Raw genomic sequence first — 57,671 nt, 5'->3', positions numbered from 1 at the left:
TGCGGCCGGATCTCGTCGGCCAGGAAACAACACGAAAACAACAGCTGCTCCATGGCTGAGCCGCTGCACCCGGCTGTTAGCTGGTCTCTTCCGCCGGTCCCGGCGAGCTGTGCGAGACCGAGGACCCCGGCGCCGACGGATGGTGACCTTGATCGCCCGGGAGCGCCCTCATGGACAAGGCCCAGCGAATTGCCGGGACCGCACAGCAACGCCAGATCCGAGACAGACAGCGCCAACGACAGGAGACGAGTGCTATGCCGACACCTCGCCGAGCCAAGAGCGACCACCTGATCTACGCGGACGTCGTCGACTCGAAGACCAAGGCAGGGGTCTGGATGGGCGAGCGTGACGCCTTCCAGGCCAAGCAGGCCGAGATCCTCGAAGGGGTCAAGGACAAGACCGACTGGGTCCCGGTCGAAAACGCCATCATGATCGTCACCACCGAGCCCGCCGGAATCACGTTCATCGCCGCCAACCCGACTCTGCCCGGCGTCATCGTCCTCGCCGACGGTGGCTCCCCGGAGGCCTCGGCACGGCTGCAGGCCACGGGTGAGGACCTGGTCCGCAAGGTGATGACCGAGCGCGGGATCGTCGCCGAGGAAGCCGCGTAGTTCCGGTGGCCTCCTCCCAGCTCCTGTGGGGGAAGTACATCCAGTACGACCGGGACGGGCAGGCTGCTCTGCTCGACCCGGTCACGCTGGAGAGCGTGTACCTCGACCGCGGGGAGGTCACTGACCTCTCCGCGGTCCCCCCGACCGCGACGCACACAGCTCTCTCCGAGCTCGGTTTCACGCCCGACACCCCGCAGTCGGACCCGCGTGAGGCACTCCGTTCCCGCCTCAGCAACCTCGGCCTTGATGCCACACCGGTCAGGATCAGTGGCCTTCGTGTGGTGCTCACCGACCGCTGCAACATGGCATGCAGCTACTGCTTCGTCGACACGAACACCGGCAAGCCGGACATGAGCGAGGACGACCTCGTCGCAGGCCTGACGTACCTGTTCGAGAGCAACGCCGGCCGAGACGAGGTGGCCGTCCAGTGGTTCGGCGGCGAACCGACAACCCGCTTCGACCTGATGCAGTACGGCGACGACCTCGCCGACAAGCTCGCAACGGAACACGGCATAAAGCAGGTTCGGCGCACCGTCGTCACCAACGGCGCCCGCCTCACCGACGATATGGCCGAGCATTTCGCCCGCTACCGGTACGGGGTCGGCGTCTCCATCGACGGGCCGCCGTCCGTCAACTCCGCGCACCGACGGCTCCTCGGCGGGCAAGCGGCTGATGACCGCATCCGCCGCAACGTGCGCCGGCTCCTGGAAATCGACGGCATCCACGTGGGATGCAATCTCACCCCCACCCCGGCGAACATCGGCCGCCTGTCCGAGACGGTCACCTGGATCATCGAAGAACTCGGGTTGAAGTTCATCTACGCCAACACCCCCATCCCCACCGTTGGCCGCTGGATCGTCGACGGGGCCGACCTGTCGAAGGAGCTGTACCAGGCGCGACTTGTCGCCCTGGGCCGCGGCGGGATGATGTTCTCCGTCCTTGACCGCGCCTTCCAGGCACTCGACCGGCGTCGACCCATGCTGCTGGATCACATGCAGAGCGACCGCACCCTGAACGCGGCGCTGCTGCCAGGGCAGCGGGTCAGTCTGTGCGACATCAACTTCACCGAGCCTGCGTTTCTCCACACCCTTGATGAAATCCGGGCCGACGCGGGTCTCCTGGGCGGCATCGCCAAGGAGGTGGCGCCTCTGCCGGAGTGCGGCACTTGTCCGGCATTGGCGATCTGTGGTGGCCCCTCCCGCAACGAGCAGCTGCTGATCGGCGGGGAGCGGCCGGACCCGCAGATGTGCGCGTTCTACACCAGCACGGTCGAGATCGCCGTGTGGGACAGCACGGGGCTGCAGTGAACACCCACACCGTGACCACGCCGCCCGCACCACGGACCGGCCGGGGGAGGTTTCGGTCGGCGCTGATCAGCACCGCCGGCCGTTGCAAGATCGCCTGTGGTTTCTGCTTCCGCGCCGACCGAGCCCACGGCTACCTCGCTCTACCCCTCTACACCCGCAGCCTGTCCCGACTAAAGGAAGCAGGCGCCGAAGAGATCTGCCTCACTGGTGGTGAGCCGGCCCACCACCCGGAGCTGCAGCAACTCGTGCGTCTGGCCCATCAGTTCGGTATGCCGGTCTCCGTGGTCACCTCCGCCCGAGCCCCCGAGGACGTCGAACGATTGAAGGAAGTCGCGCATCTGCTGGCCAACGTCACCGTGTCCGCGGACTCGGCTGCCGCGATGAAGCTCGGTCGCACCCACCGCAGCGCCTCCACGGGGATCGCCACCCTCGACAAGCTCAGCGCCACACGGGGCAGGATCTTGCACGTCACCTACTGGCAGCTCACCGATGCCGAGTGCCGCGCCCTGCATGATCTGGTTGCCGAAGCGAAGACAGAGGTCCAATTCAGTCCGGTCATGCTCGATGAAGCCGAGCGGGCTCGCGCTGGGTGGAGCCTGACCGACTATCTCGATCAGCAGAGCCGGGACACCGCCCTGTTGGGCACCCAGTTCCGCCTCACGCCACGCTTCAACCGGCACATCCAGGACCTCCAGGCGCTGCACCGCGAACCACCTGGGAAGCGACGCTGCCAGGGGCCGTCCCTCTATGTGTCCGCGGGAGGTGAGATCCGCCGCTGCCCCTACGGCAAAGCTTCGGTGAGCGTGACCGCCTCCAGGGCGACCATCCGCGACTTCCTCAGCGCCGAGCCCCAGGAGTGGACCACCCCGTCCTGCGCGGCCATCTGCTGTGCCGAATCCCGACCTGCGAGCAGCCCATGACGAACCCCGTCACTACCCGGGACGAGTTCCTCGAACGCTGGTGCGTTCCGCCGAACTTCCCGGTCCACAGCGAACTGATCAGCTTCGACTACAGCTCCCCGCCCGCCATCGACGTTCTCGACGGGGTCCGGCAGGACGAAGACGTACGGTTCACGATCCTCGGCGACGACTGGGCTCTTCGCATGGATCGCACTGCAGCCTTCCGCACCGCCCCGATCGACGAGATCGTCACGTGGCCGTTCCGGCTGGTGCACTTCAACCTCACGCGCTTCTACACCGGCATTCTCGCCGGCTTCCAAGAACAGGTCATGATTCCCTGGCGCACCCGGATGTCCGCCTGGGGATACACGTGGCAGCGGTGTGCGCCCCTGCTCTTCCTGTCCACAGCCGGTGCCGCGTCGACCTATCACAACGACAACTCCCACGGCCTGGTGTGGCAGATCGAGGGCACCAAGACGTTCCACAGCTACTACGACCCCGACAGCGTCCTGTCCGCCGAGGCCGCCGTCGTCGGCGAGACCACGGCCGAGGATCCGCCCGAGCACGATCCGGCCGACCGGCTCTCTGTCCGTATGGAGCCGGGCGACAGGCTGTGGAGTCATGCCTTGACCTCGCACTGGGTGACCACCGAGTCCTCACTCGCGATGAGTATCACCCTGGCCCACGGCGGCCTTTGTTATCAGGGCCGCTTCTCAGACCGGGAGTTGGCGCTGCGCGCCTACTGGGACAAGCATCCCGACGAAGCGTGGATGCACGATCTGCGCAACGTCCGCTACTGACCGGCTGGCCCGGAGGGGCAAGACGCAGCAGGGCACTCGCCCAACAGGACCGAGGCCGTCGAACCGCCGTACGCGCGAAACACGTTGAGCAGACGACGTCCGGGGTGGTCAGCAAGAGTGCTGACCACCCCGGACGCATGATGCGGCAGGGACTCTACGGGGTGAGCCGGTTCGGTCCGCGGAACAGGAAGGCGGCCTCGCGGATGGAGTCGAGTCCGAGCAGGACCATCAGTACCCGACCCAGGCCCATGCCGAGGCCTCCGTGCGGCGGGCAGCCGAAGCGGAAAGCGTTCAGGTAGTCCTGCAACGGCTCGGTGCTCATGCCCTTCTCGGCGGCCTGCTTGAGCAGCACGTCGTACCGGTGCTCACGCTGGGCGCCGGTGGTGACCTCCAGGCCTCTCCAAAGCAGGTCGAAGCTCAGTGTCGAGCCCGGGTCGTTCTCGGGGCGCATGTGGTAAAAGGGGCGAATGCTTGTCGGGTAGTGAGTGATGAACACCCACTCGTGCCCTGTCTTCTCCTTGAAGTGCGCGGAGATACCGCGCTCGCCCTCCGGGTCGAGGTCCTCCTTCTCGCCGGCAGGGTCCCAGCCGCCCGCCCGCAGGATCTTCTGGGCTTCGGCCATGGTCACCCGAGGAAACGGGGTCGTGGGGACCGTGACCTCGACGCCAAAGGTCTCGCGGATCGCCTCACCGTGAATGTCGGCGACCTTGGCGATGGCGTGACTGAGCATCTGCTCCTCGAAGGCCATGACGTCCTCGACGTCATTGATCCAGGCGAGCTCCACGTCGACGCCGGTGAACTCCGTCGCATGCCTCGATGTGAACGACGGCTCGGCGCGGAAGACGGGGCCGATCTCGAAGACCTTGTCGATGCCGGCGGCAATCGCCATCTGCTTGTAGAACTGCGGACTCTGCGCCAGGAACGCGGAGCGATCGAAGTAGCCGAGCTTGAACACCTCGGCCCCGGACTCGCTCGCGGTTCCCATCAGCTTCGGGGTGTGCATCTCGGTGCAGCCCTGGCTGTAGGCGTACTCGCGCATGCCCTGCTCGAGGGTGGTCTGCACGGCGAACAGCAGCTGCGCCTGCGGACGCATCCGCACGTCGAGGAACCGCCAGTCGAGGCGGTGCTCCAGGCCGGTGTTCTCGTCGATCGGCAGGGGCGTCTCGGCGCGGTTCAGTACCTCGACCTGCTCGGGCACGAGTTCCACGCCGCCGAGGTTCACGATCGGGTTGTCGACTACGCGGCCGGTCACCCTGACTGCCGACTCGGTGGTCAAGCTCTCCAGAGCGGCTTCGATGCTGTCGCCCTCGCCGCCACGTTTGTGGGTGACCTGCACCATTCCGGTGTGGTCGCGGACGATGACGAACTGCATCTTGCGCTGCAGCCGGAGGGTGTTCACCCAGCCGCAGACGGAAACGGTCTCGCCGACGTGTTCTCGCAGGTCGGAGACCAATACGCGGGTGGTCGTGTGGATCATCTCGGCCCTCCAGGGGCGTCGTCATGATCCCTTGGGGGCGTGGGCGAGAAGGGGACTCGCGGTGCCACCACGCCTTTGCCGCCACCAGATGGCGACGGCCTCATTCATGCCCGGTCACGGGGGCCAGCCGGCGGGGCATTGGGCCGCGTTGACCGGCCGTTCCTCCCCGCGCTCGGGAGGGTCTTCACGTGGGGCGCGAGACTGCCTTCACAGCTACCAGCAGCTCTCTCTACTCGCGGATCCCGCCGCTACTTGTCTCCTTCAACGCGTTGGTACTGAGCATAGCGGGCCACGGAGGGCAGAGCGGCGAGTTTCGCAGTGAGCCACCAGACCACCATCGGCTCAGCTCGCCCGTCGGTGTCGCTGCCCCGACCGCTCCAATCACGTAATATTTCTGCTGTAATTCGAGCTCGGCCTTTTTGGCTGCACCCAACCCCGAGAGTCAGAGCTTATTGATGCGGGAGAAAATCTCGGTCCTTTTTCACGACGATTGCACCAATGAGATCAACTCGAATCCGACAGGAAGATTAGGCCTTAGAGCTCGTAACACGATCATCGGGTTGGGTTCTTCAGGCGGCGCCAGCAGATGAGTCCGCAAGCGAGTGAGACGAGGGCGTCGTGGAGGTCGAGGCGTCGTTCCCAGCGGATCGCGAGGCGCTTGAACTGGTGGAGGAGGGCGAAGGTCTGCTCGACGACGTATCGGAGTTGGCCCAGGCCGGCGATGTTGGGGCTGCCCTTGCGGGAGATCACGGGCAGGATGCGGCGGTTTTGTAGTTCGCGGCGGTTGGGGTTGCTGTCGTAGCCCTTGTCGCCGAGGAGGGCGTCGGGGCGTCTGCGGGGTCGTCCCCTGCGGCCGGCGACTGGTGGGATGCCGTCGACCAGGGCGAGGGTCTGGGTGACGTCGTTGACGTTGGCCGCGGTGGTGATGACGGTGAACGGGGTGCCGTTGCCGTCGCAGATCAGGTGGTGTTTGCTGCCGGTCTTGCCCCGGTCGACCGGCGACGGGCCCGTCGCCTCGCCCCTTTTTTCGCCTTGCCGTGGGAGGCGTCCACGCGGGCGCGCGTCCAGTCGATCTGCCCGGCCGCGTTCAACTCGGCCAGCAGTATGCGGTGCAGGGCCTCGAAGACCCCGGCTTCGTGCCACCGGCCGAGCCGCCGCCAGCAGGTCTGCCCCGAGCCAAAGCCCCTCCAACGGCAGTTGCTGCCAGGTGATCCCGGTATACAGCACGAACAGGATCCCCTCCAGACACCGCCGGTCGTCCACCGGACGCGGCCCCGGCGACCGCTGCGGCCACTTCGGCAGCAACGGCTCGACCACCGCCCACAAGCCGTCGCCCACGATGCACGGCCGAGTTCTCACACCCACGAACGGCCGAATCGCCCTACCAGTCACGCCCGACCAGGGCACCTCAACAAGATCGTGTTGAGCTCATAGCGCGACATCACCCAGCGGCGCCGAGTGAAGGACCCTGTCGATGCCACCGCGTACATTTTCGCGCGTCCGGCGTCCGGTGAGTTGTGGCTTTCGGCGCGTAAGTGTCGGTGGACTGGGACGACCCTACGGCGGGCAGCCGAGGCAGCGTTCCGTGCGCGGCATACAAAACACGCGGTCGGCCGCGAGGGAGGCGACCTCGCTGCTGTCCTGTGCATCGTTCGTGTCATTGTGGGGCGTATGAACGCTGTAGGAGACGAGGGTCAGGAAATTGATGCCTTTCCCGGCTACCTGGGCTACGTGACCGGTGGCCGGATAATCCTGGCCATGCATGCCAACTGGCCGACGTACCCGTGCCCGCCAGGAGGCGGACATGCGCTTTTTGACCTGGCACAGTTCCCCGAGGGAGTTGAGTTCGTTCCGATCAGCGACATCGATCAGTGCCTGCTTCTCGAAGCACGAGGCTACGGCGAACGCAACCCGCATGAGCAGGATCGCTACTACGTCGCGGCCTGGCATGAGGACTTGCTTGCCCTCGCCAAAGCGGGGCTCATCTCTGGCGTTCGCGCCGTGACCGAACGCGAGAAGGAAGCCGCAGAGCGTGAAGAACTCCGAAGAGAGATGTTCGAGGCCGGATGGAGAGGGGAAGGTGACCCTCTCGACAGTTTGCGTTACAGGTGGGAAGGACAGATGCTGCCAGCCAAGTTCGATCCCCTGGAGGATTACGACGGCGATGACGAAGAGTACGACTACGTTGCAGCCCGCAACTACGCCCTGGTTGCCCACGGTGACACCGTGATCGTGACAGCCGCTGGCTGGCAGCAGGCCACCGACTCCCTAGCCTCTGCTGAGATTCCGTTTCCCGAAGACTTGTCTCATGTCCCCGACCTGATACGAATGGGTCTCTATGACACCGCGATCAGGGACATTGCCGTGACGCTCGAATCGCGCCTGCGTGATGCACTCGGAGGCATGGCCTTTGGGCAACGACTCGCCGAAGAATTCATCCGCGACGTGATGAGCCGCGCTGAGCAGCCGACCTCGCTGGCGAAAATTTACCGGATGCGTCTGCGGACCTTCTTCAAATTCATCCGTAACGAATACGCACACCACCGAGTGCAGCTGTCTCGAACGCAGGCTCTAGCCATCGTCGCCCACGTCACCATGATCCTCAACGACATCCAGCTCCTGATCGAGGATCGCTGACGACCCTCACACCGAACGCGAAACGGGGTAACGGGCCGATGCCATGATGCCTGTCGCTCGACTGCGATCTTGAAGGCACGGCGCCTGGAGACCGAGGTGTCCATAGAGCTCGTGACTCGATCACGAGTTGGCCTTCTTCAGGCGCCTTCAGCAGATGAGGCTGCAGGCGAGGGAGATGAAAGCTTCGTGGAGTTCGGTACGGCGTTCCCTGCGGACGCCGAGGCGCTTGAACTGGTGGAGGCGGGCGAAGGTCCGCTCGACGACGTAGCGGAGCTTGCCCAGGCCTTTGATGTCCGGAGAATCCTTGCGGGAGATGATCGGCAGGATCCGGCGCTTGTGCAGTTCACGGCGATTGGGGTTGGAGTCGTAGCCCTTGTCACCGAGAGGGGCATCAGGGCGCCGGCGGGGCCGGCCCGGGCGGCCGGCGACGGGTGGGACGCCGTCGACCAAGGCGAGGGTCTGGGTGACGTCGTTGACGTTGGCTGCGGTGGTGATGACCTTGAGCGGGATGCCACGTCCGTCGCAGATCAGGTGAAGTTTGCTGCCCATTTTCCGCCGGTCGACCGGCGAAGGGCCGGTGTCGGCTCCCCTTTTTGGCGCGGACGTGGGAACCGTCGACGCATGCCCTGGCCCAGTCCAGCTCGCCGGCCGCGTGCAGCTTGGCGAGCATGATGCGGCGCAGTTGATCGAAGGGTCCGGCCTGCTGCCATCGCTCGAGGCGCCGCCAGCAGGTCTGTCCCGAGCCGAACCCCACTTCAAGGGGCGATGTCGTTGTGCAGCACATAGAGGATGCCCTGCAGGCACAGCCGATCCGACACGGGCCGCGGGCCCGGAGCCTTCTCGGGCCAGGGCGGCAGGAGCGGCTCGACCAGCGCCCACAGGTCATCGTCCATGATCCACGGCCGGATAGTCACACCACTTCGAACGGCCGAACCGTCACACCGGTCACGGCCTACCGGCACCGTTCACCAAGATCGTGTTATGAGCTCGTAGGACGAGTCCCGGCAGCTCGGCCAGCGAGTCGAGGCGCATTTGTCGTCAGGGCATCCGCAGCCGGGTCATCCTGCTAGTGGATCACGGCCCGCGGCGAATGAGCGCGGTCAGCAGCCCCGCCTGCACGGCCGGCCGGATGTCGTTGTCCAGCCGGTCGCTGACGTAGAGGATCTCACCGGGCTCGGCCGACGTCGCCTTGATCACGTGCTCGAGGAAGGCGACGTCCCGCTTCGATGCGCCCCAGTCGTCACTAGGGCTTGTGTGGAGTTGTGATCAGTGCTGGGATTCGAGGTGTCGGATCCAGAGGCTTTTTGTCGTAGCGGACGGCGAGGCCGCGCCAGTCTTTCATCTTGTTGATGGTGCGTTCGACGCTGTTGCGGAGCTTGTACAACTGCTTGTCCCAGGTGACGGGCCGTCCGCCACATGAGCCGCGGCTCTTGCGGTGGGCGGCCTGGTCCTTCATCTCGGGGATGACTGCTTTGATCCCACGTTCGCGCAGGTGGGAACGGTTCTGGCGGGACGAGTAGGCCTTGTCGCCGGCAACTGCGTCGGGCCGGGTGCGGGGCCGGCCGAGCGGGCCGGGGACGCGGATCTTGTTCAGGACGGGGATGAACTGCGGACTGTCCCCGGCCTGCCCCGCCGTGATCTTGAGCGAGAGGGGCAGGCATTGCGGCACACAGGACAGGTGCGTCTTGGTGGTCAGTCCACCGCGGGAACGCCCCAGGTCGGCGGCGGCGAGTCGGGCCTTGCGGCGACGCCTCACGCGTCGTCGTTCTTCCCGCTCCGGGTCCCGATGCCCGTCTTGTTCCTCGCCGGTGCCCCTTTTTCGCGGCGGCTTTCTCCAACACGTCCAGGGTCTCGGGCTCCACGATCATCCCGGCAGCATCATGACGGGCCCGGACCGTGGTCGAGTCCACGCTGACCAGCGACAAGTCCACCAGGCCCCGCTTCGCCGCCTCGGTAATCGCACCCTGGAACACCGCGGTGAACACCCCAGCATCCCGCCACTGCCGAAATCGGCCGTAAACGGTGGACCAGTGCCCGAATCGTTCGGGCAACTCCCGCCATTTCGCCCCGTTCCTGAACCGCCACACGACACCCTCGAAGTGCGCCCGCAGATTCTCCGGGTACGGCCCGTACTCATCCACCGGCAGGAACGGGGAGATGAACTCCCACTCGGCATCCGAAAGTTGAGGTCGAGACACCCCACCGTTCTACCCCAAAGGACCCCGACCCTCCCAGGCCGGGAACCCCACGAGATCACAACTCCACACAGGCCCTAGTCGCAATGAGGTTGGCGGGCAGGTCGAGCGCCCGCAGGATCCTGCTTGCACATGTAGTCCCCGGGGAGTAACGGCAGCCTCGTGCGACTCACCGATGCGGAGCCGGACGAACCGCAGCCGCCCCCCTTCCTTGAGAAGTCCACAGCCGAGCAGGTCGGCAATGGTCACCCGCCGATCGTCGAGCAGGTAGCCTGCCCGAGACCGGGGCTCTTCGGAACCAATGGGGGAATCAGTCATGTCACCCGCGTCTGGTCGCTGGAGTGGGAAGGGATGAGAAGGAGGAAGGCTGCTGGTGGCTCAGCCGGTTGACAAGAACGGGCTAGGCCTGCCGTGCCAGCTGATTTGCAGGGCGTCTCGGGCCCGGGTGGCCGCGACGAACAGCAACGAGCGGGCCTTGCGCTGTTCGCGTTGGTAGCGGGGAGGGTCCTCGGTGCGGTAGCGGTCGATGGCGCTGGTGCGGGGGATGATGCCGTCGCTGGCGCCGACGATGGCCAGGCGCTGGTATTCGAGGCCCTTGAAGCGGTGCATCGTGCCGACGTGGACTTCGCCGTCGCCTTTGGGGCCGTCCTTGGTGAGTTCGGCGCACGTGATGCCGGCCTTCGTGGCCAGGAAGTACATGGTCTGGCTGACCATCTCGCGGTCGGCGACGCACACGGCGATCCGGCCGCCGGGGTCGCGGGCGGCTCCGCTGTCGTCAGTGGACAACTCTTCGCGCCAAGCGCTCAAGACGGCGGCGAGGCCTGCGAGTTCTTCGTCCCAGGTTTCGTACTGGCTAAGGCTGGGCTTGGGTCCGTGCAGAACGGATCGGTATCCGGCGAGGGTGTCCGCGCCGTCGTCGAGGTCGTCATAGACGACCTCGACGTTCCTTCCCTTGGGCTCGACGACTCGGAGGGCCTCGGTGAGGATCTCCTTCGTGGTGCGGTAGCTGAGGGTCAGGCGGGAGGCCCGGCCGCGGATGTTGATGCCGAGGGCCCCGAGCGCAACCTGGTGGTCGTAGATGCGCTGGTGGGTGTCACCCGCGACGAACATGTCGTTGGGCTGATCGGGGTCGGCCATGGCCCGCAGCATCTTCCAGTGGGCGGGCCGGAGGTCCTGGGCCTCGTCGACGACGATGTGCTGGTAGCGGTAACCCAGGTAGCGCATGCCGGAGCTGTCGTCGCGGTGGATGAGGTCCTTGCCGCCGAGCTCGTCCTTGTACTCCTGGCGGGCCCTGATCTTCGAGGCGCGTTCGATCTCGAAGCGGGCAGCACGCTCGGCGGCCTGGCCCCAGGTCTCGACGCCCAGCTTGTCCAGGCGGGCGGTGAACTGCTCGACGAGCTTCCAGACGTGGTTGCGCTCGGGGCGGGTGAGTGCGCGGCCACGACCAGCGCGGCGGGCCTTGAAGTAGTCGGAGCGGGTGGGGACCGCCTGCCCGAGGATGACCTGTTCCCATTCTTCGAAGAGGAACTCGGATTCGAAGTGCCGGTCGTCGAGCTCCGCGAGTAGCTGGCGCATCTCGTTCAGGGCCACGTGGTCGTAGACACGCTGCTTGTTCCGCCCAGGGGCGGTGTTCTCTCCGAGGACGCGGGCGGCGAGCTGGTCGATGTGGGCGATGTCGACGCGGGCCAGGAGGTCGGGTTCGACGAGGGAGGCGAGACGCAGCCGCAGGTCCGTGGTGAGGTTCTTGGTGAACGTCGTCAGCAGGATGGGCTTGTTGCCGCCGGGGGGCAGCTGCTCGGCAAGGTGCTTGACGCGGTGCAGAGCGACGATGGTCTTGCCAGTGCCGGGGCCGCCCGAGACCCGTGCCGGGCCGTTGTAATGGCGGTGGACGATCCGCTCCTGTGTGGGATGGAGGAAGACCTTCCAGGCACGGAAGTCACCCTCTTCGATGACGGCGCGTACGGCGTCGTCGACAGTAGTCACCTTGGTACGGGCCAGGGCACTAGCGAAGTCCTCAGGGTCCGGACGTCGTTCGAGCGCGACCGGGGCCGTGATCTCCTTCCGCACCTCGTCGTAGTCCATGCCGGCGGCGAGACCGTACAGAACGTCCTTCGACAGCAGGGGTGCGCCGTCGACCAGCTGGTCGAGTTCAGCGCTGGTGGTGACGGCAAGAGCGAGCTCGACGAGCTGCTCGGCGACGCCGAGGTCGCGCAGTTGCTCGGCGTGGTAGCCGGCCAGCAGCGGCGGGGTGACCGGCTCGGGCACGGGTTCGAGCTTCGGGGCCTGCTCTTCGGCTTCCGGTTCCGCGGGTGTGAGGGTGATACCTGCCCGGCGCAGAGCGCTGTCGCCGACGACAGCGAGGTCGACGAACTCGATCTCGCCGGTGACGCGGTTGACGGCGACCTGAAGCTCTTCGTAGACATCCTTGCGGTGGCGAACCGCGATGACCAGCCAGCTCTCGGTACCGTCCGTGTCGGTACCCGTGGGGGTCAGCAGTGCCCGGTAGTCCTGGTTGACACGGGCGGAGAAGATCCGGGAGTCGCCCTTGAGCCTCTTCCTCCTCAGGCCCGGCAGGTCTGGTTTCTTCCGGAAGTTGTGGCAGAAGTCGTAGAACTGGGCCTTGACCGAGCGGTCGAGCCTGTACAGCTCCTCTTCGGCCTTGCGGTACAGGCTGAGCCGGGCGGTCATCGGAGCGTGCCTTCTTCCGTGGCGGGGAGTAGGTCGAGGAGTTCGTCGAGGTGGGCGAGCCATTCGGCGGCGGTGCGTACCGTCCAGTCGTCTGCTGTGAACGCGTCGTCGCGCCGCCGAGCTTCGTCGTCGTCCGCGCTGTCGTGCGCGGGCACCACGGCGATTTTGATGCCGTGGGTGTGCCAAGCGAAGTCGGCCTGCCATCGGCTCTGGCCGAGTTCGTATCCGAAGACCGGTGCCTGCTTGCCGAGGTCGGCCAAGGTCTCGGCGAGCCGGAGAAGGTCCGGCGACTCGTCGGCGTCGTCGCGCAGGATCTCCAGGATGTCCTCGTCCCACGCCGCGTCGCGTAGCGCCTGGGCCAGGACGGCCTCAACGACCGAGGGGCGGGCCGGATCCGGGGCGACAGGCTTGACTGCGAGGCCGGGGGCGGCTGCTGCCGCGAAGGGAACGGCGCCGGCGAGCGAGTCGAGCTCGCCGAGTCCCCCGCAGATGGCCAGGACCTCGACCTCGAAGTCGGCGGCGCTGCTGGTTGCAAGCTGCACACCGTCGCCGCCGGCCAGGGACAGGAACTGGGTGAGGTTGGTCCAGTAGAGCCAGGATCGCCAGCGTTCCTTGTGCTCGTCCGTGTCCAGTACGGCGTCGCTGTCGTCGAGGACGGTAAGGGCCGTCCACTTCAGGTCTTCGGGGTCGGCCGCGTCGAGGGCGAACACGATCGGCAGTCCGGTGTCGTCCTGGGCGCGGAAGACGTGGACCGGGCCGATGCCCGCTGCGTCCTGCACGACCGGCTCGTCACGGCGTGGAGCCGCCGAGAAGGTGGCCAGCTGGCCTCGCAGGGACGCCACGAGTTCGCTGCGGCGGCCGGTCGCCGCCACCGGGGCGGCGCCCGGCTGGGCCGTGAGCCCGGTGACGAGTGCGCGGGCCCGGCGGGTCCACTGCTCGGGGTCGGGCTCGCGCAGGTAGGCGATCAGCGTGTCGATCGGGTTGGCGAAGACAGCACCGGCGAAGTGGGCGCGCAAGCCGCCGTACTGCTCGTAGGCGGTCTTGGCTTGCTCCTGCGCTGTGGCCTTGTAGGGCGGCCAGACGGGTTTGGTGCGGGTGGGGCGCTTCTCGAAGAGGTCGATGTCCGCCCAGGTGATCTGGAAGACGGTCGCGCCGTCCGCGCGCAGGCGGGTGCGTTTGGCGGCGTCGTCCGCGATGCGGTTGTGCTCGCGGCTGGCGTGGAAGCGGAAGCCCTCAAGGTAGACCTTGACGCTCTGGGCCGGGCCGTCGACGCGGGTGAAGGTGAAGTCACTGACGGTGCCCTTGAGTTGCTGTTGTGCGGTCAGCCTCCAGTGCGTCACGCCGGTGGCGTCGGTGAAGCGGAGGTGTCCGCTGGCGTGGCCGTCCTCGTCGAGTGAGGCGTCGTCGGTGACTTTCACCCAGCTGCGCAGGGCGGCCAGGAAGCGGGCCTCCAGGTCCGATTCGACCTGGGCGTCCAGTCCGACCAGGCCGGTGTGGTCGACCTCGGTGGTCTCCCAGCCGTCCTCGCCGTCCTTGGTGAACAGCAGGGCTTCCAGCATCGTCAGCGCCGCCTGGCGGGAGACGATGTCCTGGAAGGGCTCGGGGGTGTAGCGGTGGAGGCAGCGGTGGCAGGCCCGGCGCTGTTCCTCGGCACAGGGGCATCCCTTGAGCGCCTCGTATGCCGCCGCCAGCGTGGCGCGGAAGGCGTCCGGTTTCGTGAGTCGGTCCAGGTAGCCGGTGCCTCCGGGCAGGGAGTCGAAGAGCACCAGGAACCAGCGGCGCTCGCCGCTGTCGTTGTCGGGCATGGACGCCACCGTGGTGGCCAGGTGCTGCGGGTCACCGCCGAAGTGCAGGTCCACGCCGAGTCGCAGCGCGGCACGGAAGGAATGGACTTTGGAGTCGACGTCCGCGGTGGCGGCCGGGATCAGCACCCGCAGGGCCTCGGTCTGCAGCTGGTGGGCGAGCAGTACCTGTTCCTCGCGGGCGTCGGTCTTCTTGCCCCGCCGCAGGGGGCACCACGGACGGTGGTGCTTGAGCTGCCCGGCGCGGGCGGCCAGGGAGTCCACTTCGTCGGTGTGGTGGTCGAAGACCGGCCGGCCGTCGGCACTGGCGGCGCCGCAGGCCGTGCAGACGTGGAAGGGGTTGAGCCGCACGAGGTGGCCGGCGAAGTCGTCGCGGGCCTGGGCGTCGTAGCGGACGGGCCCGACATTGATCCGCCGGATTATGGCGCGGCGGCAGTAGTCGACGCCGAACGTCTGGTGCTGGTGCCGCCAGGAGCCGGGTTCGATTTCGCCCACGGGTATGTCGACCGCGTCAACCACGGTGTACGTCCGCCGGTCCCGGTCGTCCTTGTCGTCGCGGATACGGGCGTCCTCGCGCTTGTCGCGCGAGGTGACGGTGGACGGTTCGACGACCTGGAAAAGGCAGGAGCCGTCGTCGGCGATGTGCGAGGTCTTGCAGCGCGGGCACGGAGAGCGGTCCTCGGCGGCGTTCTCGGTGCGGACGTAGCCGCATCCGGGGCACACCCGCCAGGTCCGCCATTCCTGCCGTCCGCCGGTGGAGATTTCCAGGCCGCTGATCTCGTGCTTGTAACCGTTGACGTAGAAGGTGTTGCCGGGGGCCAGCTCCTGCAAGGCCAGGCGCCGGGGCCGCTCGTAGGAGTAGGTGTCGGAGTGGAACTTCGTGGGGTCCGCTTCGTTTTCGCCGTACAGCGTCGCGGCCAAGGTGGTCGTGGTGTCGATGAGCGCGTAGTTCGGCAGCAGGCCTAGTACTGCAACGGTGTTTGCCGTGACGGGTGGGCAAGTCGGTCGTTGGAGTTGTCATGGGTGGGGCTCTTGCTGGGATCAGGTCGTGGGATGGTGAGTTGAGTGCGGTGCACGAGCGGTTCGTGCACCGATTCAACCGGTCGGAGCCGCGGGAGTCGGCGCTTGCGTATATGCGGGGCCTGATAGCTCCGTTGGAGCGGAAGAACGGGTGGACACTGGCGGAGGAGGCCGGGCATGCCGGTCCGGACCGGATCCACCGGCTGCTGAACCGGATCGAGTGGGACGCAGACGACGTCCTTACCGACGTGCGTGACTACGTCGTGGAGAACCTCGGTGATCCTGGTGCGGTGCTGATCGTGGACGACACCGGGTTCCTGAAGAAGGGCGTCCGGTCGGCGGGGGTGCAGCGGCAGTACTCCGGCACTGCGGGCCGAACCGAGAACTGCCAGGTCGGGGTCTTCCTCGCCTACGCAGCTCCGCTCGGCCGGACGTTGATCGACCGCCGGCTGTATCTGCCCACCTCCTGGACCGACGACCGGCAGCGGTGCCGAAGAGCCGGCATCAACGATGAGGTCGGCTTCGCCACCAAGGTCGCCATGGCCAAGGAGATGGTCCGCCGCGCGATCAGCGACAGGATCCCGTTCCGGTGGGTGACCGCGGACGCCGGCTACGGCTACAGCAAGGGCTGGCGCTTCGAACTGGAGCAGGCGGACGTCTTCCACGTCATGGCCACCACGAGGCACGACACCGTCGTCACCCGCCACGCGCTCGACCATCCCGTTCACGACCTGTTCCCCGGCCTGCCCCGGCAGAAGTGGAAGCGCCGCTCCTGCGGCGACGGCGCCCACGGCCCGCGCGTCTACGACTGGGCCCGCGTCGGAGTCCGCCCCTGGCACCGGCCCGACCGGCGCCACTACGTTCTGGCCCGCCGCAGCGTCGCCCGACCGCAGGAGATCTCCTACTACATCGCCTACTGCCCGGCCGACACCACGCTTGACCAGCTCATCCGCATCGCGGGCAGTCGCTGGGCGGTCGAGGAGTGCTTCCAGACGGCCAAGGGCGAGTGCGGCCTGGACGACTACCAGGTCCGCCGCTACGACGGCTGGCACCGCCACACCACCCTCGCGATGGCAGCCCACGCCTGCCTGACCGTCCTGCGCGCCCGCGCCCTGAACACCGCCGACGCCGGGAAAGCAGAAACGGATCCTCCCAGCTCATCCACTACAGCATCGCCGAGATCAGACGCCTGATACACCGCCTCAACCACCGCCGGCCCGCACCCGTCGAACACATCCTCCACTGGTCGACCTGGCGCAGAAGACGACAACACCAAGCCCGCACCAGCCACTACAAACGACGAGGCCACACACCACCCGAACCCGCCCACCCATCAGGGCAAAGACCGTTGCAGTACTAGGCCTCGGAGCCGGCTACGGACTGGCGCTGGCCGTGGACGGCACCGGACTCTCACCCCGTGCCCGCGACTTCTCCACAAGCGGCGCCGCCTCCTCCGCAAACACGGGCGGCAGCTCGTCCGCAGTCTTCGCCGACTCCGCCACAGGCCTGGACAGCCTCTCCACAGGCCCGGACGTCCCTTCCACAGGTTTCCCCCACTCCTCCACAAACGGCGGCGCCCCTTCCGCGGCCGGCCACAGCCGGCTCGGCAGTGCCGTCTGGTTCTACGACGAGGCCGCCGATCCCACCGACAGGCAGCGCCGGCTGGCAGGTCTGTACCTGCGGTTCGCCGCCGAGCACATCGCCCGCGGCCTGGAGCTGGCCCGGGCGCGCCGCGCGAGCGCCGAACTGGTCGCCGAGATGCTGCCCGCCCGGCTGCCGCGCGTGCCCGGCGTGCGGATGGCCGTACGGCACCGCACCGGCCCGCTGGGCGGCGGCGACTGGTACGACGCCCTGCCGCTGCCCGAGGGAGCGCTCGGGCTGGCCGTGGGCGGGGTGACCGGCGCGGGTCCCGGCGCGGTGGCCGCGATGGGGCGGCTGCGGGCGTCCCTGCGGGCATACGCGGTGATGGAGGGCGAGGACCCGGTCGCGGTGCTCTCCGACCTCGAACTGCTGCTCAGGCTGACCGAGCCGGGCCGCTCCGCGACCGCGCTGTTCGGCCACGCGTGCGCGCCGCTGCCGTCCGGCGGGCGCCGGGTCACGCTGGCGGGCGCCGGGCACTGTCCGCCGCTGCTGGTCGGCGACCACCGCTGCGAATATGTCGAGACGTCGCTGTCTGCGCCGCTGAACATGCTCGGCTGCTGGGAGGCGCCCAGCGTCGAGGTGCACGTACGGGCCGGCGAGAGCCTGGTGCTGTACACCGACGGGCTGCTGCACCGTACGGGCGAGTCCGCCGACCGGGCCTTCGCTCTGCTGCACGCGTCCGCCCGGAGCGCTCCGGGGCACGTACGCGAGGACCCCGGGCTGCTGGCCGACCACCTGCTGCACACCGTACTGCCCGGCGGCCTGGACACGACCGGGGGCGTGGAGGACCTGGTGCTGCTGGTGGCCCGTTTCGACTGAGAGTGGGCCCGCCTACGATGGACGGAAGTTTCATCGTGGAGGAGGCAGGGACGTGGCGGAGGCCGACCAGCAGCAGGGCGCGACCGGGGACGAGCGCAGCGAGGCGGAGCAGAAGGCCGCGAAGGGCGGGCAGGACACCGCCCAGGACAAGCCGATCAAGCAGCGCAAGAACGGCCTCTACCCGGCGGTGTCCGACGAGCTGGCCGCTTCCATGAAGTCCGGCTGGGCCGACACCGAATTGCGCGGGCTGGCCCCCATAGCGCAGGCCGGCCACACCGCGGTCCGCCGTGCCGCGGTCTCGGCGCGCTTCCCCGGTGAGCGGATCGTCGTCCCCGCGGGAAATCTGCGGACGCGGTCCAATGACACCGAATACCCCTTCCGGGCCGGCACCGAATACGTCCACCTCACCGGCGACCAGACGCAGGACGCGGTCCTGGTGCTGGAGCCGCTGGCGGACGGCGGGCACCAGGCGACGGCGTATCTTCTGCCGCGCTCGGACCGCGAGAACGGTGAATTCTGGCTGGACGGCCAGGGCGAGCTGTGGGTCGGCCGCCGACACAGCCTGGCCGAGGCCGAGCAGCTGCTCGGGCTGCCCTGCCGCGACGTGCGCAAGGCCGCGGCGGACCTGCGCGAGGCCACCGGCCCGGTCCGGGTCGTACGCGGCCACGACGCGGGCGTCGAGGCCGCGCTCACCGACAAGGTGACGGCCGAGCGGGACGCGGAGCTGACCGCCTTCCTTTCCGAGCTGCGGGCGGTCAAGGACGACTTCGAGATCGCCGAGCTGGAGCAGGCCTGCGCGTCGACCGCACGCGGCTTCGAGGACGTCGTCAAGGTACTGGACAAGGCGGAGGCCACGTCCGAGCGCTACATCGAGGGCACGTTCTTCCTGCGCGCCCGGGTCGAGGGCAATGACGTCGGCTACGGCTCGATCTGCGCGTCGGGCCCGCACGCCACCACCCTGCACTGGGTGCGCAACGACGGCCCGGTCAGGTCCGGCGACCTGCTGCTGCTCGACGCGGGCGTGGAGACGCGCACCCTCTACACCGCGGACGTCACCCGTACGCTGCCGGTCAGCGGGCGGTTCACACCGATCCAGCGGCAGGTCTACGACGCCGTGCACGCCGCGCAGCAGGCGGGCATCGAGGCGGTCAAGCCAGGCGCCGCCTATCGCGACTTCCACGAGGCCGCGCAGCAGGTGCTGGCCGAGCGGCTGGTCGAGTGGGGCCTGCTCGACGGGCCCGTAGAGCGGGTGCTGGAGCTCGGCCTGCAGCGCCGCTGGACACTGCACGGCACCGGGCACATGCTCGGCCTCGACGTCCACGACTGCGCGCACGCCCGGACCGAGGCGTATGTGGACTGCACCCTGGAGCCCGGCATGGTGCTCACCGTCGAGCCCGGGCTGTACTTCCAGGCCGACGACCTGACCGTGCCGGCGCAATACCGCGGCATCGGGGTCCGGATCGAGGACGACATCCTGGTGACGCCGGACGGCAACCGCAATCTGTCGGCGGCGCTGCCGCGCGGCGCGGACGAGGTCGAGGCGTGGATGGCGGAACTGCGGGGGTAATCCGCAGGGGTCCCTGGCACCCGGTCGTCGGCCGGGCACCGGGAGTCGGGCGGCCGGGCTCCTTGCGCCGGGGCGGCCGAGGGTGTCCTCGTCGGGGCGGGTGGACGGCAGGCGCCGTCGGAGGTCGGGCCGTCCAGTTGTCCGGCGTGCTGTCCGGCGTCAGGACGCCTTGAGCAGCGCCCCGTCGCGCCACTTGAGCACCTTGTCGAAGGACACGACCGTGCCGTGCCCCGGCCGGTCGTGGAAGCGCACATGGTCCACCAGCGCTTCGATCAGGAAGAGTCCGCGCCCGTGCTCGGCATACTGCCCCCGGTGGGTCAGCGGCCGGGCCGGGTGCAGGACCCAGTCGGGCTTGCGGTCGGCTTCGGGTGTGCGGTCGGACTCGGATACGCGGTCGCGGGACGAACCCGGCCCGGAGTCGGCGACCTCGATCCGGCAGCAGTCACCGTCGATCAGGGCGGTGACGCAGTAGCCGGTCGCAGATCCGGCGTGTTCCACGGCGTTCGCGCACGCCTCGGACAGTGCCACGCAGAGGTCGAAGGAGGTGTCGGGGTCGACCCCGGCGGACTCCATGGTCCCCAGCAGAAGTCTCCGGGCGAGCGGCACGCTCGCAGCCTCGCGCCGCAAATGGAGGGACCACCAGATGCTCATGCTCCAGCCTCCTGGCTGCGGCTCGACATACGGTTACGTATTGCCGCGAAGAGCACTCCGTAAGCGTGGCGTTGACGTGATGCCGCTCATTCGGCCGATGCGTGCGCCGGGCGTACGGGTGTAGGGAAACAGACCGGAAACACCACCGCGAGCCTGCACCCCGTGTTCCCGGCCGGTGCCCGCGGTGAGAGGATGACCGCCGTCATGGCTTCCCCCGCCACCGCTGTGCGCGCAGGCGCCGGCATGCGACTGCTACGGGCCGCGGTGTTCACCGCGGTCTGCGTCGTGCTGGCTGCGGCCGGGCACACACTGGCCTCGGGCACCGCGGTGCCGATGTGGTCGCTGGTGCTCGGGTGGCTGGCGGTCTTCGCCGTCGTGGCGCCGCTGGCGGGCCGGGAGCGGACGCTGCCGGGCATCGCGGCGGCCCTCGCGGCGGGGCAGCTCGCCCTGCACACGGTCTTCGGCGCGGGCCAGATGTGCGCCACGCAGTCACTCACTCCTTCGAGTGACAAAACCGGCGGTCTGTTGTCGATCGCCGCCCGGCTGGTGTGCGACAGCCACGGGCAGCGGCTCACCCCGCGGAGCGCCCGGCAGATCGTCATCAACGCGGGCATCGACCCGAACGGCCCGCATTCCATGCCGGACATGCCCGGCATGGCGTCACAGGCCGGTGGCAGCGGCGGTACGCACCCGGTCATGGCGACCCTGCCGCTGTGCTCGCTGCCGATGCTGCTCGGCCACCTGTTCGCCGCCCTGGTGGCGGGCTGGCTGCTGCGGCGCGGCGAGGCCGCGCTGTGGCGGCTGGTCCGGCTGTCGGTACGCGGCGCCGCCGGGCTGGCCGCGCTCAGCCCCGCGGTCCTGCGCCGCGCCCATGTGCTGCTGTCCGCGCTCGCCGCCGGAATCTCCTGCTCCCGACCGCACGGCATACGGCGTACGGGTGACGCCCCGGCCGCCGGCTGCCGCACGGTCCTGCTGCGGCACTCCGTGGCCAGGCGCGGCCCGCCACCGGTGGCACTGGCGGCCTGACGCGGTGTCCGCTCCCCCTTTCACCGGGGGTGAGCCGGCGACGGCGCGCGGGTCCGCCCGGCCGCGACCCGCACAGGAGTGCACCAAAGGCGCACCCGCGTACCCGCACGGACATCCCGTCGCACATCGCGACGGCGGGGATGACCGCGTACGCGCGTCCCGGTCGGCACCCTTGCGCAGGCGGCGCGGCCCGCACCATGCCACCGTCCGCACCACTCACCGTGGAGAACCCCAGCCATGAGCAGTTTCCGTATGTCGCACCTGCGCGCCCGCGCCGCCGCCGTCGCCGCTCTCGCCGGCGCCACCGTCCTGCTGGCCGCCGTGCCGGCCTTCGCCCATGTCACCGTGCAGCCGGCCACCGCCGCCAAGGGCGGCTACACCACGGTCGCCTTCAAGGTGCCCAATGAGCAGGACAGCGCGTCCACCGTCAAGGTCGAGGTCAACCTGCCGACCGACCACCCGATCGCGTCGGTCTCGCTGCAGCCCGTCCCCGGTTGGACGGCGCAGGTGACGACGTCGAAGCTGGCCACCCCGCTGAAGACCGACGACGGCACGGTCGACCAGGCCGTCTCGAAGATCACCTGGAGCGGCGGGAAGATCGCGCCCGGGCAGTTCCAGCAGTTCCCGGTCTCCTTCGGGCCGCTGCCCTCCGACGCGGCGTCGCTGTCGTTCAAGACGCTGCAGACCTACGACAACGGCGACATCGTGCGCTGGATCGAAGTCCCGCAGGCAGGGCAGGCCGAGCCGCAGAATCCCGCGCCGACCCTGACGCTGACCGCGCCGGAGGCCGAGGGCACCGCCACTGCCACGGGTACGCCCGCACCGGCGCCCGCCTCCGACGGCAAGGCCACCGAGCAGGCCTCCTCCGGCGGCAGCGACAGCGACGGCACCGCCCGCGCCCTGGGCGTCGCCGGGATCGTGGTCGGCGCGGCAGGCGTCGGCTTCGGAGTCTTCGCCGGGCGGCGCCGTACGGCCGGGCAGGACGGCTCGGGCAGCGGCGGCGCGGCCTGACCGCACCGGTCACCACGCCGGGCAGCCGCGGTCCGCACAGCGCGCTCCGCGGCCGCCCGGCCCACTCGTCATCGCACTTTGAGGACCACCTTCATGCGTACCACCATCAAGACCGGCGCCGTCGCACTCGCCGCCGCCTGCGCCCTCCTGCTGACCGGCTGCGGGGGCTCGTCCGGCGGCTCCGGCTCCGCGCAGGGCGCCGGCAGCCTGGCCGATGTGAGCGGGGCCGACACCAAGCCGGGCACGGTGCTCGACACACCCTTCGCCAAGCCGCAGCTGCGGCTCACCGACAACCACGGCAAGCCGTTCGACCTGGTCAAGCAGACCGCGGGCCGGCCCACCCTGCTCTTCTTCGGCTACACCCACTGCCCCGACGTCTGCCCGACCACCATGAGCGACCTGGCACTCGCCAAGGCCAGGCTGCCGCAGGCCGACCAGGACAAGCTGCGGGTCGTCTTCGTCACCTCCGACCCGCAGCGCGACACCCCGGCCCGGCTGACCGAATGGCTCGGCGCGATGGACAAGAGCTTCATCGGACTGACCGGCGACTTCACCCCCATCCAGGCCGCGGCCCGGTCGGTCGGTGTCGGCATCGAGGCGCCGGTCAAGGAGAAGGACGGCAGCATCACCGTCACCCACGGCGCCGAGGTGCTGGCGTTCTGGCCCAAGGACGACAAGGGGCATGTGCTGTACATGTCCGGGACCACGGCCGAGGAGTTCGCCCACGACCTGCCGAAGATCATCAGGAGTGAGGCGCCGTGAAAAGGCGGCGCGCGCTCCTCGGCGCACTGGGCGGAGCCGTGGCAGTGGCCGCGGCGAGCGGCGCCGCGGCCGGTCTCGCCGGGCACAGCGGCTCCGGAGGTCCGGCCAGGCTGACGGTGAGCGGCGGATACATACCGAGGCCTTTGCTGGCAGATGAAGCCGCCGCATACGTGACGGTGTCCAACAGCGGAGGTACGGACGCACAATTGACGTCGGTGACCACGCCGCTGGCCGCGCACGTCACCCTGCACACGACGACCGGCACCACCATGCGCCAGGTGACGTCGCTGACTGTGCCCGCGGGCGGGCGGCTCGTCCTCGGCACCGGCGGCGCCCACATGATGCTGGAAACACTCACCCACATGCCCTCGGTGGGCGAGCGGATCACCCTGATGCTCCACTTCACCCACGCCACGCCCGCCACGGTCGCGCTCACCGTGCCCGTGCGGCCGACGACGTATCACCCGAGGGGCTGAGCGAAGGATGAACAGAAGGTTGTACGTGCCGGGGTCCGCGGCCGTGTCCGCGCCGACGTCCGGGGATCGCCCGGGAGCCGGCGGCGACCGCGGCCCGCTGCGCAGGCTGGCCGCGGTCGTGGCCGCCTGCTGCGCGCTGTTCGCGGTGCTGCTGGCCGCGGCCACGCCCGCGTCCGCGCACGCGGCGCTGATCCGTACCGACCCGGCGGACGGGTCCGTGGTGCGGACCGCGCCGCAGCAGGTGGTGCTCACCTTCTCCGAGGGTGTGCTGCTGTCCGCCGACTCGCTGCGGGTGCTCGACCCGGCCGGCACCAACGTGGCCACGGGCTCGCCCGGCCACGCCACGGGCAAGGACTCCGGGTCCACCGCGACGGTCGCGCTGCGCACCGGGCTCGGCAACGGCACGTACACCGTCGCCTGGAAGGCGGTCTCGCAGGACAGCCACCCGGTCGCGGGCGCCTTCACCTTCTCGGTCGGCGCGGCCTCGAAGACCACCGTCGACCTGTCGGAGCAGGCCTCGCTCGGCGGCGGCTCGGCGGGCACGCTCTACGGTGTCGCCCGCTACTTCGCCTACGGCGGTTTCGCGCTGCTGGTGGGCGGCTGCGTCTTCCTGACCGTGTGCTGGCCCCGCGGCGCCCTGCTGCGGCCGCTGCAGCGCCTGGTGGCGGGCGGCTGGGCCACCCTGGTCGCGGCCACCATCGCACTGATCATGCTGCGCGGCCCGTACGTCAACGGCAGCGGGCTCGGCGACGCCTTCGACCTGAGCGTGATGCGCGCCCAGTTGGAGACCCGGCCGGGCGCCGCCCTGGTCTCCCGGCTGCTGCTGCTGGCCGCCGCCGCGGTCTTCCTCGCCGTGCTCTTCGGCAGCTACGCCAAACGCGAGGACCCGGAGGAGCGCGCCGACCTGGCGTGGGGCCTCGGTATCGGCGGCAGTGTCGTCGCGGTCGGCATCGCCGCCACCTGGGCGATGGCCGAGCACGCCTCGGTCGGAATCCAGCGCAAGGTGGCGATGCCGGTCGACGTGATCCATCTGCTGTCCATGGCGGTCTGGCTCGGCGGACTGATCACGCTGCTGACCGCGCTGAGCGCGCCGTCCACGGCCGGCACGGTCGAACGCTCAGCCGTTAGCCGCTTCTCCACCATCGGTCTGACCGCGGTCACCACGCTGGTCGGCACCGGCACGTACCAGGCGTGGCGGCAGATCGGTACCTGGCGCGCCTTCACCGACACCTCCTACGGGCGGCTGCTGCTGATCAAGATCGGGCTGGTGGGCGCGCTGGTGTGTGTCGCCTGGTTCTCGCGCCGCTGGACGCGGTCCATCGGCGAGGCGACGGGGGCGGTGGCAGCCGCCACAGCCACGACCGGGAAGGTCGGTCGGCAGACGGCCCGTCAGGCGCCCCGTGAGACGGTCAGGGCGACCGCCGGCGGCACCGACACGTCGGTGCAGGGCGACGTCAAGGACAAGGCCGCCGCGGACTCCGCCGAGGACACCGAGTCCTCCGCGGGCACCGGGCCCGCCTCGTCCCCAGGGGCGGGTACGGATACCGGCGCGGACGATCCGCGGCGTATGGCGCAGCTGCGCAGGCAGCAGGCCGCCCGCACGGCCGCCCGGGACAGGAAGGTCCGCGACTCCGACCCGGCCAGGGTGGCGCTGCGCCGCTCGGTCCTGGCCGAGGTCGGGATCGCCGTGGTGCTGCTGACCGTCACGACGCTGCTCACCGGCAGCCAGCCGGGCCGGGCCGCGGAGGAGCAGAAGGCGGTCGCCCCCGCGCCCGCGGCCCCCGGCGCGACCGCCCCGGCACCCGGCGCGTCGCAGGACGCCGACCTGCGTATCCCCTTCGACACCGGCGGCCCGGGCGGCAAGGGCACCGCGGACCTGGTCCTGTCGCCGGCGCGGGCCGGCACCACCGCGGTCGTGCACCTGGAGCTGACCGACCCCGCAGGACTGGCGGTCAAGGCGCCGGAGGTCCGGCTCGCCTTCACCCTTCCCGCGCAGCACCTCGGCCCGCTGGCTGTGAAGGTGACCCCCTTCAGCGCCGGACACTGGATCGCGTCCACCGTGCGGCTGCCGCTCGCGGGCAGCTGGCAGGTCGCGCTGACCGTCCGCACCTCCGACATCGACGAGGTGACCGTGACAAGGAACGTACAGATCACATCGTGAGCGAGCAGGCATGACCAAGGCAGGCAGGATCAGGACGGGCCGCCGCGGCGGCGGCGCGGCAATGGACGACCCGGTGGGCGACGCGGCAATGGACGACGCCGTGGGAAAGGGCGGCGCCGAGAAGGGCACCGCGGACAAAAGCGCCGCCTCGGCGCGGGAGAGGTCCGCGCCGATCAGCCGGCGGCGGCTGCTCGGCAGCGCGGGCGCCGCGGGTGCGGCCGGGCTGATCGCCGGCGGCGCGGCAGGGGCGGGCGTTGCGGCGGCGGTGGACAGCGAGCCGACCGCGCTGGCCACGGTCGGCTCGGCGCACATCCCCTTCGAAGGCGTCCGGCAGGCGGGCATCGTGCAGCCCGCGCAGGCCCGCGGCCACCTGGCGGCCTTCGACCTGGTGCCGGGCGCCGACCGCAGGGCCGCCGCCGCTCTGCTGCGGCGCTGGTCGGACGCGGTGCGCACGATGACAGGGGCGGACCGTCCGTCGGCCCCCGCCGCGTACGACGACCAGGTGGCGTACGACGCCGGTCCCGCCTCGCTGACCGTCACCTTCGGTTTCGGCCGCAGCTTCTTCGGGCGCACCGGGCTCGGCGGCGCCCTCCCGGAGGCACTGGCGCCGCTGCCGGACTTCGCCGGCGACCGTCTCGACCCCGGGCGCAGCAACGGCGACCTGTGGGTGCAGATCGGCGCGGACGACGCGCTGGTCGCCTTCCACGCGCTGCGGGTGCTGCAGAAGGCGGCCAGGGGCACGGCGGCGGTGCGCTGGCAGATGAACGGCTTCAACCGCACGCCGGGGGCGACCGCCCGCCCGATGACCGGCCGCAATCTGATGGGGCAGATCGACGGCACCAACAATCCGAAGCCGTCGGAGGCGGACTTCGAGCAGCGGGTCTTCGTCCCGGCGAAGGGGTCGCCCGCGTGGATGGCGGGCGGGTCCTACGCGGTGGTGCGGCGGATCCGGATGCTGCTCGACGACTGGGACCACCTGTCGACGGCGCGCCAGGAGAAGGTGATCGGGCGGCGCAAATCCGACGGGGCGCCGCTGTCGGGCGGCACCGAATTCACCCCGGCCGACCTGCGGAAGGTCAACGCCGACGGTTCGCTCGCCATCGCCGGCGACGCGCACATCCGGGTCGCCGCAGCGGCGTCCAACGGCGGCGCGGCCATGCTGCGGCGGGCCTTCTCCTATCACGACGGCATCGGCGCCGACGGTGTCCCGGACGCCGGGCTGCTCTTCGTGGCGTGGCAGGCCGACCCGGTGAAGGGCTTCGTGCCGGTGCAGCGCAAGCTCGACGGCGGCGACGGCTTGTCGCGCTTCCTGCGGCACGAGTCGAGCGGGCTGTTCGCGGTGCCGGGCGGCGCGGGACCGGGGGAGTACGTGGGGCAGCGCCTGCTGGAGGGCTGAGTGCGCGGCCGGCGGCGGCGCCGCGACCCGTACGGCGCGGGGTGTGCGGGCCGTTAGGCTGATTGCATGACGTCAGCGAGCCGCTACACCTATCTGGGCCCCGAGGGCACCTTCACGGAGGCCGCGCTGCGCTCGCTGCCGGAGGCCGCCACCCGTGAGCTGGTGCCGACGGTGTCGGTGCCGGCGGCGCTGGACGCGGTGCGCAGCGGCGAGGCGGGCGGGGCGCTGGTGCCGATCGAGAATTCGGTGGAGGGCGGCATCACCGCCACCCTGGACGAGCTGGCGTTCGGCGGGCCGCTGATGATCTACCGCGAGGTGCTGCTGCCGATCGCCTTCGCCCTGCTGGTACGCCCGGGGACGGACCTGGCGTCGGTGAAGACCGTCACCGGGCACCCCGCGGCCCAGGCCCAGGTGCGGCAGTGGCTGGCCGAGCACCTGCCCGACGCGGTGTGGGAGTCGGCGGCGTCCAACGCGGACGGCGCCCGGCTGGTGCAGGAGGGCCGCTTCGACGGCGCCTTCGCGGGGGAATTCGCCGCGCCGACGTACGGCCTCGAAGCGCTGGCCGCCGAGATCCATGACGCGCAGAACGCGACGACGCGTTTCGTCCTGGTCGGCCGCCCCGCGCGCCTTGCGGCGCCGACCGGGGCCGACAAGACCTCGGCGGTCTTCTGGCTGCGCGACGACCACCCCGGTGCGCTGCTCGAACTGCTGCAGGAGTTCGCGATCCGCGGGGTGAACCTGATGCGGATCGAGTCCCGGCCGACCGGCCGGGGCCTGGGCCAGTACTGCTTCTCGGTGGACGCCGAGGGCCATCTGACCGACCGGCGGGTCGGCGAGGCGCTGATGGGCCTGCGGCGGCGCTGCCTGAACGTACGCTTCCTCGGTTCCTACCCGCGCGCCGACGAGGTGGCGGGGACGGTGGCCCGCGGCACGGGGGACGCGGAATTCACCGAGGCCGCGGACTGGCTGAACCGGGCGCTCGACGGGCGCGGCTGACTCCGCTCCGCACGTTGTGCACAGTTACTGACAAGTTATCCACAGGCGGGTCGCGCAGCCTGTGGGTAACTGGGGACAAGTCGACAGATGAAGCCGACATAGTCGACAAACTTGCACACAGGCACCAGGACGTCACAGAGTGACGCAGGGCACACCTCGTCATCCCAATTCATCCGGTCCACTCGTCCGAGGGAGTATTTCTCACTCGAAAGTGAGTGTGGAACGGGTTTTGACGGGGAATCCATGGCCGAACACCGAGCCCCCGGAATGTCCCCGTACCTTCTCCACAGATCTTCCCCACACCCTGTGGAAAAGTCGTGGAGATCTCAGGCTCCCCTGTGGATAACTTGCTTTCGCAGCGGTGATCAACTCCGTTTCTCCACAAGCCCGATGCTCCGCACGAGGGATGTCCGCAATAGGGTTGACGAGCGCTTTTTCCGCCCCCTATGCGTATTCTCCCGCTTTTGTTGCGAAACGCTCATATCGGGCATAAAGCCCTTAAGTTGTCGCGTGCGATGCCCGCGCCCCGGTAGCCTGTAGCCGTGATCGACCTTCGCCTGCTTCGTGAGGACCCCGACCGTGTGCGCGCCTCCCAGCGCGCCCGTGGAGAGGACGTCGCACTTGTCGACTCCCTGCTCTCCGCCGACGAGCGGCGCAGGGCGTCCGGGACCCGCTTCGACGAGCTGCGCTCGGAGCAGAAGCAGCTGGGCAAGCTGATCCCCAAGGCGCAGGGCGACGAGAAGGCCGAACTGCTGCGGCGGGCCGGCGAGCTGTCGGCCGCGGTCAAGGCCGCCGACGCCGAGCAGCACCAGGCGGCGGACGAGGCCCAGCGGCTGCTGCTCGAACTGGGCAACATCGTCCACCCCGACGCCCCGATCGGCGGCGAGGAGGACTTCGTCGTCCTGGAGCAGCACGGCGCCCCGCGCGACTTCGCGGCCGAGGGCTTCACTCCCCGCGACCACCTGGAGCTGGGCGAGATGCTCGGCGCCATCGACACCGAGCGCGGCGCCAAGGTGTCGGGCTCGCGCTTCTACTACCTCACCGGCGTCGGCGCACTGCTGGAGCTGGCCCTGGTCAACGCGGCGATCTCGCAGGCCACCGCAGCCGGCTTCACCCCGATGCTGACCCCGAATCTGGTCAAGCCCGCGGCCATGGCGGGCACCGGCTATCTGGGCCAGGTCGAGGACGACGTCTACCACCTCGACAAGGACGACCTCTACCTGGTCGGCACCTCCGAGGTCCCGCTGGCCGCCTACCACATGGACGAGATCATCGACGCGGCCCGGCTGCCGCTGCGCTACGCCGGGTTCTCGTCGTGCTACCGGCGCGAGGCGGGCTCGTACGGCAAGGACACCCGCGGCATCTTCCGGGTGCACCAGTTCGACAAGGTCGAGATGTTCGTGTTCACCACTCCCGAGGAGGCGGAGGCCGAGCACCAGCGGCTGCTGGCCTGGGAGAAGCAATGGCTGACCTCGCTCGAGCTGCCCTTCCAGGTGATCGAGCTGGCCTCGGGCGACCTGGGCTCGTCGGCGTCGCGCAAATTCGACTGCGAGGCGTGGATCCCGACGCAGGGCAAATACCGCGAGCTGACATCGACCTCGAACACCCTGGAATTCCAGGCCAGGCGGCTCGGAGTGCGGCTGCGGGACAGCGACGGCACCCGGCCGCTCGCCACCCTCAACGGCACGCTGTGCGCGGTCACCCGGACGATTGTGGCGCTGCTGGAGAATCACCAGCAGCCCGACGGCTCGGTGCGCGTACCCGACGTGCTGCGGCCGTATCTGGGCGGCCGTGAGGTCCTGGAACCGGTCGCCTCCGCCACGGCCGCCTTCTCCGCCGCCGCCAAGTGAGCGGCGCCGGAGCGGTGGCGGACCCGCCGCGGCAGCCGCACACGCTGCCCTACCGGCTGGTCGCCACCGATCTGGACGGCACGCTGCTGCGCAGCGACGCCACCGTCTCCCAGGGCTCCCGTGACGTGCTCGCCGCGGTCGCCGCGAAGGGGGCCGCGCACATCGTCGTCACCGGCCGCTCTGTGCCGTGGACCCGCCACGTGCTGGACGACCTGGGCTATACGGGCCTGGCCGTCTGCGGGCAGGGCGCCCAGGTCTACGACGCGGCGGCCGGGCGGCTGCTGACCTCGGTCACGCTGGACCGGCAGCTCGCCGCCCTGGCACTGGCCAAGATCGAGGCCGAGGTCGGGCCGCTGGCGGTGGCCGCCAGCCGGGACGGGCTCAGCGGCGATGTGCTGATCGGCCCGGGGTACGTCTACAACCCCGAGCTGCCGGTCATCCACATCGGCGGCGCCGACGAGCTGTGGGCCGAGCCGATCAACAAGCTCTACATACAGCACCCGGAGCTGACCGACGACGAACTGACCCTGGCGGCCGGCGACGTGGCCGGCGACCTGGTCGGCGCCACCATGGCGGGGGCCGGCATCGTGGAGCTGCTGCCGCTGGGCCTCAGCAAGGCGACCGGCCTGTCGCTGGCCGCCCGGCGGCTCGGGGTGCCGGCCGCCGAGACCATCGCCTTCGGCGACATGCCCAACGACATCCCGATGCTCGCCTGGGCCGGTTACGGCGTGGCCATGGCCAACGCCCACCCCGAGCTGAAGCAGGTCGCCGACGAGGTCACCGCGTCCAACGACGAGGACGGCATCGCGCTGGTCCTCGACCGGCTCTTCGGCCCGTTCTGACTCACTCCCGCGGCCCATCGCCACGGGGCGCGGTGACCGGGGTGACCGCGTAGCAGCACAGTCCGATCAGCACCGCGGTCAGGTGGCCGAGATCGGTGTAGGTGCCGTCGTTGATCACCGGGACGGCGAAGAAGCCGAGGACCGCCGCCAGATACGCCCAGCGCCACGGCCGGGGCACCCGGTAGGCGAGCACCCCGACGATCCCGGCCAGCCCATAGCTCACCCCGATGTCCACGGAGTGCGCCAGGGCGTGCGGCAGCCGGTCGTCCTGTATGCCGAAGAAGACCGCCTTCTGGCTGAGCAGTGTCGCGCCGATATGCGCGGTGGCCGCGGTGAACAGCCAGCGCCAGGTGCCGAGCCAGCGCTCCGCGGGGGCGTGCACCACCTCGAACAGCACGGCGTAGAAGGCGAAGCCGGACGGTGTCTCGATCCAGAAGGCGCTGCCGATCAGTACGCGGATCGGGTGATGGTGCAGCTCGACCAGGTTGGTGCTGATGCTGTGCAGCAGATACGAGCGGGCGTGCGGCGGCATGAGCGCCGTGATGGCGCTGGTGACCGCCAGTATCGCCAGCCATGTATGGGTGCCGGGTGACGACCGCACCCATTGCGCGGCGAAACGCCACGCGTCACGCGGGCTGACGCGGCGGAGCCGGTGCGCCGCGACGCGGATCCGAAGGGGTACGGTCCGCGCCGCCTGCGTCGTCTGCTGGGCCATTGCCCCCAGTCTTCACCCCTGTGCTGTGCGCTGCCCGCCGACCGTGTCAGCGGCCCCGCACACCACCGCCGCACATGTCACTCCTCCCCGGCGAGCTTGAGGCTGCGCAGTTTGCGGCCGGCGAACCAGGCGGCCGCGGCCGTGGCCACGACCAGCAGCACGACGCTCGCGGTCAGGCCGACGTCGGAGCTGACCACGTCGCCGTGGGCCAGCTTCTGCGCCACCGCCATCCCCCACTGCTGGACGCTCAGGGTGCGCGCTCCCGGCACCACATTGCCGATCACGCCCTCCCAGACCAGCGCGTAGACCAGGCTGACGACCACGGCGTGCCGGGTGAGCACACCGAGCAGCAGGAAGATCGCGGCATAGGCGATCGATGCGACGGCGGCGCCTATGGCGAAGGCGACGGCGACATTCTGGCCGTTGCTGTTGAGGATGTAGCCGGCCAGCAGGGTCGGGATCGCGGAGAAGGCCATGGTGACGCCGATCGCGACCAGCAGTTTGGTGGAGATGATCGTGCCGCGTCTGATCGGCTTGGCCAGCAGGTAGACGATCGCCCCGTCGTCGATCTCCGGGCCGATCGCGCCGGTGCCGGCGATGACGCCGACCAGCGGCACCATCGCGCTGAGCCCGAACCCCTGCAGCACGTCGGCCGCGGTGGAGTCGTCGGGGCCGGCCAGCAGCCGGACCGCGCTGACGATGATCAGCAGGAGCAGCGGGAGGGCGAAGAGCAGCAGGGCACGGCGGCGGCCGAGCAGTGCCCGGTAGGTGAGCCGGGCAACGGTCGGATGGTAGAACCTGGGTCCCGTGGCCTGCGGCTTGACGGCGCCGCGGCCGGCCGGGGCGGTGGTGACGGACATGTCGCGCGGCTCCTTACGCCGTGACCAGGTAGGAGAAGACGCTCTCCAGGGACTCGTCGGACGGCGAGACCGTGAAGAGCCGGATGCCGTGGTCGCGGGCGATCCGGGGCAGGAATTCGGTGAAGCCGGCGAAGTCGACCGCCTGGATGCGCAGGGCGTCCTCCCGCAGGTCCAGCTCGATCGCGGCGGTGGACGCGTGCGCGATCAGCGCGGACGCGAGCTGCCGGTCGTCGCTGGACCGTACGAGATAGCGGTGCGGGCGGTCCGTCATCAGGCGGCGGATCTTGCGGAAGTCGCCCGAGGCGGCGTGCCGACCGGCCACCACGACCTCGATGTGGTGGGCGAGCTGTTCGACCTCCTCCAGGATGTGCGAGGAGAACAGCACCGTGCGGCCCGCCGCGCCCATCCGGCGCAGCAGGTCCATCAGCTGCAGCCGCTGCCGCGGGTCCATGCCGTTGAAGGGCTCGTCGAGCAGCAGCACGGACGGCTCGTGGGCCAGCGCGGAGGCCATCTTCGCGCGCTGCCGCATGCCCTTGCTGTACGTCTCGATCCGCCGGTCCTGCGCGTATTCCATCTCGACGGTGGCCAGTGCCCGCTGGGCCGCGGCCTCAGGATCGGGCAGGCCGTGCAGCTCGGCGTTGGCGACGACGAATTCCCGTGCGGTCAGGAAGTCGTACATCGCTTCGCGCTCGGGCACGATGCCGATCTCGCGGTAGGCCTGCTCATTGCGCCAGATGACGGCGCCGTCCAGGGTGACGCTGCCGTTGGAGGGCGCGAGGAAGCCGGCCATCATGTTGATGAGGGTGGACTTGCCTGCGCCGTTGGGGCCGAGCAGGCCGGTCACTCCGGGGCCGATCGTCATGCTGATGTCGTTGACCGCCACCACATTGCCGTACCAGCGCGAGACGTTGTCGATGCTGATCGTGGTCACGACAGGCCCACCTTCCGGTAGCGGTTCATCAGGAGGCCGAAGGTGCCCGAGATGATGGCCAGCAGCACCAGCAGGTAGAGGACGCCGATCCCGGCGTTCGCAGGGCCCGACCCGTGCGGGAAGGCGGACTTCGCGCCGAGGAACCAGGTCTGGAAACCGTCGATCAAGGTGATCGGCGAGAAGAGCCCCAGCCAGCCGATGACGTGGTATTTCTCCTGGTCGGCGGCCACCGCCTGGATGACGGACACGGCCGCGTAGCTGATCACGAACAGCGCGATGACCGCCGCCACCCCGAAGCCGCGGCGCGGTGTGATCGCCGCGATGACCAGGCCTATCCCGGCGAAGAGCAGGGACAGAAGGAGTACGGACACCAGGCCCTTCGCAAACCCGGCGGTCTGGTGCGCGAAGCTCAGCTTCGCCAGCAGCGCGCCGACGTAGAGGATGAGGAGCGGTACGGCGGTCAGCAGGAAGACCGCGACGGTGAGAGCCGCGTATTTGGCCGCCACATAGTCGACGCGCTCGATCGGGCGGGAGAAGTACAGCGGGGTGGTCTTGAAGCGCAGGTCGCGGCTGACCGACTGGGGCGCCTGGGCGGCGACGAAGAGGGTGATGATCGCCTGCAGGACGACCGCGTAGCGGGTGTAGGCGAGCGGCAGGTCGCTGCGGTCGGCGAAGATCGCCACCGCGACCATGATCAGCGCGGGCGCGCACATCGCGGCGAGCAGGATCATCGGCAGCACCTTGGATTTGGCGCTGCGGCCGAGTCCGTAGGCGCCGCGCAGGCTCTGCGAGAACAGGGCCAGCCGGGCGTAGCCGCGGCCGAGGCGGGGGCCGGTGTAGTTGCGGTAGCCGATGTTGTGGATGACATCGGGCGGTGAACCGGCGCGGGCGCCCGCGGCGGGGCCGGCCGGGCTGCCGGGGGCGGCAACGTCAGGCTGCGTCACGGCCGTCTCCTTCCTTGCTCGGGGCGTCTTCCCCGCTGTGGGTGGTGTCGTCGTCGATGAACAGCTCGGCGATCCGGTGCCTGCGCTGCTCCATCCGCACCAGGCCGACGCCGAGGCCGGCGACGGCGTCGCGCACGGTGTCGTACGTCTCGTCGTCCGCGATGTCGACCAGCAGGAGATGCCCGTTGGCCTGCGCGGTGAGTCCGGCGCCGGTCAGCAGGCCGAGCAGCTCGCTCTCACGGTCCGTGACCTCGACCGCGAGGGACGCGGTGGCCTGGGTGAAGTCGCTGGTGGAGGACGCCCGCAGCAGCCTGCCGCCGTCGATGACGACGATGTGGTCGCTGGTGCGCTCCAGTTCGCCGAGCAGGTGGGAGGTGACCAGCACCGAGATGCCGAAGTCGGTGTGCACCCGGCGGATCAGGCCCAGCATCTCGTCCCGCCCTGCGGGGTCGAGGCCGTTGGTCGGTTCGTCGAGCAGCACCAGCTTGGGGTCGTGGACCAGGGCCTGGGCGAGCTTGACCCGTTGTTTCATACCGGTCGAATAACCGCCCATCGGGCGGTACCGCTCTTCGTAGAGTCCGACGTGCCGCAGGGTGTCCGCGGTGCGCTCGCGCGCGGCGGTGGGCGGCAGTCCGGACATCCTGGCCATGTGCACGACGAATTCGGTCGCCGACACGTCGGGCGGCAGGCAGTCGTGCTCGGGCATGTAGCCGACCAGGCTGCGGATCTGCGCGCCCTCGGTGGCCACGTCGAGTCCGAGCACGGCGGCACGACCCTCGGTCGCCGGGGACAGCCCCAGCAGGATCTTGATCAGGGTCGACTTTCCGGCCCCGTTGGCGCCCACCAGCCCGGTCACACCGGGGATGACGTCCACGGACAGCCGGTCAAGAGCGGTCACCCTCGGGTACCGCTTGCTCAGGCTTTCGGTAGCGATCACAGTCACACGCCGAACCGTAGTGGTCCGGAACACGCCATGGCGTCCGTCCGGAGTGCCGGATGCGGGTAGTCCTGGGGGCTGACCACCCGTAGGGGTCGCAGCGACCGCAGGTCGGACAGCCCGCTCCCCTTCGGCGGTGCGCGGCCGGCCACCCGTAGGGGAAGCTGCCGCCGCTGGCCGCAGCGCGGTGGGGACACGGGGTTTTCCACAGGCCGGTGACCGGGTCTTGACCGTGCCATCAGCTGATGTCACAGTGATTGATGTCAGCTTTGGGCGGTGGTGCCAGCTTGTGGTGAGTGCCGGCGAAGGGCGGGTGGGCGGGATGGACAGGTCGAGCGTGGCGAGCGGGACGGACCGGGTGGCCGAGCGGTTCGTGACCGGCGCGGACGGGGTCCGGCTGTGCGTGGCCGAGTACGGTGACGCGGCGCTGCCGACAGTGCTGCTGCTGCACGGCTATCCGGACAGCAAAGAGGTGTGGTCGGGCGTCGCCGCGCTGCTCGCCGACCGCTTCCATGTCGTCCTCTACGACGTGCGCGGACACGGACGCTCCGGCGTCCCGGAGCCGCTCAGAGGCGGCTTCGCTCTGGAGAAGCTGACCGAGGACTTCCTCGCGGTCGCCGACGCGGTGAGCCCGGACCGGCCGGTCCACCTGGTCGGCCACGACTGGGGCTCGGTGCAGGGCTGGGAATTCGCCACCGTGCCGGGCACGACGGGCCGGCTGGCGTCGTTCACCTCGATCTCCGGGCCGTGCCTGGACCACTTCGGCCACTGGATCAGACGACGGGTGCGCCGCCCCACCCCGCGCCGGGCCGCACAGGTGCTCGGCCAGGGCGCCAAGTCCTGGTACGTGTACGCGCTGCACACCCCCGTGCTGCCCGAAATGGCGTGGCGCGGTGTGCTCGGCAGGCAGTGGCCCAAGCTGCTGGCCCGGGCCGAGAAGCTGTCCTCCGACGGCTATCCGACCGCCTCGCTGCCCCAGGACGCCGCACACGGCGCCTGGCTCTACCGCGACAATGTGCGGCAGCGGCTCGGCCGGCCGCGGACCGACCCGTACGCGCACGTGCCCGTGCAGCTGATCACCCCGACCGGGGACGCCTTCCTCTCGGAGCGGCTCTACGACGACCTGGACCACTGGGTGCCGCGGCTGACCCGGCACACCCTGCCGGCCAAGCACTGGGTGCCGCGCTCCCGGCCGCAGCAACTGGCCCGCTGGATCACCGGCTTCGTCACCGGGGTGGAGGACAGCGGCGGGGCGGGCGGTGGTCCGGCGGCCGGGTCCGCCACGGCCGGGCTGACCGGGACGGTCGCCGGGACAGTGGCGGGTGCGGGTGCGGGTGCGGGTGCGGGTGCGGGTGCGCTGCGGGCGGCGACGTCGGGGAAGCTGCCGCCGTCCGCGCTGGGCAAGGCGCTCCCGGCGGCCCGGGAGCGGTTCGGCGGACAGCTGGTGCTGGTCACCGGGGCGGCGAGCGGGATCGGGAAGGCGACCGCGCTCGCGTTCGCCGAGGCGGGTGCCCGTCTGGTGGCCGTGGACCGGGACGCGAGCGGTGCGGCACAGACCGCTGAACTGGCGCTGGGGATCGGCGCGCCGGAGGCCTGGCCCGAGACCGTCGACGTGTCCGACGGCCCGGCGATGGAAGCGCTCGCCGCCCGCACCTTCGACCGCTACGGCGTGCCCGACGTCGTGGTCAACAACGCGGGCATCGGCCTGGCGGGCTCCTTCCTCGACACCACACCCGAGGACTGGAAGCAGGTGCTCGACGTCAACTTGTGGGGCGTCATCCACGGCTGCCGGCTCTACGGACGCCAGCTGGTCGAGCGCGGCGAGGGCGGCCATATCGTCAACACCGCCTCGGCGGCGGCCTTCCAGCCGTCCCGCGCGCTGCCCGCGTACAGCACGTCGAAGGCCGCCGTGCTGATGCTCAGCGAATGCCTGCGTGCCGAACTGGCGCCGCACGGCATCGGGGTGAGCGCGATATGCCCGGGCCTGGTGAACACCCCGATCACCGGCAGCGCCCGGCACACCGGGGTCAGCGACGAGGAGCAGGCGCGCCGCCGTGCCAGGAGCGCCCGGCTCTACCGGCTGCGCAACTACCCTCCGGAGAAGGTCGCCCTGGCGGTGGTCAGGGCGGTGCTGCGGGACACCGCCGTCGTCCCGGTCACCCCGGAGGCCCGCGGCGCCCGGCTGCTGTCCCGGCTGTCCCCCGGCACACTGCGGGCCTTCGCCCGGATCGACCCCCCGCTGTAGCCGGTGTCCGGCCCCGCACGTTCCCACCTCAGCCACAGGTAAGGAGGCCACGCCCGTGAGTCACCCGATCAAGCCGCGCCGGGTCACGTTCGACTGGAAGCAGACCCCTCTGCACTGGATTCCGGACGAGCCGACCGCGACGCACGTCATCAATGTGCTGCATCTGCTGCTGCCGGCCGGCGAGCGGTGGTTCGTCAAGGTGTTCAAGGAGGCGCTGCCGCTGGTCACCGACGAGCAGCTGCTCAAGGACGTCAAGGGCTTCATGGGCCAGGAGGCCACCCACAGTGTGCAGCACGCGTACGTGCTGGAGCACCTGGCCGAGCAGCAGCTCGACACCAGCGCCTACACCCGGCACGTGGAGTGGATGTTCGACGTCCTGCTGGGGGAGAAGCCGCCGTGGGGGGCGCCGATACCGCGGCGCGAGTGGCTGCGTTTCCGGCTGTCGCTGATAGCCGCGATCGAGCACTTCACCGCGGTGCTCGGCGACTGGATACTGGACGCCGGGGCGCTGGACGGCGCCGGTACCGACGAGGTCATGCTGGACCTGCTGCGCTGGCACGGCGCGGAGGAGGTCGAGCACCGGTCGGTGGCGTTCGACATGTACCAGCACACCGGCGGCAGCGGTGCGGTGCGCTATCTGCGCCGGGTGGAGGGGATGGCGCTGGCCTGGCCGACGCTGTTCTACCTGTGGACGGCCGGCGCCCGGTATCTGCTGCGGCACGACCCGCAGCTGGCCGGCGGCAGATACCGGTTCAGGGACCACCGCGCAGCGGCCCGCCGCGGGCTGGTGCCGTCCTGGGCGTCGCTGCACTCCGCCATGCCCCGCTATCTGCGCCGGTCGTACCATCCGTCGCAGGAGGGTTCGCTGCGCAGGGCGGTGGAGTATCTGGCCCTCTCCCCCGCGGCCCGGGCCGCGGCGGGGCCGGCCGGCCGGGCAGCGGCCTCATGACGACCGAGGGATGAGAGTACGAGCACGTGAGTACGAGCAAGTGAGGGCGACCAGGTGACCACCGCCTCCGACGCCGGGCAGGGCGCGTACCGGATCGAGGACCTGTCCCGGCTCAGCGGGACCACGGTCCGCACCATCCGCGCGTACACCGACCGCGGGCTGCTGCCGAAGCCGGAGCGGCATGGCCGGGCCAATGTGTACGACGGCACGCATCTGGACCGGCTGCGGCAGATCGCCGACCTGCTGGAGCGCGGCTACACCCTGGCCAGCATCAAGGAGTTGCTGGCCGCGTGGGACGCCGGCACCGGGCTCGGCGGGGTGCTCGGCCTTGTGGGCGAGGTGGACCGGCCGTGGTCGGACGAGCAGCCGGTGCGGATCGGACTCCAGGAGCTGATAGCCGCTTTCGGTGGGGAGGCCGACCTGTCGGCGGTGGAGGACGCCCTGCAACTCGGCGTGCTGGAGCCGGTGGCGGGCAGGGACGACGAATTCGCGGTGCCCAGCCCCAGCGAGCTGGCCGTCGCGGTGGAGTTGCACGCCGCGGGTGTGCCGCTGGGCGCGATCACCGGCCATCTGCGCGAGTTGCGGGGGCAGGTGGAGCACATCTCTGAGCGCTTCCTCGAATTCACCACCGAGTACGTCTTCCAGCGCTTCCTCCAGAGCCCGCCGAACGACACGGAGGCGGCCGAGGCCGCCGCGCTGGTCCGCCGGTTGCGGCCGCTGGCCCAGCAGACCGTGGACGCGGAGCTGGCCAGGGCGATGCGGCTGCGGGCCACCGAGCACGTACGCCGCCACCTCGGCGACGCGGTCCCGCCCGCCGCCGGCTCCGGCCCGCCGGCGCCCGCACAGCCCGCACCGCCCGCCGCACCGGCCGGGCCGCCGGAAGCCCCGGTGCAGGTGGCGCTGCCCGCCGCCACCGTTGCCGCGGTGCGCGCGCTGGTCGGTCCGGCCGACGTCCCGGTCTTCGTCGCCGCCGCCACCGACCGCGAGGTCGCCGCCCGCCGCATGGACGCCCTCGCCGCAGACGGCCGGTCGGACCGCGACAGCGGGTGACGGGCCGGGCGAGGGTCGCGCGGCCGGCGACGGCGGTCGAGCGTCATGCGTACCAGCGGTCTCAGCGGGTGGGATCGGGCAGGGCGGCGAGCAGGTGCTTGTCCGTCACGACGGCCAGCGACAGGGTGCGGTAGCCGACGGAGGTGAACAGCACGGTCAGCTTGCCGTCGCCCTCGCTCATCACCTCGCCCTCGCCCCACTGTTCGTGGCGCACCCGGACACCGGGCTGGTAGGGGTGGTCGGCTGTACCGGGGTGCGCGGGGCGTCCCGAGCCGGTGGAGGCGTGCCCCTTGGCGGGGGCGGAAGCGCCGCCGCGCCGGAAGCCGCGCCCGCGCGTGGAGGCGGGCGGGGCCGCGGGCGCCGCCGCGCGGTCGGCGGCCCGGTCGCGCACGCCCGGGCCGTCGAGAGCGCCGGCCGGCCCGCCGGGCGTCCTGCTGGTGCAGATGTCGCACGCCCCGCAGGGCGCGGACACGGTCTCGCCGAAGTAGCCGAGCAGGAAGCGGCGCCGGCAGTCGACGGTCTCGGCGTAGCCGCGCATCATCTCGACCCGGGACTGCTCCAGCTTGCGGTGCGTGGCATCGACGGCCAGCGCGTCCTGCACGGCGTCGTCGTCGGAGCCGGCCGCGCCGGTCCAGCGGCTGCCCTCGCGCCCGGTGCGTACCGCTCCCGCCTCCTCCAGCAGGTTCAGGACGGCCGACAGCCGGGTCGCGCTCAGGTCGCACTCCGCGCGCAGCTTCGTCGCACCCATCGCGCCCCCCTCCTCCCGCAGCCGCTCGGCGACCCGGCGCAGCGAGTCCGCGTCCGGCGCCCCGGAGGCGAAGAAGCGCTGGAGGCCCAGGTCCTTCTGCCGGTACGCCAGGATCGCCCTGGCGGGCGCCCCGTCGCGGCCCGCCCGGCCGATCTCCTGGTAGTACGCGTCAAGTGAGCCGGGCACCGACGCGTGCAGCACGAACCGCACGTTCGCCTTGTCGATGCCCATCCCGAAGGCCGAGGTCGCCACGACGACGTCCAACTCCCCGGCCAGGAAGCGGTCCTGTACGTCGCCGCGGTCGCCGGCCGTCCGGCCGGCGTGGTAACTCGCCGCCGCAAGACCGAGTTCTGACAGCTCCCGGGCGCAGGCGTCGGCGGCCCGGCGCGTCGCCGCGTACACGATCCCCGGCTTCTCCTCCACGGCCGCCCGCTCCACCACGAAGCGGTCCTTGGCCGCCTCATCCTGGAAGGCCGACACCTCCAGCCGGATGTTCGGCCGGTCGAAGCCGGCCACGATCTCCACCAGGTCGTTCATGCCGAGGCGTTCGGCGATGTCGCGTCGCACCGGGGCCGCCGCGTTCGCGGTCAGCGCCAGCACCGGCGGATTGCCCAGCCGTTCGCGGGCGTGGCGCAGCCGCAGATAGTCCGGGCGGAAGTCGTGTCCCCAGGACGACACGCAGTGCGCTTCGTCCACCACGAGCAGCCGGGGCTGCACGGCGGCGAGCCGGTCGAGCACATCGCCCTTGGCCAGTTGCTCGGGAGCGAGGAAGACCACGTCGACCGAGGAGGCGCTGATCCGGTCCCAGGCGTTCTCGTTGTCGCTGCGGCGCTGCGCCGAGTTGACCGCGGCTGCGCGCAGGGCGCCGGATCCGAGCAGGCTCTGCATCTGGTCGCGCTGGAGGGCGATCAGCGGCGAGACCACCACGACGGGCCCGCCGAGCAGCGCCGCCGGCACCTGGTAGATCGCGGACTTCCCCGCCCCGGTCGGCATCACGGCGATCACGTCGCGGCGCTTCATCACCGCTTTCATCGCAGTGAGTTGAGCCGGACGCAGGTGTTCCCAGCCGAAGACCCGGCGCGCGGTGCCGCGCAGCCGACGGGACGTGAGTGCGAACATGCTTCTCCTCGGTGGTCCGGGCATCGAACTGCTGTGCACCGGACGGCTACCCCGGCTCGCCCGGATATCGCCTCACGCGTCGCCGGCACCCGCGTCGCCGCCACCCGCGGAGCCGGGCGCGACGTCCCGACGTGCCGTCGCCTTCGCCACCCCGTCCCTGTTCCCGCCGCCGACGTCCTGAGCCGGCGCGAACGGAACGCCGCCGCCCGTACTGCCGTGAAGGACGCGGGCGTTGGCACCGCCACGCGGGGGAAGGCGGGCGTAATGGCAGAGATCCGGGTCGGCACATGCTCGTGGACGGACAAGGCGCTGGTCGCCAGCGGGTGGTATCCGGCGGGCCATCGCGACGCGGAGGGCAGGTTGCGGCACTACGCCTCGCAATTCCCGGTGGTGGAGGTGGACGCCACCTACTACGGCCTGCCCAGCACGCGCAACAGCCTGCTGTGGGCCGAGCGCACCCCCGTGGGCTTCCACTTCGATGTGAAGGCCTTCTCACTGCTGACCGGGCACCCGACGCAGCCAAACGCGCTGCCCGCCGACCTGCGACCGGCCCTCGCCCGGCGACGCGGCCCGGCCGGAACCGATCCCGGTCTGCTCGACGACGTATGGGACCGGTTCAGCGGGGCCCTCGAACCGCTGCGCCAGGCAGGCCGCCTGGGAAGTCTGCTCTTCCAGTTCCCGCGGCAGCTCGCACCGGGGAGGTCGGCGGCGGCCTTCCTGCGCGAGTGCCGCGAGCGCGCCGCCGGGTGGCCGGTGGCCGTGGAATTCCGGCACCCCGGCTGGTGGCGTGCCGAGCACATCGCCGCGACGACCGCGCTGCTGACGGAGTTGGACACCGCCGCCGTGGCCGTCGACATGGTGCAGACGCTTCCCACCTCCGTACCCCCGGTCGCGCAGGTCACCTCACCGCGCCTCGCGGTGGTGCGCTTCCACGGCCGCAGCACCGCCTGGGGCACGGGCACCAAGGAGGAGAGGTTCCGCCACTCCTACACGCCCGGGGAACTGTCCGAGTGGACGTCCCGCATCCGCGCGATGGCCGAGCAGGCGGAAGAGGTCCACGTCCTCTTCAACAACTGCTGCGCCGACGCCGCCGTCCGCGCCGCGCAGTCGATGCGTGGCCTGCTCGGCCTCCCGGCACCGGCCCTGACCTGAGCAAACGTTCAGTCAGGGACCGCACGTCAGACCCGGCGGATTCAGGCACGGACCGCAACGTCGGGCCTGAGCGGACGTCAGGCACGACCGCGCGTCAGACCTGGCGGACCACGGTGTCGGCGGTCGCTCCGCGACGGCGGGCCTCATGGTGCGCGCGGCCCGGGGACGCCGCCGTGCCGACGATGCGCCCGTCGTGAACGGCACACCAGGCGCCCTCGGGCAGATCCTCGGGGAAAGCGAGCGCCAGGGCCGCGCTCACCCGGGTGTCCGGCTCCGGGGAGCGGCGCGAGGCGGCCGGCGGGGCGCCGTCCCGCCAGGCGACGGTGCTGCGCTCGCCCCCCGCACGGCGGGACCACACGAGGTGCTGTGCCACGATCAGCGGACCCAGCGCGGTCAGCAGCGGGAAGCCGGACGTCAGCACTCCGGCGGCGAAGAGCACGCTGATCACGCTGGTCACGGCCACCCCGACCACCGCCGCTGTGAAAGCCGCCGCCCGACCGTAGGCCTTGGCCGCCACCAGGGGGAAGAGGACGAGCAGCAGCAGGTCCCCGAGGCCGACCGCCACCGGCTCGTGACCGCCGGTCAGCGCGAGAAGCGGCGCGAAGGGCCGCCCCCGCACCTGGGTGACGAAGTGCTCGGTGACCTGCGTCAGCGTGGTCGCCACCAGGTCGTAGCAGGTCAGCGCTCCCGCGAGCGCGGCCACATGGGACGACCGCATGCCGCTCTGCGCCCAGAGATTGGTCACGCCGACCACGGCGGCGGCGAGCAGCACATCGGTGCAGGCACGTACCCCGACATCGCTGCCGCCGACGGCGAAGGCGACGGTGGTGCCGGTCGCCGCGAGGGCCAGGCACCAGGCCCAGCGGCTCGGGCAGACCGGCGCCAGCGTGAACTGCACGGCCAGGCAGAGCACCAGGCCGAAGAGCGCCGAGTCGACCGCACCCGGCAGTGCGAGGTAGATCAGCGGGGCCAGCACGACGCCGACGCACAGCACGGCGATGTCGGCGGAGGCGTAGACGCCCACCGGCGGCCTGGGCATCCGCACCCGGGCCAGATACAGGCCCGCCCCGGCCATGAGCAGTGCCACGCAGCAGCTCAGCGCGACCATCGCGATCCCGTTCACGCGCCGCTCCCGGTACGTGCGCCGGCCGGGCGGACCGACTCGAAGTTCCGTTCGTGCAGGTCCGCGCGCAGCGCCCCGGTCGGCGGCATGAGCGAACGGTCGTCGTAGAGCACGATGCCCGCCAGCGGCAGCCCAGCCTCCGCGGCCCGCTGCTCCAGACCGGCCCGCAGCCTCGACGCGGGCAGCGAGCGGACCAGCACGTGCAGCAGGGCTTTCCCGTCCGGCTCCTCGGTCAGCGCGTATCGCGCCGGCAGCGGTACGTCCGGCTCGGCCTCGATCAGGTCGAGGACGCTCCTGGTCGGCACCGCCGCGCTGAGCGGACCGGTCCAGCGGCCCAGGACGGCGGACGTGGCCGGCAGGTGCGCCCATTCGCAGGTGGCGGCTTCCCCGGACGGCAGCCGGACCAGGTCACCCGTGGCGTACCGCAGCAGGAGGGTGCACTGCCGGTAGGGCACGAAGGGCGTGTGGACGACCATGCCGACGCAGCCGGGCCCGGCAGGCTCCCAGGTCTGCGGGTCGAGCACCTCCAGGTACCCGAACTCGGTGGTGTGGTGCAGATGCCCCTGCGAACAGGGCGTGCCGCCCGACGGCAGCGTCTCCGTCATCAGGTAGGAGGTGGACACCGGGGCGCCGAACGCCGCCTCGGCCCGCTCGCGCAGCGGGTCGGAGAGCACCTCGCCGCCCACCCCGATGCTTTCGAGGCCGAAGTCGGCGGCCCGCCACCCGCCCCGCTCGGCCGCCTCGACGAGCGCGGAGAGATAGGACGCGGACGCGCTGAGATGGGTGATCTGCAGCGCCTTGCCGGGCAGTCCGAGCGGCGCGGCGAGGCGGTCCAGCGCGAGCGCGGGGTCGATCGTCCCGAACTGGACGAACGAGGCGCCGACCCGGGTGGCCGACTCCTCGGCGGTCAGCAGCGGGAGGGTGGCCCGGGAGCAGCCCGCGTAGGCCACGGTGTGCCGGGGGCGCAGGCCCAGCGTCAAGGCCGCCGAGATGGTACTCAGGGCGATCGTCGTCTCCAGCTCCGCCCGCGAGAACCACACCGCGGTGGGCGTGCCGCTGGTCCCGGTGGTCAGCGCCATGAGCGCGGGCGGGACGGCGGCCGAGACGAACGCGGCGGGCATGCCGCGCAGGGCCTTCTTCGGGGTGATGGGCACCTGCGACCAGGTGTCGGTGTCGAGCCGGCCGGGGTCGATAGCCAGGTCGGCGAAGACCCGCTGGTAGTAGGCGGTGTGCCGGGCGGCGGCCCGCGCGGTCGCCTGCAGGCTCCTGCGGGTGACGGTACGCCGCACCTCGGGGTCCAGCTGGCCGGCCTGTCCGGGCAACAGGGACGAGTCGGCGCCGGGTTCGCCGAACTCGGCGAGGGTGGCGACCAGGTCGCGCGCGATCCGTTCGAGGTCCTGCGGCCGGATCTCCCGGTTGAGCAGGATCGCCATGCCGTAGCGGAGCTGACTCAGGGCGGTGCCGAACATGGGTCCTCCTGAGGCCTGGGCCGGAGTGCTCACCCGGCCCAGGCCGGGACCGTTCGTTCAGGCCATGTGCAGGAACATGGCGGCGGTCAACGTGCTCAGTGCGTACTTGAGGTAGTGCTTGACCATGATCGGACCTCCCTCCTGCGGCAACGGCCGATCAGGCCGCGCCCGCCCGTGATGGCGGCCCTTCCGGTCACCTCGACCAGCAGGGCAGCCGCAGTCTAATTAATCGAACGGACTGACGGATAGGGAATGAGGCACCGTCACATACCCATATTTGTCAGCGAATCGCTGCCGTAAATCCGCGCTTCCCCTCCGGCGCACGCCATCCGCCCCCGCCACCCGCGGGAGCCGGCCACCACCGACAACGACCCGCCCGCCGCTCAGCCGGGCTTTCATGCCGCCTCTGCCTATGGCCACCTGTCACGGCGGACCTTCCGGGACCGGACGTGGTTCGGGGCGGCGCCGACGCTGACGGCCGCCGCCGCGGCCACCTCCCGCATCCGCGTCGGGACGCTCGTGACGTCAGTCAAGCCGCGTTCATGCATCACGGGCTGAGCTGCGATTCTGCGGCTGATAAGCCGGGCCTATGCGCTGGACGGACCATGGCACTAGAAGCCACTTCCACAGCCTGGGCCGTCAACGCGGTGAGAACTCGTTCCCAGGTGCCTGCCGCAGTCGCTGCCGGTCGTGGGCCCCGCACCAGTTGCTGTACGGCGCGATCCACCGCCACTGCGAGTCCAATTGACCATGTATCCGATCCGATGATCAGATGATCCGCACGAAACGGCCTAATGCCGCACCCGGTATCGGAATCCGAAGTAGGTGACGGACTCCAGATCGTCGTATTCGCCGGCCAGCACCGATTCGTGCAGGGGGCGGGCCCAACCGGTGACGCCCGGGCCCCGGCAGCCTGGGATGTGCTCGCCCGCCGTCTCGTGGAGTAGCGACGGGATCCTGTCTGTCTCGGGACCACCCTGGGCCGCGTACGCCTCCTGCACCTGCCGCAGTGCTGCGGCCCCCGCACCCGTGTCCCCCAGGGCGAGGTGGGCATGACCTAGGTTGAGCAAGGCACCGACTGCGACGACGCGGTCGCCGCCCTGACCGGACAGCGAGAGTGCGCGGATCGCGCAGTCCAGGGCCGGTTCGGCGTAGCACTGGGGGCAAATGGCTAGGTAGAGGGCGGCGAGATCAGTGTAGATGACGAGTTGGCAGGTCCGGTTGTCGCGTTCAAGGGCGATCCGCAGGGCGTGGCACAGGAGCCAAATGCCGCAGTTTCCGTAGGTGACCGGGTTCCAGCCCATGAGGGTGAGCGCGAGGTTCACGAGTGCGCTCAGCCGGATGTCGGCGTAGGCACCTTGGCGGCTGGTGCCGAGGATGGAGAGGACCCTTACCAAGGTGTCGGCGGCCTCGGCGTGCCGGCCGAGCATACGCTGCGCGTCGCCCAAGGCGACGCGCGCCTGGGCGGCTCCCAGCTTGTCCCCTTGGGAGTGGCAGATGTCCAGGTCGGCCCGGTGGTTGGACGCGGCGTCGTGGTAGCGGCCGAGTTGGAAGTGGGCGAGGCCCAGGTTGTGCAGTGCTCTGCCCCGGGATGGTTCGTTCGGAGCGAGCAGCGCTGCGCGTTCCAGGTGGGGCAGCGCCTCGTCGGACCGATGGTCTTGCTGGTAGGCGTTGCCGAGGTTCGAGGATGCCATGGCGAATTCGTACGCACCCAGGTCTTTTGCCCGCTTCAGAATCGCTTCGGCTGCGGTTGTCCACTCCCGGCCGAGCCCGCGGAACTCCCAGTATGTCGACATATAGCTGGCCAGGTGCACCGCTTCGCGATGCCGGCCGTGTTCGCATGCTGCCACCAAGACTGCGGCGACACCGCGGTGTTCGGTGTCCAGCCACTCGACCGCCTGACGCCGGTCCTTCTCACGGCGTGTGCTCTGGGAGATGCTGCGGCAGACCGCCGGGACGCGCCGCCGGTAGTGGTGTAGCACCCGGTCCAGAGCGGCACCGTAGTCTCCGGGCGCTACCTGTTCGGCCGCGTACAGGCGCAGGAGGTCGTGCATGTCCCAGCGGCCGTCCGGCCGTCTGCGCAGGAGGTGGCGCCGGACCAGGCCCGCAAGCATGCGGTAGGTCTCGTGGGCGCCGCGGTCGAGACCGACGGCCGCCGTTTCCTGCCCGATGTCCGGGGCGGGCAGGGATCCGATCAGCCGGAAGGCGCGTTGGAGTCCGTCGGTGAGCCGGGCGAGGGACAGGTCGAAAGCGGCGCGCACTGCGAGCGGCCGGCCGTCGGCGTCCACATCGTCATAGCTGAGCAGGCCGAGCCGGGCGTGCGCCCGGGAGAGGGCCTTGGCCTGGTCGGCGAATGAACGGTAGGGGTCGTCGCGCAGTTGTGCGGCGGTGATGCGCAGGGCCAGCGGCAAAGAGCCGCACAGCTCGGCGATCCGGCGGGCGGCGTCGGGCTCGGCCGTCACCCGGTCGTCGTCAGGGCGCGCCCGGCGCAGTGCCCCATCCAGCATCAGAACCGACTCTTGGTCGGACAGCGAGTCGAGCCGGACGACGCGGGCCGAGGGGAGTGCCGAAAGCGTGTCGCGGGACGTGACGAGCAGCCGGTGCGGCGGATGGGGTGCCAGTCCTGTCAACTGCTTCGCGGACGCGGCATTGTCCAGCACGATCAGCACCGGCGGCCGTCCGGCGAGCAGGGAGCGCAACGCCCCTGCCCGCTCCGCCGCCGGCGGCACCGCACGTCGACCCAGGTCACGCAGTAGGGCCCCGGCGGCGTCGGCGGCGTCGAGCGAGGCGTCCGGGCTGAAGCCGCGCAGATCGACGAAGAGCACGCCGCCGGGAAACCAGCCCGCCCGGTGAGCCCGGTCGGCGACATGAACTGCCAGTGTGGTCTTGCCGACCCCGGCCATCCCGGCGGTGACGAGCACGCCCCCTGCCAGACTGCTCGGCTCCAGAAAGCCAAGGAGTTCGTCGACCTGGCCATCGCGCCCGGTGAAGTCCGCGATGTCGGCGGGCAGCGTCTGCGGACCTACCGGCTTCCTGGGCGCGCGGGGCGGTTCCTTCCGGGGTCGGCCCCCGCGCTTCTCGGCGGCCCGCTGGTCGTTGGCGTTCCTCAGCAATTGGCTCCACGCGCCCTCGCTGCGCTTGGTGACCTGCACTCCCCGCTCGGCGGCCATCTGCTGGAGGACGTCCACGAGCGTGAGGAAGACGGGCGAGCCCGACTTGGGCAGGCTCTGCCGGAGCAGCCAGGGATTGACCGTGGACAGGCTGACGGGTCTGCCGAGCCTCTTGGCGCACCGCCGCCCCACCAGCGCCTCCCGAGGAGGGCTGCCTGCCGCTACGTAGAGGTGCGCCACCTCGGCCAGCAGCCGCACCGCCAGGTCCTCCGCCCCCGGTAACCGGGTTCCGCCCACACACGCCTCCGGAAAACTCTGCTCACCGCAGCTGACCAGACTATTAGTGCTTCCCGCTCACTCCTGCACGTTGCCGGAAACCCGCCGTTGGCCGGAGAAAGATGCCTCCGCCCAATGACCGCCCGGAGGCAGCCGTGCACCCGTCCCTGATCGCCCTGATCGCCGTCCTCGCCGGCACCGTGCACGCCACGACCATCGCCGTTGCTGCGCTCACCTCCCTGGCTGCGCGCAGCCCGCACCGCCGCCGCGACGCACGCAAGACCCTGCGCCTGCTACTTCTTTCACCCCGCCGGTAGGGGCTGAGTCGGGTGATTCCCGTTCGTCGGCCAGGTCGCCCCGGCGCGGCGGGTTGGCAGTCAAGGAGGCGCCAGGCTCCGCCTCCGCCCTCTGCGGCTGCAGGGGTGCTCACGGTGGAGGCTGACCCGATGTCGTCCGCGTCGCGCCGCTGCCCATCGTGGTGGTACAGCCGGTTCCTGACCGTGGTCCCGCCCACGTTCCGCTCCGTAGCCGAAGCGGCGGGTCGGCGAGCCCCGGGAGAAGAGGCTCGCGGCCGCCGCGGCCCTTCGATACGACGACAGGCTCAGCACGGCGAGGTGACGATGTGCGCTTCCTCGGCTGGGTGTCGGACGGCCGACGGATCCTCAGGCGCGGAGGCGACGTCGACCGTGGCACGAGTACGGAACCGGCATAGGCTCAAGCCATGCATCTGAGCACTGTGATTCTGCCGATCTACCGTTGGGCCGACGAGGGCCGTGAGGTGTGGGGGCGGGCCGAGGAGCTGGGCTTCGAGGCCGCGTACACCTATGACCACCTGTCGTGGCGGGTGCCGTTCCGGGACCGGCCGTGGTTGGGGGCGGTGCCGACGCTGACGGCCGCGGCCGGGGTCACGGAGCGGATGCGGCTCGGGACGACGGTGACCTCAGTCAAACCGCGTTCACGCATCACGGGCTGACCTGCGGGTACTTTCTTGGTGCCTGCGCGTGCAAATGTCAGATCGGCTCGATTGCGATGCGCGGATGGCAGAGCCGACGCAGGTCGTCCGCGTCGCTGGTCACGACCGTCACATCGCCATGTTCCGCGTGTGCGGTGGCAGCCAGCATGGCGTCGATCGCGTACTTGTGACCATGCAGGCCTTCGGCGGCCAGAATTTTGCTCGCGGAGCGGGCGGTCTCTTCGGTGATCGGTCGCACCTTGGTGAGGGAGACCGCGAAGTCGAATGCCGCCTGGGCGACCTTGGGATCGCGCGCCTCGACGAGGGTTGCCGCACTGGTCACGATCAGCAGGTCTAGGCTGCGAGCCACGTCCAGCCAGACCGTCATGTCCCTGTGCCGCCTCGACAGCTTGGACAGGGCCTCGCTGTCCAGGACGAGCGTGCCGCTCACGCAGCGTCCGCCGGCGTAGCCTCGCCACGGTGAGCCGCGTGGTGAGCCCTGATCCTCTCCGCCCGCGCCGCTACCTCGGCCTGGTCGACGGGACCGTGCTCAGCCTCGTACTCCGCGATGTACTCGTCCACGGCCTCACGCTGGAGCTGGCGCTGCACGGCTTCCTCGATGTACGAGGACACACCCTGCTTGCCCGCGCGCGAGCGAATCGCCTCCAGTGTCTCCGCGCGCAGGGAGACGCTGGTGACCCGGGTCTTGCCGGAGCGGGGAGTATCCATGGCACCCAGTGTAGTACATAGCGTGTGAACTACGGGCGACTCTCTGTCGCCGGGTCGGTCAACACGGGTGGCCCCCACGTGCGGAGCGAATACGTGCCTTTCCACTTTTCCTTCGCCGACCCTTCGCCGGAGGCCCTCGCGCGTGTGCGCGCGGTGCCACGTGGACATCTTGAGGACGAGAAGGACTACTACATCCTGGCCTTGGTGGCATGCGGTGTTCTGGACGGGACAGACGCTGCCTTCCGCATCCGCGGCTTCGGCCGGGACGACTGGGCGTTCGACGTCGGTTACGACATGTCGGCCTTTGTGGAGGAGTTGCCGCGCCTGATCAACGCTTTGCGTTCCGGCCGGGAGGTGGAGCTGGATCTCTACTCGCAGGGGGTTGAGCGCACCTTGACCTTCAGCCCCGATGGCGATCGGGTGCTCATCAGGTGCGTCTCGCGTGCTTCTTGGGTGCCGCAGCCGGAGGTCGAGGTTTGCGATGCCGGTGATCTGCTGGGCATGTGCGTGCGGCTTGCCCACGATTTCGCAGGGGCCGTAAGCGCGGTCGCCCCCGCCATCGCCCGACTGGAGCCGTTCGAGCGTTGGCGGCGCGGGAAGGTTTGACGGGCGGCCCGTATCGTCGTCCTCATGCGTCTGAGCACTGTGATTCTGCCGATCTACCGCTGGCACGTGCAGGGGCGGGAGGTGTGGCGGCGGGCCGAGGACCTCGGCTTCCATGCTGCCTACACCTACGACCACCTGTCGTGGCGGACGTTCAGGGACAGGACGTGGTTCGGAGCGGTGCCGACGCTGACGGCGGCCGCCGCGGCCACCTCCCGCATCCGCGTCGGGACCCTCGTGACGTCGCCGAACTTCCGGCATCCGGTCACGCTCGCGAAGGATCTGATGTCGATCGACGACATCTCCGGCGGGCGGCTCGTGCTGGGGATCGGGGCCGGCGGGACCGGGTTCGACGCGACCGCGCTCGGGCAGGAGCCGTGGACGCCGCGGGAGCGGGCGGACCGGTTCGCGGAGTTCGTCGCGCTGCTCGACCGGCTGCTGACGCAGAGCGCGGTCAGCGAGCGCGGGAGGTACTACGCGGCTGAGGAGGTGCGGAACATCCCCGGGTGCGTGCAGCAGCCGCGGCTGCCCTTCGCGGTGGCGGCGACCGGGCCGCGCGGCCTGCGCCTGGCGGCGCGGTACGGGCAGGCCTGGGTGACCACCGGGGACCCGGCGCTGTTCGAGAGCGGGACGCCGGCCGAGTCGCGGGCGGCGGTCCGCGGGCAGATCGAGCGGCTGGGCGAGGCCTGCGCGGCGGCCGGGCGGGACCCCGGCGAGCTCGACAAGATCCTGCTCACCGGCTTCACGCCCGACCGGAACACCCCGCTGGAGTCGGTCGGCGCCTTCGTCGACTTCGCGGGGCGGCACGCCGAGCTGGGCATCACCGAGATCGTGCTGCACACCCCGATCCCGGACTCGGACTTCGCCACCGACCCCGAGGTCTTCGAGCGCATCGCGACGGAGGGCCTGGCGCAGCTCAAGGGGTGAGCGCCATTACTATCCTCTAGGTACCTACTATCTCCACGATGTTAGCTTCGCCGGGTCAACGGGACATCGGACCTGGGAGTGATCATGATCGTAGTGACCGGAGCGACCGGAAACGTCGGACGGCAGGTCGTGGACGCGCTCGCCGCGGCGGGCGAAGAGGTGACGGCGGTGTCGCGCCGGGACCCGGGCGCGGCCACCGCCGGCGTCCGCCACCGGCAGGGCGACCTGGCGGCGCCCGACAGCCTGCGGCCCGCCTTCGACGGCGCCGACACGCTCTTCCTGCTCGTCGCGGGCGACGACCCGCACGCCGTGCTGGACGCGGCCAAGACCGGCGGCATACGGCGGGTGGTGCTGCTCTCGTCGCAGGGCGCAGGGACGCGGCCCCTGGCGTACGCGCACCCGGCCGGCTTCGAGGCGGCCGTACGGGACTCGGGCCTGGACTGGACGGTGCTGCGTCCGGGCGGGTTCGCGTCCAACGCGCTCGCCTGGGCCGAGCCGGTACGCACCCGGCGGACGGTCTTCGCCCCGTTCGGCGACATCGCGCTGCCGGTGATCGACCCGGCCGACGTCGCGCAGGCCGCCGCCACCGTGCTGCGCGAGGACGGCCACGCCGGGCGTACGTACGAACTCACCGGGCCCGCAGCGCTCTCGCCGCGGCAGCGGGCACAGGTGATCGGCGAAGCGGTGGGCGAGCCGGTGGCCTTCGTGGAGCAGAGCAGGGCCGAGGCCAGGCAGCAGATGCTGCGCTTCATGCCAGAGCCCGTGGTGGACGCCACCCTCGGCATCCTGGGCGAGCCGCAGCCGGCCGAGCAGGCGGTGACGTCCGACGTCCAGCGCGTGCTGGGCCGGGCGGCGGGTACGTTCGCGGGCTGGGCGGCCCGGCATGCCGCCGCCTTCGGCTAGGGCGCCGGCCGGCGGTGCGCCCCCCCCCGCGGCCGAGGCACGGCGGAGGCGCGGCCCCAAGGGGCCTTCGGGTCGCGTTCGGGTCGCGGGAGTGCCGGGCGGCGGGGAGGGTGGTCTATCGGGGGCGTGGCCACCCGGTCGTCCGGCCGGGGTGGCGGCAAGTACCGGGACCCCCGTGGCACCCCGGACCACCCATGGAGGCGCCAGATGCCCGAAGTCACCGGCCCCTACGAGCCCGGCACACCGTGCTGGATCGACCTCATGGTGCCCGATCAGCAAGCCGGGCTGGACTTCTACCGTGATCTCTTCGGCTGGCAGGGCGAGATCGGACCGGACGAATTCGGCGGATATTCGGTCTGTACGCAGAAGGGCAAGCCGGTCGCCGGCCTGATGAAGGCCATGGAGATGGGCGATCGGCCCGCGCCGCCGGTCGCGTGGACCACGTACTTCTCGGCGACCGACGCGGACGCGGCCGAGGCCAAGGTGACGGCCAACGGCGGCACGGTGGTCATGCCGGCCTCCGACGTCATGACGCTGGGGCGGATGTTCATCGCCGCCGACCCCTTCGGCGCGGTGTTCGGCGTGTGGCAGCCGAAGGACTTCAAGGGCGCCGAGATCGTCAACGAGCACGGCGCCCTGGTCTGGAACCAGCTGCACAGCCCCGATCCGACGGCTGCCGGCGAGTTCTACTCGGCCGTGCTCGGCCTGACCGCGGGCCCGATGCCGGAAATGCCGGAATTCACCGGCTTCCAGGTCAAGGGCCGCACCATCGGCGGCGTCATGAGCATGGACAACCTGCCCGACGGCACCCCGCCGCACTGGCTGGTCAACTTCGCGGTGGACGACACCGACAGCGTCGTCGATGCCGTCGTCCGGGCGGGCGGGTCGCTGATCACACCGCCGTTCGACATGGACAAGGTCGGCCGGATGGCCGTGGTCCAGGACCCGCAGGGCGCGGTCTTCGCCATCGTGGCCGCCGAGAGCCAGGCCTGAGCCAGGCCTGAGCCAGCGCGTCCGTACGGCCCCGGCCGTACGGCGACCGCTCAGTTGTGGCGGGCCGCCACGATCCGCTCGATCACCCGGGCCACCCCGTCGTCCTCGTTCGCCACCGTCCGGTGGGTGGTGGCGGCCAGGACGTCGGGGTGCGCGTTGGCCACCGCGTAGGACGTACCGGCCCAGCCGAGCATCGCGAGGTCGTTCGGCATGTCGCCGAAAGCGACGACCTCGGCCGCCGACACCCCGCGCTCCGCGCAGCACCGTGCCAGCGTGGTGGCCTTGCTGACCCCCGCGCCACTGACCTCCAGCAGCGCGTAATGACTCGACCGGGTGATCTCGCCGTGCTTGCCCGCCACCGCGAGAGCCGTCGCCAGGAATTCGTCCGGGTCGATCGTCGGGTGCTTGGCCAGCAGTTTCAGCAGTGGCTGCGCCCGGTCCTCGGCGAGCAGCACCTCGACGGGTGCACGCGACGCGCCGTCGGGCTCGACAGCGGCGTAACCGGGCTCGCGCCGGAAGTCGTCGGCGCGCTCGACCGCGAAACTGGTGCCGGGCAGCGCGGAGCGCAGCGCGTGCGCGACCGCGAGCGCGTCGTCCTCGGGCAGCGGAAAGGCCTCGATCAGCCGGTGCGCACGCAGGTCGTAGACCGCGGCACCGTTGGCGAGGATCGCCATTCCGTGTCCTGCGAGGTGTTCGGCGACCACACCCATCCACCGGGCCGGGCGCCCGGTGACGAAGAAGACCTCGATGCCGGCCGCCTCTGCGTCGGCCAGCGCGGCGATCGTACGCGGCGACACGGACCGGTCGTTGCGCAGCAACGTTCCGTCCAGGTCGGTGGCGATCAGCCGCGGCGAGGATACGGCGAAGTCGTCGTGTGCGTGGGGCTGCGGGTGCGCGCCGGAGGAACGGGACGGCCCGCCGGGGGCACCGATGGCTGAGGTCACAGGACCCATCCTCCCGTATCCGCCGCGCTCGTCCCGCACAAAGGTGCGGATCCGCGCTCAGCCGAGCCGGGTGGGCCGGGTCGCTACGCCCTCGATGTGACGTTCTGGGCCGGTCGTCGCCGCCGCGAAGAGGCGCCGTGCTGACGCGGGGGCGTACGCCGACCGGGGTGGTGCGCTGGTCCGTACTGGCGGTGAGGTCCGTGCGTGCAGCCGTGCGCGGGTCCGCAGGCGGGGTGGTGGTGCGCCGGTCCGTTCGAACACGGGCCAGCCGGTCCGCAGGTGCGGAGGTGCACAGATCCGTACGAGCCCTGGCCCGCCGGCCCGCGGAAGCGGTGGTCCGCAGATCCGGTCACGCAGTCGCCTGCCGGACGGTGCGAGCCCTGGTCCGCCGCGCGGTCCGGGCGCCGGTCCCCCGGAAGGTACGAGCACCGGTTCGCCGCTCGGTACGAGCCCCGGTCCACCGGTCCGCAGAAGCGGTGGCCGGCCGAGCCGCACGCGTACCGGTCCGCTGATCCGCACGTGCCGTGGAGCGCGTGAGGCACCGCGGTCGTCATCCGCACAGCGACCGCTCGCGGCGGCGGGCGGTGCGGTCCGCCGCGTCGTGCTGGTCGGCGGCGGCCACAGCGGCCGCTGCCGCGGCGACGGCGTCACCGAGGCCGTCCATGGACGCGGCGACACTGCGGGCGCTGGGCGACGTGCCGTGCGCCTCGGCCCTGATCCGCTGCTTCATCGTCGGCGGCAGCGAACGTCCGCGCTCGGATGACCGCTGCGCGGGCAGCAGGACCCGGCCGGCCGGAATCGGTGGCGGAGCATACCCGCCCCTCTGCGCGGCTGCCGCGCTCGCGGAGGCGGCGACGGCTTGCGCCGGTACGGTGGCGGAGTCGGCGATCCGCCCGGACGCGGCGGCCTTCGTACGGACCGGGGTCGCGAAGCCCAGCGCGGCGACGCACTTGATGAGCACGCTCAGGAAAGCGCCCCAGAACGCGGTGATACGGGGAGTGATAGGAGCCATGACCTCTCTCGTTTCCTTATCGGTCGAAGTGACTAATCCGATGATGAGGAAACGAGCACGGATTGTCCGGAACCGCACCCCGAGAACGCGGATTTTCCGACCAACGCCACCCGTCCGGCGTAATCCGGGCAGGTCAGCGGCCCAGACTGGCCAGACCTGTCTGCAAATCGTCCATGGACATCACCGGCCGCAGATCGACTTTCGCACCGGCGTGGAAGAAGGGTTCGAGGGCCGGCGGCATCTGCGCGCTGTCCTTCATGTCGAAGACCATGTAGCAGCACCGGTCGCCTTCGGCGGCGGTGAAGTAAGCGGACTCCGGGCGTAGATCCTCGACCACTTCCTGCATCATCTTGGACATCGTGCCGTCCGTCACCGACTGGTTCGCGGTCGCGGTGTCCATCCTCGCGCTGAGCAGCATGCGCATGGGGTCTCCTCCATTCGGCGGCACGCGGCCGGCGCTCTGCGCCCTGCGCACGCAAGCGAAACCCCGGTCACGCCCCTGCTTCCAACGTCCTCCCGCCCCGGCGCGCCCGCAACCGGGGCCGCTGCCCCGCCTTCCCGGAGCATCAGACCGCGGCGGGCACCCTCGGCGCGGTCCCGGGCCGGGCGAAGGCGTCGGCGGCCTGTTCGCGTTCCAGGGTGCGGCGGAAGGGGCCGTCCGCGGCGGCGAGTTCGCGGTACGTGCCGCGCTGGACGACCCGGCCCGCGTCGAGCACGACGATCTCGTCCACGGCGTCGCCCGCGAGCCCGGCCAGCCGGTGCGTGATCAGCAGCGTCGTGCGGCCGTGGTCGCGCGTGGCGGCGAGCAGGTCGGCGGTCAGGGCGTCGGCGGTGGCGATGTCCAGGTGTTCGGCGGGCTCGTCCAGAATCAGGACCGGGAAGCCGGCCAGTAGCGCGCGGGCCAGCGCGAGCCGCTGCCGCATGCCGCCGGACAGCCGGGCGCCGTGCTCGCCGACGGCCGCGTCGAGGCCGAGGTCGAGACGGGCGGCGGCCAGTGCTCCGCGCAGGTCGTCGTCGGTGGCGCCGGGGCGGGCGAGCCGCAGGTTCTCCCGGACGGTGCTGTCGAAGACATGTGCGTCCTGCGCGCACAGGCCGACCAGCCGGCGTACGTCATCGCCGTCGCACTCGTCCGCGGGCCGCCCGCCCAGGGTGTACGTCCCGGACTCGGCGTCCAGGAACCGCAGCAGTACGTGCGCCAGTGTCGTCTTGCCGGCGCCCGACGCGCCGACGACCGCGATCCGGCGACCCTCGGTGAGGGTCAGGCCAACACCGTCGAGCGCGGCGGACGTACGGCCCGGGTGGCGGGCGGTCAGTCCACTCACCACCAGGGGGAAGGGCGAGGCGGGCGGCGCCGCCGGATGCTCGGGCTCGCGCACCGGAAGTGGCGCGTCGAGCACGTCGTTCACCCGTTCGGCGGCCCGGCGGCTGCGCTGCCGCTGCTGGGCGGCGAGCGGCAGGCCGTTGACGGCCTCGAAAGCGGCGAGCGGTGCCAGCAGCAGCACCGCGAGCGCCACCCCCGGCAGGTCGTGCGCGGCCACCGCCCGCACCCCGACGTAGCCGCACGCCGTCACCGTCAGCCCGCCGACCAGCGTGGTCAGCCCGGCGCCCAGCGCGGTGACCGCGGCGGACCTGGCGGCGACCGCGGTGAGCGTACGGTCGGCGTCCGCGGCCTCCTGCCGACGCCGGTCCAGCGCACCGGCGACCGTCAGCTCGGCGGTGCCGGTGAAGAGGGCCAGCACCCTGGCGGACAGCTCGCCGCGCGCCGGGGCCAGCCGTGCCTCGGTGCGGCGCGCGACGGCCGCGGCCAGCAGCGGTACGGCGACGCCGGCCACGAGCAGTCCCGCCCCGAGGACGACCCCCGCGGCGGGCAGCAGCCATCCGGCGAACGCCGCCGACACCAGCACCACCAGGCCGGCGGTGAGCGCGGGCTGCAGCCACCGCAGGTAGTGGTCCTGGACCGCGTCCACGTCCGCGACCAGCCGGGAGAGCAGGTCGCCGCGCTGCCGTTCACGCAGGCCCGCGGGCGCCAGGCGCTCCAGCCGCCGGTAGACCGCGACCCGGACACCGGCCAGCGCCCGGAAGACCGCGTCGTGCGCGACCAGGCGCTCCCCGTAGCGGAAGACCGCCCGCCCGATACCGAAGGCCCGGGTCGCGGTGACCGCCACCATCAGATACAGCACGGGCGGCTGCTGCGAGGCCCGGCTGATCAGCCACCCCGAGGTCGCCATCAGCCCGACCGCGGACAGCAGCGCCAGCCCGCCCAGCCCGCAGGCCGCGGCGAACCGCCCGCGGAAGCCGCGTACCCGCCCCATCGCCGGCAGACCCCGTACCCCGGCGGCCCACGCC

General features: G+C 70.8%; 45 protein-coding genes and 7 pseudogenes (1 of these 52 running past the window's edge). 28 read left to right on the top strand and 24 right to left on the bottom strand.

Annotated features, from left to right (window positions below; genetic code table 11):
- A protein-coding gene (locus V7E46_RS09835) for a hypothetical protein (RefSeq protein ID WP_333768054.1) crosses the window boundary here: on the bottom strand, positions 1–53 show its beginning. The gene continues 1,399 nt to the left of window position 1, outside the view; only the first 53 of its 1,452 coding nucleotides appear in the window; its start codon is at positions 51–53; its stop codon lies off the left edge, out of view.
- A 201-nt stretch (positions 54–254) separates the two neighbouring features.
- Between V7E46_RS09835 and V7E46_RS09830 the strand changes: the two genes are divergently transcribed.
- Genes V7E46_RS09830 through V7E46_RS09815 form a run of 4 tightly spaced genes read left to right on the top strand, consistent with a single transcriptional unit; the run spans position 255 to position 3,617 of the window.
- Entirely contained in the window at positions 255–611 is a 357-nt protein-coding gene (locus V7E46_RS09830; RefSeq protein WP_333768053.1) for a hypothetical protein, read from the top strand.
- A gap of 5 nt (positions 612–616) precedes the next feature.
- The gene (locus V7E46_RS09825; protein ID WP_333768052.1) at positions 617–1,918 is read left to right on the top strand and encodes a radical SAM protein; all 1,302 of its coding nucleotides are present in this window, start codon (positions 617–619) and stop codon (positions 1,916–1,918) included.
- Complete coding sequence (locus V7E46_RS09820; RefSeq protein WP_333768051.1) at positions 1,915–2,838, top strand: radical SAM protein; 924 nt, start codon at positions 1,915–1,917, stop codon at positions 2,836–2,838. Before V7E46_RS09825 ends, V7E46_RS09820 begins: the two co-directional genes overlap by 4 nt.
- Entirely contained in the window at positions 2,835–3,617 is a 783-nt protein-coding gene (locus tag V7E46_RS09815) for a hypothetical protein (RefSeq protein ID WP_333768050.1), read from the top strand. The genes V7E46_RS09820 and V7E46_RS09815 overlap by 4 nt, the downstream gene beginning before the upstream one ends.
- Before the next feature lie 154 nt (positions 3,618–3,771).
- On the opposite strand, the gene aspS is transcribed toward V7E46_RS09815, so the two are convergent.
- Both aspS and V7E46_RS09805 read right to left on the bottom strand, forming a co-directional pair.
- Positions 3,772–5,094 (bottom strand): aspartate--tRNA(Asn) ligase, encoded by a 1,323-nt coding sequence (gene aspS, locus V7E46_RS09810; RefSeq protein WP_333768049.1) that lies wholly within the window; start codon positions 5,092–5,094, stop codon positions 3,772–3,774.
- A 552-nt stretch (positions 5,095–5,646) separates the two neighbouring features.
- Positions 5,647–6,435: pseudogene (locus V7E46_RS09805) on the bottom strand (IS5 family transposase).
- A gap of 330 nt (positions 6,436–6,765) precedes the next feature.
- Here V7E46_RS09805 and V7E46_RS09800 point away from each other — a divergent pair.
- Positions 6,766–7,731 (top strand): hypothetical protein, encoded by a 966-nt coding sequence (locus V7E46_RS09800; RefSeq protein WP_333768048.1) that lies wholly within the window; start codon positions 6,766–6,768, stop codon positions 7,729–7,731.
- A gap of 147 nt (positions 7,732–7,878) precedes the next feature.
- Here the strand turns inward: V7E46_RS09800 and V7E46_RS09795 are convergent.
- The 5 genes and pseudogenes from V7E46_RS09795 to V7E46_RS09775 all read right to left on the bottom strand — a co-directional run bounded on the left by V7E46_RS09795 (position 7,879) and on the right by V7E46_RS09775 (position 15,337).
- Positions 7,879–8,624 (bottom strand): annotated as a pseudogene (locus V7E46_RS09795) (IS5 family transposase).
- A 181-nt stretch (positions 8,625–8,805) separates the two neighbouring features.
- A pseudogene (locus V7E46_RS09790) lies at positions 8,806–8,937 on the bottom strand (HAD hydrolase-like protein); the annotation flags it as partial.
- A 91-nt stretch (positions 8,938–9,028) separates the two neighbouring features.
- Positions 9,029–9,929 (bottom strand): annotated as a pseudogene (locus V7E46_RS09785) (IS5 family transposase); the annotation flags it as partial.
- A 375-nt stretch (positions 9,930–10,304) separates the two neighbouring features.
- Positions 10,305–12,614, bottom strand: a complete 2,310-nt coding sequence (locus V7E46_RS09780) for a UvrD-helicase domain-containing protein (protein WP_333768047.1) — start codon at positions 12,612–12,614, stop codon at positions 10,305–10,307.
- The gene (locus tag V7E46_RS09775; RefSeq protein WP_333768046.1) at positions 12,611–15,337 is read right to left on the bottom strand and encodes a DUF1998 domain-containing protein; all 2,727 of its coding nucleotides are present in this window, start codon (positions 15,335–15,337) and stop codon (positions 12,611–12,613) included. The genes V7E46_RS09780 and V7E46_RS09775 overlap by 4 nt, the downstream gene beginning before the upstream one ends.
- 98 nt (positions 15,338–15,435) lie before the next feature.
- On the opposite strand from V7E46_RS09775, the gene V7E46_RS09770 reads away from it, so the two are divergent.
- From V7E46_RS09770 to V7E46_RS09760, 3 genes and pseudogenes are all read left to right on the top strand, one after another.
- Positions 15,436–16,629 (top strand): IS701 family transposase, encoded by a 1,194-nt coding sequence (locus V7E46_RS09770; protein WP_333768045.1) that lies wholly within the window; start codon positions 15,436–15,438, stop codon positions 16,627–16,629.
- Positions 16,630–17,020: 391 nt separating this feature from the next.
- Positions 17,021–17,896, top strand: a pseudogene (locus V7E46_RS09765) (PP2C family protein-serine/threonine phosphatase); the annotation flags it as partial.
- A gap of 154 nt (positions 17,897–18,050) precedes the next feature.
- Positions 18,051–19,463: an aminopeptidase P family protein gene (locus tag V7E46_RS09760; protein WP_333768064.1), complete on the top strand. Its 1,413-nt coding sequence runs from the start codon at positions 18,051–18,053 to the stop codon at positions 19,461–19,463.
- A 159-nt stretch (positions 19,464–19,622) separates the two neighbouring features.
- Here V7E46_RS09760 and V7E46_RS09755 read toward each other — a convergent pair whose 3' ends face one another.
- Positions 19,623–20,114, bottom strand: coding sequence for an ATP-binding protein (locus V7E46_RS09755; protein WP_333768044.1), 492 nt, complete (start codon positions 20,112–20,114; stop codon positions 19,623–19,625).
- 243 nt (positions 20,115–20,357) lie between these two features.
- On the opposite strand from V7E46_RS09755, the gene V7E46_RS09750 reads away from it, so the two are divergent.
- The 9 genes from V7E46_RS09750 (at position 20,358) to V7E46_RS09710 (ending at position 30,634) form a co-directional block, all read left to right on the top strand.
- A complete protein-coding gene (locus V7E46_RS09750) occupies positions 20,358–21,140 on the top strand; it encodes a hypothetical protein (RefSeq protein ID WP_333768043.1) in 783 nt (260 codons plus the stop codon).
- Positions 21,141–21,377: 237 nt separating this feature from the next.
- Positions 21,378–22,151 carry a YcnI family copper-binding membrane protein gene (locus V7E46_RS09745; RefSeq protein ID WP_333768042.1) on the top strand — a complete coding sequence of 258 codons (774 nt, stop codon included), beginning with the start codon at positions 21,378–21,380 and terminating at the stop codon, positions 22,149–22,151.
- A 93-nt stretch (positions 22,152–22,244) separates the two neighbouring features.
- Positions 22,245–22,913: an SCO family protein gene (locus tag V7E46_RS09740; protein ID WP_333768041.1), complete on the top strand. Its 669-nt coding sequence runs from the start codon at positions 22,245–22,247 to the stop codon at positions 22,911–22,913.
- Positions 22,910–23,389, top strand: coding sequence for a copper chaperone PCu(A)C (locus tag V7E46_RS09735; protein ID WP_333768040.1), 480 nt, complete (start codon positions 22,910–22,912; stop codon positions 23,387–23,389). The genes V7E46_RS09740 and V7E46_RS09735 overlap by 4 nt, the downstream gene beginning before the upstream one ends.
- A gap of 7 nt (positions 23,390–23,396) precedes the next feature.
- Positions 23,397–25,550 carry a copper resistance CopC/CopD family protein gene (locus tag V7E46_RS09730; protein WP_333768039.1) on the top strand — a complete coding sequence of 718 codons (2,154 nt, stop codon included), beginning with the start codon at positions 23,397–23,399 and terminating at the stop codon, positions 25,548–25,550.
- A gap of 88 nt (positions 25,551–25,638) precedes the next feature.
- Complete coding sequence (gene efeB / locus V7E46_RS09725) at positions 25,639–26,946, top strand: iron uptake transporter deferrochelatase/peroxidase subunit (RefSeq protein ID WP_333768063.1); 1,308 nt, start codon at positions 25,639–25,641, stop codon at positions 26,944–26,946.
- A gap of 66 nt (positions 26,947–27,012) precedes the next feature.
- Positions 27,013–27,942 (top strand): prephenate dehydratase, encoded by a 930-nt coding sequence (gene pheA, locus V7E46_RS09720; protein WP_329177071.1) that lies wholly within the window; start codon positions 27,013–27,015, stop codon positions 27,940–27,942.
- Positions 27,943–28,484: 542 nt separating this feature from the next.
- Complete coding sequence (serS, locus tag V7E46_RS09715) at positions 28,485–29,792, top strand: serine--tRNA ligase (protein ID WP_329177070.1); 1,308 nt, start codon at positions 28,485–28,487, stop codon at positions 29,790–29,792.
- Positions 29,789–30,634, top strand: a complete 846-nt coding sequence (locus tag V7E46_RS09710) for an HAD family hydrolase (protein WP_333768038.1) — start codon at positions 29,789–29,791, stop codon at positions 30,632–30,634. Before serS ends, V7E46_RS09710 begins: the two co-directional genes overlap by 4 nt.
- 1 nt (position 30,635) lies before the next feature.
- Here the strand turns inward: V7E46_RS09710 and V7E46_RS09705 are convergent, their stop codons facing one another.
- The 5 genes from V7E46_RS09705 to V7E46_RS09685 all read right to left on the bottom strand — a co-directional run bounded on the left by V7E46_RS09705 (position 30,636) and on the right by V7E46_RS09685 (position 35,054).
- Complete coding sequence (locus V7E46_RS09705; RefSeq protein ID WP_333768037.1) at positions 30,636–31,349, bottom strand: rhomboid-like protein; 714 nt, start codon at positions 31,347–31,349, stop codon at positions 30,636–30,638.
- Positions 31,350–31,426: 77 nt separating this feature from the next.
- Entirely contained in the window at positions 31,427–32,209 is a 783-nt protein-coding gene (locus V7E46_RS09700; protein ID WP_333768036.1) for an ABC transporter permease, read from the bottom strand.
- A 13-nt stretch (positions 32,210–32,222) separates the two neighbouring features.
- Positions 32,223–33,140 (bottom strand): ABC transporter ATP-binding protein, encoded by a 918-nt coding sequence (locus tag V7E46_RS09695; RefSeq protein WP_333768035.1) that lies wholly within the window; start codon positions 33,138–33,140, stop codon positions 32,223–32,225.
- Positions 33,137–34,084, bottom strand: a complete 948-nt coding sequence (locus V7E46_RS09690) for an ABC transporter permease subunit (RefSeq protein ID WP_443054101.1) — start codon at positions 34,082–34,084, stop codon at positions 33,137–33,139. The genes V7E46_RS09695 and V7E46_RS09690 overlap by 4 nt, the downstream gene beginning before the upstream one ends.
- Positions 34,071–35,054: an ABC transporter ATP-binding protein gene (locus V7E46_RS09685; protein ID WP_333768034.1), complete on the bottom strand. Its 984-nt coding sequence runs from the start codon at positions 35,052–35,054 to the stop codon at positions 34,071–34,073. Before V7E46_RS09685 ends, V7E46_RS09690 begins: the two co-directional genes overlap by 14 nt.
- Before the next feature lie 289 nt (positions 35,055–35,343).
- Here V7E46_RS09685 and V7E46_RS09680 point away from each other — a divergent pair, with 289 nt between their 5' ends.
- From V7E46_RS09680 to V7E46_RS09670, 3 genes are read left to right on the top strand one after another with little or no spacing between them, the layout of a single operon-like run.
- A complete protein-coding gene (locus V7E46_RS09680; RefSeq protein WP_333768033.1) occupies positions 35,344–37,266 on the top strand; it encodes an SDR family oxidoreductase in 1,923 nt (640 codons plus the stop codon).
- Positions 37,267–37,321: 55 nt separating this feature from the next.
- Positions 37,322–38,215 (top strand): metal-dependent hydrolase, encoded by an 894-nt coding sequence (locus tag V7E46_RS09675; RefSeq protein ID WP_333768032.1) that lies wholly within the window; start codon positions 37,322–37,324, stop codon positions 38,213–38,215.
- Between the two features lie 54 nt (positions 38,216–38,269).
- The gene (locus V7E46_RS09670) at positions 38,270–39,265 is read left to right on the top strand and encodes a MerR family transcriptional regulator (protein ID WP_333768031.1); all 996 of its coding nucleotides are present in this window, start codon (positions 38,270–38,272) and stop codon (positions 39,263–39,265) included.
- Between the two features lie 61 nt (positions 39,266–39,326).
- On the opposite strand, the gene V7E46_RS09665 is transcribed toward V7E46_RS09670, so the two are convergent.
- Positions 39,327–41,132, bottom strand: a complete 1,806-nt coding sequence (locus V7E46_RS09665; protein ID WP_333768030.1) for a RecQ family ATP-dependent DNA helicase — start codon at positions 41,130–41,132, stop codon at positions 39,327–39,329.
- Between the two features lie 264 nt (positions 41,133–41,396).
- On the opposite strand from V7E46_RS09665, the gene V7E46_RS09660 reads away from it, so the two are divergent.
- Positions 41,397–42,284 (top strand): DUF72 domain-containing protein, encoded by an 888-nt coding sequence (locus V7E46_RS09660; RefSeq protein ID WP_333768029.1) that lies wholly within the window; start codon positions 41,397–41,399, stop codon positions 42,282–42,284.
- 94 nt (positions 42,285–42,378) lie between these two features.
- Here the strand turns inward: V7E46_RS09660 and V7E46_RS09655 are convergent, their stop codons facing one another.
- Together V7E46_RS09655 and V7E46_RS09650 are read right to left on the bottom strand one after the other, a co-directional pair.
- The gene (locus V7E46_RS09655; RefSeq protein ID WP_333768028.1) at positions 42,379–43,407 is read right to left on the bottom strand and encodes a hypothetical protein; all 1,029 of its coding nucleotides are present in this window, start codon (positions 43,405–43,407) and stop codon (positions 42,379–42,381) included.
- Entirely contained in the window at positions 43,404–44,876 is a 1,473-nt protein-coding gene (locus V7E46_RS09650; RefSeq protein ID WP_333768027.1) for a phenylacetate--CoA ligase family protein, read from the bottom strand. The genes V7E46_RS09655 and V7E46_RS09650 overlap by 4 nt, the downstream gene beginning before the upstream one ends.
- A gap of 327 nt (positions 44,877–45,203) precedes the next feature.
- Here V7E46_RS09650 and V7E46_RS09645 point away from each other — a divergent pair.
- Positions 45,204–45,428, top strand: a pseudogene (locus V7E46_RS09645) (LLM class flavin-dependent oxidoreductase); the annotation flags it as partial.
- 239 nt (positions 45,429–45,667) lie between these two features.
- Here the strand turns inward: V7E46_RS09645 and V7E46_RS09640 are convergent.
- Positions 45,668–48,244 (bottom strand): ATP-binding protein, encoded by a 2,577-nt coding sequence (locus tag V7E46_RS09640; RefSeq protein WP_333768026.1) that lies wholly within the window; start codon positions 48,242–48,244, stop codon positions 45,668–45,670.
- Positions 48,245–48,384: 140 nt separating this feature from the next.
- On the opposite strand from V7E46_RS09640, the gene V7E46_RS09635 reads away from it, so the two are divergent.
- Both V7E46_RS09635 and V7E46_RS09630 read left to right on the top strand, forming a co-directional pair.
- On the top strand, positions 48,385–48,579 hold the full coding sequence (locus V7E46_RS09635) for a hypothetical protein (RefSeq protein ID WP_333768025.1): 195 nt from the start codon (positions 48,385–48,387) through the stop codon (positions 48,577–48,579).
- A gap of 404 nt (positions 48,580–48,983) precedes the next feature.
- Positions 48,984–49,229, top strand: a pseudogene (locus V7E46_RS09630) (LLM class flavin-dependent oxidoreductase); the annotation flags it as partial.
- A gap of 43 nt (positions 49,230–49,272) precedes the next feature.
- On the opposite strand, the gene V7E46_RS09625 reads toward V7E46_RS09630, so the two are convergent.
- A complete protein-coding gene (locus V7E46_RS09625; protein ID WP_333768024.1) occupies positions 49,273–49,665 on the bottom strand; it encodes a type II toxin-antitoxin system VapC family toxin in 393 nt (130 codons plus the stop codon).
- Positions 49,662–49,943, bottom strand: coding sequence for a hypothetical protein (locus tag V7E46_RS09620; RefSeq protein WP_333768023.1), 282 nt, complete (start codon positions 49,941–49,943; stop codon positions 49,662–49,664). Before V7E46_RS09620 ends, V7E46_RS09625 begins: the two co-directional genes overlap by 4 nt.
- Positions 49,944–50,021: 78 nt before the next feature.
- On the opposite strand from V7E46_RS09620, the gene V7E46_RS09615 reads away from it, so the two are divergent.
- The 4 genes from V7E46_RS09615 (at position 50,022) to V7E46_RS09600 (ending at position 53,369) form a co-directional block, all read left to right on the top strand.
- Entirely contained in the window at positions 50,022–50,549 is a 528-nt protein-coding gene (locus tag V7E46_RS09615; protein ID WP_333768022.1) for a hypothetical protein, read from the top strand.
- Positions 50,550–50,573: 24 nt separating this feature from the next.
- Positions 50,574–51,473: an LLM class flavin-dependent oxidoreductase gene (locus V7E46_RS09610; RefSeq protein ID WP_333768021.1), complete on the top strand. Its 900-nt coding sequence runs from the start codon at positions 50,574–50,576 to the stop codon at positions 51,471–51,473.
- 84 nt (positions 51,474–51,557) lie between these two features.
- The gene (locus V7E46_RS09605) at positions 51,558–52,376 is read left to right on the top strand and encodes an NAD(P)H-binding protein (protein WP_333768020.1); all 819 of its coding nucleotides are present in this window, start codon (positions 51,558–51,560) and stop codon (positions 52,374–52,376) included.
- 207 nt (positions 52,377–52,583) lie between these two features.
- Complete coding sequence (locus tag V7E46_RS09600; RefSeq protein ID WP_333768019.1) at positions 52,584–53,369, top strand: VOC family protein; 786 nt, start codon at positions 52,584–52,586, stop codon at positions 53,367–53,369.
- 50 nt (positions 53,370–53,419) lie between these two features.
- On the opposite strand, the gene V7E46_RS09595 is transcribed toward V7E46_RS09600, so the two are convergent.
- From V7E46_RS09595 to cydC, 4 genes are all read right to left on the bottom strand, one after another.
- Positions 53,420–54,322, bottom strand: a complete 903-nt coding sequence (locus tag V7E46_RS09595) for an HAD family hydrolase (RefSeq protein ID WP_333768018.1) — start codon at positions 54,320–54,322, stop codon at positions 53,420–53,422.
- Positions 54,323–54,863: 541 nt separating this feature from the next.
- Complete coding sequence (locus tag V7E46_RS09590) at positions 54,864–55,325, bottom strand: DUF6344 domain-containing protein (RefSeq protein WP_333768017.1); 462 nt, start codon at positions 55,323–55,325, stop codon at positions 54,864–54,866.
- Between the two features lie 133 nt (positions 55,326–55,458).
- Positions 55,459–55,749, bottom strand: coding sequence for a hypothetical protein (locus V7E46_RS09585; protein WP_333768016.1), 291 nt, complete (start codon positions 55,747–55,749; stop codon positions 55,459–55,461).
- Between the two features lie 142 nt (positions 55,750–55,891).
- On the bottom strand, positions 55,892–57,671 hold a 1,780-nt coding region (gene cydC, locus V7E46_RS09580), incomplete at its 5' end, for a thiol reductant ABC exporter subunit CydC (protein ID WP_333768015.1).

Origin of the sequence: Streptomyces sp. IBSBF 2435 (assembly GCF_036815005.1) — a bacterium.
GTDB lineage: Bacteria > Actinomycetota > Actinomycetes > Streptomycetales > Streptomycetaceae > Actinacidiphila.
Note: the sequence above shows the minus strand (reverse complement) of the source record. Positions and strands in the feature narration are given on the sequence as shown.

Coding starts and splice junctions, on each gene's coding strand:
- V7E46_RS09830 (WP_333768053.1), top strand. CDS start 255: ATGCCGACACCTCGCCGAGCCAAGAGCGACCACCTGATCTACGCGGAC.
- V7E46_RS09815 (WP_333768050.1), top strand. CDS start 2,835: ATGACGAACCCCGTCACTACCCGGGACGAGTTCCTCGAACGCTGGTGC.
- aspS (WP_333768049.1), bottom strand. CDS start 5,094: ATGATCCACACGACCACCCGCGTATTGGTCTCCGACCTGCGAGAACAC.
- V7E46_RS09800 (WP_333768048.1), top strand. CDS start 6,766: ATGAACGCTGTAGGAGACGAGGGTCAGGAAATTGATGCCTTTCCCGGC.
- V7E46_RS09780 (WP_333768047.1), bottom strand. CDS start 12,614: ATGACCGCCCGGCTCAGCCTGTACCGCAAGGCCGAAGAGGAGCTGTAC.
- V7E46_RS09770 (WP_333768045.1), top strand. CDS start 15,436: ATGGGTGGGGCTCTTGCTGGGATCAGGTCGTGGGATGGTGAGTTGAGT.
- V7E46_RS09755 (WP_333768044.1), bottom strand. CDS start 20,114: ATGAGCATCTGGTGGTCCCTCCATTTGCGGCGCGAGGCTGCGAGCGTG.
- V7E46_RS09750 (WP_333768043.1), top strand. CDS start 20,358: ATGCGACTGCTACGGGCCGCGGTGTTCACCGCGGTCTGCGTCGTGCTG.
- V7E46_RS09745 (WP_333768042.1), top strand. CDS start 21,378: ATGAGCAGTTTCCGTATGTCGCACCTGCGCGCCCGCGCCGCCGCCGTC.
- V7E46_RS09740 (WP_333768041.1), top strand. CDS start 22,245: ATGCGTACCACCATCAAGACCGGCGCCGTCGCACTCGCCGCCGCCTGC.
- V7E46_RS09730 (WP_333768039.1), top strand. CDS start 23,397: ATGAACAGAAGGTTGTACGTGCCGGGGTCCGCGGCCGTGTCCGCGCCG.
- efeB (WP_333768063.1), top strand. CDS start 25,639: ATGGACGACGCCGTGGGAAAGGGCGGCGCCGAGAAGGGCACCGCGGAC.
- pheA (WP_329177071.1), top strand. CDS start 27,013: ATGACGTCAGCGAGCCGCTACACCTATCTGGGCCCCGAGGGCACCTTC.
- V7E46_RS09705 (WP_333768037.1), bottom strand. CDS start 31,349: ATGGCCCAGCAGACGACGCAGGCGGCGCGGACCGTACCCCTTCGGATC.
- V7E46_RS09700 (WP_333768036.1), bottom strand. CDS start 32,209: ATGTCCGTCACCACCGCCCCGGCCGGCCGCGGCGCCGTCAAGCCGCAG.
- V7E46_RS09680 (WP_333768033.1), top strand. CDS start 35,344: ATGGACAGGTCGAGCGTGGCGAGCGGGACGGACCGGGTGGCCGAGCGG.
- V7E46_RS09665 (WP_333768030.1), bottom strand. CDS start 41,132: ATGTTCGCACTCACGTCCCGTCGGCTGCGCGGCACCGCGCGCCGGGTC.
- V7E46_RS09660 (WP_333768029.1), top strand. CDS start 41,397: ATGGCAGAGATCCGGGTCGGCACATGCTCGTGGACGGACAAGGCGCTG.
- V7E46_RS09650 (WP_333768027.1), bottom strand. CDS start 44,876: ATGTTCGGCACCGCCCTGAGTCAGCTCCGCTACGGCATGGCGATCCTG.
- V7E46_RS09635 (WP_333768025.1), top strand. CDS start 48,385: ATGCCTCCGCCCAATGACCGCCCGGAGGCAGCCGTGCACCCGTCCCTG.
- V7E46_RS09620 (WP_333768023.1), bottom strand. CDS start 49,943: ATGGATACTCCCCGCTCCGGCAAGACCCGGGTCACCAGCGTCTCCCTG.
- V7E46_RS09610 (WP_333768021.1), top strand. CDS start 50,574: ATGCGTCTGAGCACTGTGATTCTGCCGATCTACCGCTGGCACGTGCAG.
- V7E46_RS09605 (WP_333768020.1), top strand. CDS start 51,558: ATGATCGTAGTGACCGGAGCGACCGGAAACGTCGGACGGCAGGTCGTG.
- V7E46_RS09600 (WP_333768019.1), top strand. CDS start 52,584: ATGCCCGAAGTCACCGGCCCCTACGAGCCCGGCACACCGTGCTGGATC.
- V7E46_RS09595 (WP_333768018.1), bottom strand. CDS start 54,322: ATGGGTCCTGTGACCTCAGCCATCGGTGCCCCCGGCGGGCCGTCCCGT.
- V7E46_RS09590 (WP_333768017.1), bottom strand. CDS start 55,325: ATGGCTCCTATCACTCCCCGTATCACCGCGTTCTGGGGCGCTTTCCTG.
- V7E46_RS09585 (WP_333768016.1), bottom strand. CDS start 55,749: ATGCGCATGCTGCTCAGCGCGAGGATGGACACCGCGACCGCGAACCAG.